Source organism: Citrobacter sp. Cpo040 (assembly GCF_030332915.1).
Classification (GTDB): Bacteria; Pseudomonadota; Gammaproteobacteria; order Enterobacterales; family Enterobacteriaceae; genus Citrobacter; species Citrobacter portucalensis.
Genome location: NZ_JAOWGX010000026.1, coordinates 1 through 44,087 on the forward strand (window position 1 = coordinate 1; position 44,087 = coordinate 44,087).

A 44,087-nucleotide genomic window follows, 5' to 3' on the forward strand; every position below is an offset into this window, starting at 1 on the left:
GCTTGTAATCCGTTGTTCCGTGTCAGTGGAGGCGCATTATAGGGAGTTATTTCAGGCTGACAAGGGGAAATTTAAAATAACTTTCCGAGTGCGTGTTTTTTCACCAAAACAACCATTAACATGCCATAAAATAAGCAAATTGCCGTTTTTGCAGCCGCAATCACACTTCCAGGTGGCATACTAATGAATAAGAAAAAGAGTAAGGAAGAACATTCATGCCGTTAAATGCCCAACAGCTAGCCGCACAGAAAAACTTGTCCTACGTTCTGGCCGAAAAGCTGGCTCAGCGAATATTAAAAGGTGAATACGCGCCGGGTGCGATATTGCCTGGCGAAATAGAGCTGGGCGATCAGTTTGGCGTGAGTCGCACCGCGGTAAGAGAGGCGGTAAAAACATTAACGGCAAAAGGTATGGTATTACCGCGCCCACGTATTGGCACACGCGTCATGCCGCAAGCAAACTGGAACTTCCTTGACCAGGAGCTACTCACCTGGTGGATGACGGAAGATAATTTCCCGCAGGTCATTAAACATTTTCTGGTGATGCGTATCAGTCTGGAACCTCAGGCGTGTTTACTGGCGGCGACCATAGGTACGGCTGAACAGAAAGCGCACCTCAACACGCTGATGGAAGAGATGGTCGAGCTGAAAAGAAACTTCAGACGCGAACGCTGGATTGAGGTTGATATCGCCTGGCATGAGCACATCTATGAAATGAGTGCGAATCCGTTCCTTATATCCTTTGCATCTCTGTTCCATTCGGTTTACCAGACCTACTTTACCTCTATTACCTATAACGATGTGGTGAAACTGGATTTGCACCAGGCCATTGTCGATGCAATAGATGATAACGATGGCGATCGCGCCTTTGCTGCCTGTCAGGCATTGCTGATAGCACCGAACGTGCTACCGGATAAATAATATGTCAGAAAAGAAATCACGCAGTATGGCCGGGCTACCGTGGATAGCAGCCATGGCCTTTTTTATGCAGGCACTAGACGCCACGATCCTCAATACCGCCCTACCCGCAATAGCACATAGTCTTAACCGCTCTCCACTCGCCATGCAGTCGGCCATTATCAGCTATACCCTGACTGTCGCGATGCTGATCCCGGTAAGTGGTTGGCTGGCAGACCGATTTGGTACCCGACGCGTCTTTATGATTGCCGTTAGCCTGTTTACGTTGGGATCGCTGGCCTGCGCGCTGTCCAGTTCCTTAAGCGAGCTGGTGATTTTCCGTGTCATTCAGGGGATCGGTGGCGCCATGATGATGCCCGTTGCCCGTCTGGCGTTATTGCGTGCTTACCCCCGCAGCGAACTGCTTCCCGTGCTTAACTTCGTCACCATGCCAGGACTTGTGGGGCCGATTTTAGGTCCGGTATTGGGCGGTGTACTGGTTACATGGGCCAGTTGGCACTGGATCTTCCTGATTAATATTCCAATTGGCATTGCCGGTATCTTCTATGCCCGCAAATATATGCCGAACTTCACCACGCCACGCCGCGGTTTTGATATGACCGGTTTCTTTCTGTTTGGTTTGAGCCTGGTGTTGTTTTCCAGCGGCGTTGAATTGTTCGGTGAGAAGCTTGTCGAGACCTGGGTCGCACTCGGTATTATTCTTGCCAGTGTGTTGTTACTACTCGCCTATATTCGCCATGCGCGTCGCCACCCAACGCCGCTGATATCGCTTCCGATATTTAAGACTCGGACCTTTTCTGTTGGGATCGCCGGAAACCTCGCCACTCGCCTGGGCACAGGCTGCGTGCCCTTCTTAATGCCGCTGATGTTGCAGGTAGGATTTGGATATCCGGCTCTGATAGCCGGCTGCATGATGGCGCCAACAGCGTTGGGTTCAATTCTGGCAAAATCCATGGTGACGCAGGTTCTGCGCAAACTCGGCTACAGGACCACATTGGTGGGTGTTACGGTATTTATCGGCCTGATGATTGCGCAGTTCGCTTTGCAATCTCCTGCCATGCCGATCTGGATGCTAATCCTGCCGTTGTTCATTTTAGGTATGGCGATGTCCACCCAGTTTACTTCAATGAATACCATCACTCTGGCGGATCTGACCGATGAAAATGCCAGCAGCGGCAACAGCGTATTGGCTGTTACTCAGCAGTTATCAATCAGTTTAGGGGTTGCCATCAGCGCCGCCGTTCTGCGTATCTATGAAGGTATGGAAGGAACCAATACGGTCGAACAGTTCCACTACACCTTTATGACGATGGGCGCTATCACGGTAATATCCGCGCTGATGTTCATGCTGCTAAAAGCCAAAGATGGACGTAACCTGATCAAAGATCGGCACAAACCTAAACCGACCCCCGCTCCATCAGAACAGGAGTAAGCTGCAAACGCTGTTGCTGTAATGCGGGCTGCGCCATCCGGTGAATTAATACATCGATGGCCAGTTCGCCCAATTCATCTTTTGGTTGGTGGATGGTCGTCAGGGGCGGCGTCATATAGCGCGCCAGCTCGATATCATCGTAACCCACCACAGCCATATCCTGCGGAATGCGCAATCCTGACTGGTACAGAGCCTGATACGCGCCAACTGCCATTGCATCATTGCCGGTAAAAACAGCCTGCGGTCGCTGTTTATGCGACAGCAACGTTTGCATAGCTTCAAAGCCGCCGCCGAACTCAAAGTCACCGGTAATCTCGTAGCCTTCCGGGACAGGCAACCCCGCCCGCTTCATTGCTGCCCGATATCCTTCCAGACGCAAACGCGCCGGGGTTTTATCCAGCGGCCCGGTGATGCAGGCAATGCGCGTAAAACCTTTTTCGATAAGATGTTGCGTGGCTAAATCCCCGCCCAGCAAGGAGTTATCCTGAATCAGATCGCTTTCACCATCAAAAGGCGACCAGTCCATCATCACGGTCGGTATAGAAGGATAACGCTGCATTATCTCTCTGGAAGGCTGATGTGTTTCGGTGCAGAGCAGCAACAAGCCGTCCACACGTTTTTGCATCAGAGTTTCCAGGTTACGGTTCATGCGCTGTTCATCGCCTTCGGTATTGCACAGCACCAGGCTGTAGCCGCGCTCAAAACAGCTACGTTCAACGCCGCGCACTAGTTCAGAATAGAAGGGATTGGTACTGGCAGTGATTAACATGCCAATCGTGCGGGTCTGGTTTAACTTGAGGCTACGCGCCAGCGCGGAGGGCGCGTAGTTAAGCGCTTTAATTGCAGCTTCTACTTTGTCAGTGACGGACTCACTGACAAAGCGATCTTTATTAATGACGTGAGAAACCGTCGACGTGGAAACACCCGCCAGGCGGGCGACGTCCTTCATTGTAGCCAAGCGTTACCTCTGTTGACTTAAAAACGCTTCTATTTCTTCGCGCCACGGAACGGAAGGCTGTGCGCCTTTACGGGTAACCGCAATCGCCGCAGCGGCATGCGCAAAACGGATCGCTTCAGGCAGCGGAGTCTCTTCCAGCAACGCCGTAATTAACGCGCCATTAAAGGTGTCTCCAGCGGCAATAGTATCAACGGCTTCCACTTTAAAACCGGGCACACGCTGTCCTTCGCCATTAACGCTGGCCCACACACCGCGACTACCTAAAGTAATCAGTACAGTATGGATACCTTTAGCGTGCAATGCCTGCGCCGCTTTGGCCGCGTCTTCATCATTTTCGACCCGGATCCCCGTCAGCTTTTCAGCCTCGGTTTCATTCGGGGTAATAATATCCACCAGCGCCAGCAGTTCATCAGAAAGTTCACGTGCCGGTGCCGGGTTCAGGGCGACCATGGTCTTATTTTGATGTGCAATCTTTGCTGCAGTCAGTACGCTTTCGATCGGCGATTCTAACTGCATAAGTAAGGCGGACGCCTGAGCAATACGCTCATGCTGTGCTTCCACCAACGCTGGCGAAAGAGCTGCGTTCGCTCCGGCATGAATGCCGATAACGTTCTCACCTTCACCATTCACAAAAATCAACGCCACACCGGTCGATTCCCCCGAAATTACGCTAATCGGCGCAATATCGATGTTATCTTTGGCTAACTGTTTACGCACACTTTCGCCAATATCATCATCGCCCGTACAGGCAATGAATGCGATATTCGCGCCACTACGACCCGCAGCAACAGCCTGATTCGCGCCTTTACCGCCAAATGCGACCTGATAATGGCTACCTGTTACGGTTTCACCAGGTGTCGGGAAAGAGTTAAGGTTAAGGATGTGATCGGCATTGATACTGCCAAGAACAACGAGGTTGCCTGCGGTTTTCATATTTGGTGTTCCAAGTCAAAGTGCGCCACCGGGTTAGGGTGGCGCGTGCCCTGCTTTTCTTTTTACGCTTTCATCCCCAAAATCAGATACGGGGATGGCGTATTTATGTCTCCATCAGGCCGCGAGCGACCTGAATCGGTATTACTGCTTGATGACCAGCTTCAGGTCAACCGGATATTTAGCCTGAACCTTCTCGCCTTTCAGGACTTTATCCGCAGTCTCAACGCCTTTCGCGCCGATCTGATCCGGCAACTGAGCAATGGTCGCAGCCAGTTTGCCATCATTTACTGCTTTTTCGCCATCTGGAGTGCCGTCAAATCCAACCACCATCACATCAGATTTACCCGCGGTTTGCAGTGCGCGCAGCGCACCCAGCGCCATTTCATCGTTCTGGGCAAATACGGCCTGCACATCAGGATGCGCGGTCAGCAGGTTCTGCATGACGTTCAGACCTTTGGTGCGGTCGAAGTCTGCCGGCTGGCTGGCCAGGACGTTAAATTTGTGTGCCGCAACGGCCTGCTGGAAACCTTCGCCACGCTCACGCGCCGCTGAAGTTCCGGCAATCCCTTGCAGTTCGATAACTTTCGCGCCTTCACCTGCTTTCTTCGCGATGTAATCACCCGCAATTTTGCCACCCAACACGTTATCAGACGCGATGTGGCTTACCACTTCGCCTTTGGAGGCAACACGGTCAAGGGTAATAACCGGAATTTTTGCCTGGTTAGCCATCTTCACAGCATTACCAACGGCATCAGAGTCAGTCGGGTTGATCAGCAGAATTTTAGTTCCACGAACCGTTAAGTCCTGAACGTTAGCCAGCTCTTTCGCCGGGTTGTTCTGCGAGTCCAGAATCACCAGGTTGTAACCCAGCTTATCCGCCTCTTTTTGCGCCCCATCCTTCAGAGAAACAAAGAACGGGTTGTTGAGGGTGGAGACCACCAGCGCAATGGTATCTTTCGCCATCGCATTCGCGCTCACGGTGGCGCTCAGCGCAACAGCAGAAACCAGGGTAGCCAGTTTTTTCATGTTCATATTTAAGATGTCCTGTAATCGTTGTTACTGCTTTTTGTTGTCTACCAGTACCGCCAGCAAAATCACCACCGCTTTGACGATCATCTGGTAATAGGAGGATACACCTAACAAATTCAAACCATTATTGAGGAAACCAAGAATCAATGCGCCGATCAGCGTCCCAACAATACGTCCTTTACCACCCGCCAGGCTGGTACCGCCTAACACCACCGCTGCGATAGCATCCAGCTCATAGCCAGTACCTGCTGTTGGTTGCGCAGAGGAGAGGCGCGCGACTTCAATGATGCCCGCCAGCGATGCCAGCAGACCGCACAGTGAGTAAACGATAATTTTGATTTTACTGACGCTGATACCGGACAAACGCGTTGCCGCTTCGTTACCGCCCAGCGCGTAGATATAACGGCCCAGACGAGTGTGGTGCAGCATGTACCACGCCGCGAGGAAGACAATCCCCATGATCCACACTGGCGTAGGGATGCCTAACGGACGACCAATACCAAACCAGCCAAACAGATCGGCATTGTCAGTAAATCCGGTATTAACCGGACTGCCGTTGGTGTACACCATGGTCACGCCGCGCAGCAACAGCATCATCACCAGCGTTGCAATAAACGCCTGCACCCGGCCTTTCGCAACAATCACCCCGGTGACTGCGCCAATGGCAGCGCCGAGCGCCAGGGCTGCAGCAACAGCCACCAGCGCATTGACCTCAATCCCTACAATTGAAGCCGCAACCGCGCCGGTAAGCGCCAGCAAGGAACCGACGGACAGATCGATACCCGACGTCAGGATGACCAGCGTCATGCCAACAGCCATGATGGCGTTCACCGACGTTTGCTGGAGAATGTTGAACAGGTTATTAACGGTAAAAAAGTTAGGGCTCATGGTGGAAACAATCGCGATCAGCACTAACAGAGCGATGAGCGACTTTTGCTCCAGAAGCCATGCTTTAGTGAAATAACGGCGACCAGAAACAGCCTGGGTAGTCATCTTTTTTACTCCTGATTCACGCGATTAAGCTTGCCCACAGCGGCAGCCATTAATACTTCCTGAGTGGCCTGCTCGCGAGTGAACTCACCGCCGAGATGCCCTTCATGCATAACGATAATTCTATCGCTCATGCCCAATACTTCTGGCATCTCAGAGGAGACCAGAATGATACTCAGTCCGTCAGCCTTAAACTGGTTGATAAGCTGATAGATTTCTTTCTTAGCCCCAACGTCAACGCCGCGCGTTGGTTCATCAAGGATCAGCACTTTTGGCCGGGTCATCAGACCGCGCGCAATCGCCACTTTCTGCTGGTTACCACCGGAAAGCAGGCCGATAGCCTGTTCCATTGATGGTGTTTTAACATTGAACAGACGAATAAAATCACCCACCGCCTGCTGCTCATCTTTATGTTTCAGGCTTCCACCGGCGCGGCTGAAATAACGCAGCGCGGTCAGTGACATGTTCTCTTTCACCGACATACCCAGCACTAAGCCATCGCGTTTACGGTCTTCAGAAATATAGACGATGCCGTTAGCCAACCCATCCTGCGGCGAACGGGTAACCACTTCATGGCCATCAAGCGTGACGTAACCGCTGGTGCGCGGCAATGCGCCGTACAACACTTTCATCAGTTCGGTACGTCCGGCCCCCATCAGCCCGGATACGCCAAGGATCTCGCCTTTACGCAGCGTGAACGAGACATCGTTTACGCCAGGACCGCACAGGTTATCGACCTTCAGGCGAATATCACCCGGCGCTTTTTCCAGGCGCGGGTACTGATCTTCCAGCTTACGTCCCACCATCATTTCAATCAGCGAGTCTTCAGTCAGCGAGGCAACTTCACGTTCGGCAATAAACTGCCCGTCACGGAAGACTGTTACGTCGTCGCAAATCTCGAAGATCTCTTTCATACGGTGAGAAATATAGACAATGCCGCGTCCCTGGGATTTCAGTTCGCGGATGACGCGGAACAGGGATTCGGTTTCGGTATCGGTGAGGGCATCCGTCGGTTCATCCATAATGATGACCTTCGATTCAAAGCTCAGCACTTTGGCTATTTCGACCATCTGCTGATCGCCAATCGACAGCTCACCAACCAGTCTGTCGCTTTTAAAGCGCAGATTCAGTTTGGCGAGCAGCAGATCGGCTTCGGCGTACATCTTCTTCCAGTCAATTTTGCCAAAGCGATTCACAAACTCGCGGCCAAGAAAAATGTTCTCGGCGATAGTGAGTTGCGGGATCAGGTTCAGCTCCTGGTGGATGATACCGATTCCGGCTTCCTGGGAGGATTTCGGGCCGTTAAAGGTGGTCTCTTTCCCCAGCCACAATAAAGAACCGGCATCACGGGTATAGATCCCGGTCAGTACTTTCATCATGGTGGATTTGCCCGCGCCGTTTTCGCCCACCAGCGCCATCACGCGGCCAGGGTAGACATTCAGCGCAGCGCCGGATAGCGCTTTTACGCCCGGGAACGCTTTATCGATCCCTTTGAGTTGCAGTAATGCGTTCATGATGGCCTCAGAACGTGACGCCAGCACTGAGAATGATATTCGCATACGGAGAACATTCTCCGCTGCGAATTACCGCCTGACTGTCTGCGGTTTGTTTTTTGAATTGTTCATGCGTGGTGTAACGAATTTCTATGGTGTTTCCCTGGTGTTGTTGCAGTTGCTCAATGTGGCTGAGCAACGTTTCGTGGAGTTGCGGATTATGTTGTTTAATTTCCGACGCGAGAATGGCCGCCTCGACCTGCATTTCACGTGTGACCACATCCAGTACCTGCATAAAAGAAGGTACGCCCTGGGTTAATGCCATATCAATACGCGTTGTGCTGTTCGGGATGGGTAAACCTGCATCACACACCACCAGCGTATCGGTATGCCCCAGACGGGAGATCACCGTTGAAATTTCAGAGTTGAGTACCGCGCCTTTCTTCATTTTCTTTCCCCACTAGCGAAACGTTTCGCTGGAGATAAGTGTAGTGCGAAGAGTGGACAGAAAACCACCGCGACGTTACGAAAATGTGATCGTCATCGAAACGTTTCGCAAGGATCATCATTTGATGAAATGAAAACTGAGAGGGGCAAAACAAAACGCCCCCTTTCGCGATGAAAGAGGGCGTCGAGGAGATTAAATCTCTACCTGAGTACCAAGCTCAATAACCCGGTTCGGTGGGATTTCAAACTGGTCCGGCGCGCGCAGCGCGTTGCGCTGTAGCAGCAGATACAGCTTGCCGCGCAGACGCAGGTACCATGGCCGCTTGCCAACAATCAACGACTCATGCGACATAAAGAAAGAGGTTTCCATCATTCGACAGCTTAAACCTTCCAGACCGCAGCGATGGAACACTTCCTCAACGTTCGGCGTTTCACGCCAACCGTAGCTAGCCACCACGCGCCAGAAGGTGGGCGATAACTGCTCGATCTGCACCCTACGCACGTTGTGAACATAGGGCGCATCTTCCGTGCGCAGCGTCAGCAGAATAACGCGCTCATGCAGCACCTTGTTATGCTTGAGGTTATGCAGAAGCGCAAACGGGATGACGTTCAGTGCGCGGGACATATACACCGCCGTTCCCGGCACGCGTACCGGTGGCGATTTCTCCAGAGAAGCAATCATCGCCTCCAGAGAGTTCCCGTGCTCATGCATGCGACGCAGCAGACGGAAGCGTTCGCTTTTCCAGGTGGTCATGATGGTGAACATCACCAGACCCAGCGTCAGAGGCAGCCAACCGCCGGAAATAAGCTTATCGAGGTTCGCGGAGAACAGCGGAACATCGACGCACAAGAACGCCACCAGGATCAGGAAGACGAAGTATTTATTCCAGTGCCAGTTTTTGCGCGCCACGGTGGTCGACAGAATTGAAGTCAGTACCATCGTCCCCGTTACCGCAATCCCATACGCCGCGGCAAGGTTACTGGAGTGTTCAAAGCTCACTATCACGATAACTACCGCAAAATAGAGCATCCAGTTAACGAAAGGAATGTAAATCTGGCCCGATTCCATTTCCGAGGTATGGATGATACGCATCGGCGATAAATACCCCAGACGTACGGCCTGACGCGTCAGCGAGAAGACGCCGGAGATAACCGCCTGAGAGGCGATGACCGTTGCCAGCGCGGCGAGGATCAACAATGGAATTAATGCCCAGTCCGGCGCCAGCAGGAAAAACGGGTTTTTGATCGCTTCAGGATGCTTTAACAGCAACGCGCCCTGCCCAAAATAGTTCAGCACCAGTGAAGGCAATACAACTGAGAACCATGCCAGACGAATCGGCAATTTACCGAAGTGGCCCATATCCGCATACAGCGCTTCAACACCGGTAATCGACAGCACCACCGCACCCAGCGCGATAAAGGACAGCGTTTTGAATTCGAGGAAGAAATGCACCGCCCAATACGGATTGAGCGCCTGCAGCACTTCCGGATTGCCAATAATACTGCGCACGCCTAATACCGCGAGCGTCAGGAACCATAGCAGCATAATCGGCGCAAACAGCTTACCGACCATACCGGTACCGTGTTTTTGAATCAAAAACAGCAGGGTCAGCACAATTATCGAGAGCGGAACAATCCAGGTATCCAGTTGCGGGGCAACTATCTCCAGACCTTCAATTGCAGACATCACCGAAATGGCTGGCGTAATCACCACTTCACCATAGAAGAAGCTGCCGCCTATCAATCCCATAATGACCAACATGGAGGTTGTTCGCGCCGAGGTATTGCGCCCGGCCAATGACATCAGCGTCAGGATCCCGCCTTCTCCGGCGTTATCTGCGCGCATGACAAACGTCAGGTATTTAATGGAGACAACAAAGATCAGCAGCCAGAAAATCAGCGAGAGAAAACCAAATACAGCATCACGTTCAACGCCAAAACCAAACTGGCCGGACAAACATTCACGAAGCGTATAAAGTGGGCTGGTACCAATATCACCGTAGACAACCCCAATGGCCGCAAGGGTAATCGCAGACAATGATTGTTTATTATCAGTGCTCATAGACTCGTCTTTCGTTTATACACATCATCTTTCAAGCCACTCCGTATGGGCTGCATTCGTTATTCCCCCCATCCCAGAAGAAAACTCCATTGCCGCCTTGGTGCAGCTTGATTGATTTGGTGTATATATAAGAAATGTGTGCGTCGTCCCTTGGCCCACAAAAAGGCGCACAGTATGCACGATTAATCACAAAATCGTACCCCTAAATGAGACCAGATTAATCTGGCTCAAAGAAAAATAAGCGCACCTTCAGTCTATTACTGCAATGGTGTGAAGCATCTATACTCGCAGTTTATGCAGTACATTTGGCGAAAGGACGCCACTTCATTATGGCTCACCCACATTTATTAGCGGAAAGAATTTCCCGTCTGAGCAATGCGCTGGAAAAGGGACTTTATGAACGTAGCCACGCCATTCGTCTGTGTCTGCTGGCAGCACTCAGCGGCGAGAGCGTTTTCTTATTAGGCCCCCCGGGGATCGCAAAAAGCTTAATTGCCCGCCGACTGAAGTTTGCCTTCCAAAACGCACGCGCTTTTGAATACCTGATGACGCGCTTCTCTACGCCCGAAGAGGTGTTTGGTCCGCTGTCCATTCAGGCGTTAAAAGACGAAGGTCGCTATGAACGCTTAACGGCGGGCTATCTTCCTGAAGCTGAAATCGTTTTTCTCGATGAAATCTGGAAAGCAGGCCCGGCAATTCTTAACACCCTGTTGACCGCCATTAACGAACGTCACTTCCGTAACGGCGCGTATGAAGAAAAAATTCCGATGCGTCTGCTGGTGGCGGCTTCCAACGAACTGCCTGAAGCCGACAGCAGCCTGGAAGCGCTGTACGACCGTATGCTGATTCGGCTGTGGCTGGATAAAGTTCAGGACAAGGCCAATTTCCGCTCCATGCTGTTAAGTCAGCAGGATGAAAGCGACAATCCGGTCCCGGCATCATTGCAGGTGACGGATGAAGAGTATCACCAGTGGCAAAAAGACATTGGTGCGATCAAGCTTCCCGATCGCGTGTTTGAGCTCATTTTCACGCTGCGCCAGCAGTTGGACGTGTTACCGAATGCACCTTATGTGTCCGATCGTCGCTGGAAAAAAGCGATCCGCTTACTCCAGGCCAGCGCTTTCTTTAGCGGACGCGATGCGGTAGTACCTATCGACCTGATCCTGCTGAAAGATTGCCTGTGGTACGACGCACAAAGCCTGAATCTGATGCAACAGCAGCTTGAAATATTGATGACCGGACACGCCTGGCAACAGCAAGCCATGCTGACGCGCCTGGGCAGCATTGTGCAGCGCCGCATTCAGCTCCAGCAGCAGCAAAGCGATAAAACGGCGTTCACGGTGATCCGCCAGGGCGGAATGTTCAGCCGTCGTCCTCATTATGATTTACCGCCAGAAGCCTCGTCTTCTGTCGTGACATTACTGCTGCAAAAGCCTTTAAAACTGCATGATATGGAGGTTATCCATATAGCTTTCGAACGTGGCGCGCTGGAACTGTGGCTAACAAAAGGTGGTGAGATCCGCGGAAAACTAAACGGGATCGGCTTTGCCCAAACGCTGAATATGGAAGTCGATAGCGCACAGCATCTGGTTGTACGCGATGTCAGTTTACAAGGTTCTCGCCTGGCGCTGCCGGGTGCTTCGCAAGAGAGTATGCCCGCAGAGATAAAACAGGAGCTTGAAGCGCTCGATAATGAGTGGCATCAGCAGCACAGCGCATTCAGCGAACAGCAAAAATGCCTGTTTATTCATAGCGACTGGTTAGGCCGCATTGAGGCCAGCCTGCAGGATGTCGGGGCGCAAATCCGCCAGGCGCAACAATGCTGACCCTTGATACGCTCAACATCATGCTGGCAGTCAGCGAAGAGGCGATGATCGAAGAGATGATCGTCGCCCTGCTGGCTTCCCCAAAGATGGTGGTATTTTTTAAAAAATTTCCTCGCCTTAAAAAAGCGATCACTGACGACATTCCCCGCTGGCGTGAATCATTGCGTAGCCGCCTCAAAGATACCCATGTACCGCCGGAGCTGATGGAGGAGGTTATGTGCTATCAACAAAGCCAGCTCCTCTCTCATGCGCAGTTTATCGTTCAGCTACCGCAAATATTATCCCTATTGCACCGCCTCCATTCGCCCTGGGCCGGACAAGCGCAGCAACTGGTCAATGACAACAGCACCTTTACGCCCGCCCTACATACGCTTTTTCTCCAGCGCTGGCGCCTGAGCCTGGTGGTGCAAACCACAACGCTGAATCAGCAACTGCTGGAAGAAGAGCGCGAGCATTTGCTCAGTGAAGTACAAGAACGGATGACCCTCAGCGGGCAACTGGAACCTGTACTGGCAGAAAATGACAACGCAGCAGGCCGGTTGTGGGATATGAGCGCGGGCCAAATCAAGCGCGGTGATTATCAGTTGATGGTGAAATACGGCGAATTTCTGACGCAACAACCCGAACTCCAGCGCCTGGCCGAGCAGTTAGGTCGTTCCAGAGAGGCGAAATCCGTGCCGCGTAAAGATGCGCCAATGGAAACCTTCCGTACCCTGGTGCGCGAACCTGCAACCGTCCCGGAGCAGGTGGATGGCATCCAGCAAAGTGACGATATCCTGCGCCTGCTACCGCCAGAGCTGGCCACGCTGGGCATTACCGAACTGGAATACGAGTTCTACCGACGGCTGGTGGAAAAGCAACTGCTCACCTACCGCCTGCACGGCGAAGCATGGCGTGAGAAAGTAACGGAACGTCCGGTGGTGCATCAGGATTTTGACGAGCAGCCGCGCGGGCCTTTTATCGTCTGCGTTGATACCTCGGGATCGATGGGTGGATTTAATGAGCAGTGTGCGAAAGCCTTTTGTCTGGCGCTAATGCGCGTTGCCCTTGCCGATAACCGGCGCTGTTTCATTATGCTGTTTTCAACAGAAGTGGTGCGCTATGAGCTTTCCGGTCCGGAGGGCATCGAACAGGCTATCCGCTTTTTAAGTCAGCGCTTTCGTGGTGGCACTGATATTGCCAGCTGTTTTCGCGCCATAATTGAGCGCATGCAGGGTCGGGAATGGTTTGATGCCGATGCGGTGGTGATCTCAGATTTTATCGCTCAGCGATTGCCCGATGAGGTCGTCAATAAAGTGGGTGAATTACAGCGGGTGCACCAGCACCGTTTTCACGCGGTGGCGATGTCAGCACATGGCAAACCCGGCATCATGCGCATTTTCGATCATATCTGGCGCTTTGATACCGGGATGCGAAGCCGCCTGCTCAGACGCTGGCGGCGTTAATTGTTACAGCAGAGAAGCAACGCTTTCACGTACCTGGGCCGGCCATACGCCACACTGAACCTGACCAATGTGCGGTAATTGCAGCAACAGCATGGTCAGACGCGACTGCCCAATGCCGCCACCAATTGTCTGCGGCATTTCACCGCGCAGCAGCGCCTGGTGCCACTCCAGACTCAGGCGATCTTCATCACCGGTCAGAGACAGCTGGTGTTTCAGGGCGTCAGCATCCACACGGATCCCCATAGAAGACAGCTCAAACGCATCTTCCAGAACCGGGTTCCAGACCAGAATATCACCGTTCAGACCGGCATGACCCAGCTCGGACGCTGAACTCCAGTCATCATAATCGGGCGCACGTACGTCATGACGGTGACCGTCACTGAGCTTACCGCCGATCCCCACCAGGAATACCGCACCCAGCTCTTTAGCGATCGCACGTTCACGACCTTTTGCATCAAGATCCGGATAACGAGATAACAGCTCCTGGCTATGAACAAAGTGGATCTGCTCTGGCAGGAACGGTGCCAGACCAAACTCTTTGCTAACCGCAGCTTCGGTGGCCTTAATTCCCGCCCAGATAGCCTCTACCGTGCTTTTCAGAGTGGAGAATTGACGCTCACCGTCGCCCATCACGCGCTCCCAGTCCCACTGGTCAACGTACACTGAGTGCAATGGGGAGAGGCGATCTTCATCGGGACGCAGGGCTTTCATGTGCGTGTACAGCCCCTCGCCTGCGCTAAAGTCGTGTTGTCCTAACGTTTGACGCTTCCACTTCGCCAGTGAATGAACCACTTCGAATTGAGCGTCTGGCAATGCTTTAACCTTCACCTGCACCGCTTTCTCACAGCCCGACAAGTTATCCTGCGTGCCATCTCCAACGCGGCTGAGGATCGGCGCCTGAACTTCGATCAGGCCTAAACGCTCTTCCAGCTGGCGAGAAAAATGAGATTTTACGAAGCTAATTTGACGTTGTTTGGCAATGTAAGCGGTTTTCATTATGTGTACTCCTGTGTCCTGTTGCCTATGATTAAGCAACAGAATGGAGGTAATATTCAATAATCAACAAACAAAAAGCCGACTTCGATTTTGATTCGTTAAAAATTACGTCTAAAATAGAGGGAATCATTAATCTACATAAGAAAAACCTATGGAAAATTATCAGATCGACAATCTGGACCGCGGCATTCTTGACGCCTTAATGGAAAATGCTCGTACCGCCTACGCAGAATTAGCCAAACAGTTCGGCGTCAGCCCAGGAACAATTCACGTTCGCGTAGAAAAGATGAAGCAGGCGGGGATTATTACCGGCGCGCGGATTGATGTCAGTCCCAAACAATTGGGTTATGACGTCGGCTGCTTTATCGGCATCATCCTGAAAAGTGCGAAAGACTATCCGTCAGCGCTGGCCAGACTGGAAAGCCTCGATGAAGTGACCGAAGCGTATTACACCACCGGGCACTACAGCATCTTTATTAAGGTGATGTGCAAGTCGATCGACGCATTGCAGCAGGTACTTATCAACAAGATCCAAACAATTGACGAAATTCAGTCCACGGAAACGCTGATCGTCCTGCAAAACCCGATCATGCGCACCATCAAGCCATGATCGGTTTTTTTAATCCCCTATTTTTCCACAGGTAGATCCCAGCTCGCTCACAGCGTACAATACGCCCTCTTTATAAAGGTGGGCGATCATGGCAGACATCACTCTTATCAGCGGTAGTACGCTTGGCAGTGCGGAATATGTAGCAGAGCATCTGGCTGAAAAGCTGGACGACGCCGGTTTTTCCAGCGAAATACTGCATGGGCCAATGCTTGAAGAGGTTCCGACTGACGGAATGTGGCTGATTATCAGCTCCACGCACGGTGCGGGAGATATTCCTGACAACCTGCAGCCTTTATATGATGCGTTACGCGAGCAAAAGCCGGACCTGTCACTAGTGCGCTTTGGTGCAATCGGGATCGGCAGTCGTGAATATGACACCTTTTGCGGCGCAATCGACAAGCTGGAAGCCGAATTGAAGGCCTGTGGGGCAAAACAGATCGGCGAAACTCTCAGGATCAACGTGCTGGAACATGAAATTCCGGAAGATCCGGCTGAAATTTGGCTGGGATCGTGGCATCCGTTGCTCAGAGATTTGTAAAGATCGTACTTTTTTATGTGGATAACTCTGGTTAAAAGCTTGGATCAACCGGTAGTTATCCCAAGAACAACCGTTGTTCAGTTTTTGAGTTGTGTATAACCCTTCATTCTGATCCCAGCTTATACGGACCAGGATCACCGATCATTCACAGCTAATGATCCTCAGCAACCTGTTGATCTTACTTAAAGGATCGTCCTTATCCACAGAAAGGTGCGATCCTAATAAGAGATCACAATAAAACAGATCTCTAAATAAAAAGATCTTCTTTTTAATACCCAGGATCCCAGGTCTTTCTCCATCGACTAAAGTTGAGTAGAATCCACGGCCCGGGCTTCAATCCATTTTCACACCGCGTTATGCGAGGCAATTACCATGTTTTATCAGGATCCTTTTGACGTCATCATCATTGGCGGGGGTCATGCAGGCACCGAGGCCGCAATGGCCGCGGCGCGAATGGGTCAACAGACTCTGCTTTTGACACACAATATCGACACTCTGGGGCAGATGAGCTGCAACCCGGCGATCGGCGGTATTGGGAAGGGACACCTGGTAAAAGAAGTGGATGCGCTTGGTGGATTGATGGCAAAAGCGATCGACCATGCCGGTATTCAGTTTAGGATACTAAACGCAAGCAAAGGGCCAGCCGTTCGCGCTACCCGAGCTCAGGCCGATCGTGTGCTCTATCGTCAGGCGGTACGCACTGCGCTGGAGAATCAACCCAACCTGATGATCTTCCAGCAGGCGGTTGAAGATCTGATTGTCGAAAACGATCGCGTTGTGGGTGCAGTAACCCAAATGGGACTGAAGTTCCGTGCCAAAGCGGTCGTATTAACTGTGGGGACTTTCCTCGACGGCAAAATTCATATTGGTCTGGATAACTACAGCGGTGGCCGCGCTGGCGATCCGCCGTCCATCCCGCTGTCACGCCGTCTGCGTGAACTGCCGCTGCGCGTCAGCCGCCTGAAAACCGGTACACCGCCGCGTATCGATGCGCGCACGATTGATTTCAGCGTGCTCGGCCAGCAAAACAGCGATAACCCGATGCCGGTCTTCTCATTCCTGGGCGATGCTTCTCAACATCCGCGCCAGATGCCGTGTTACATCACGCATACCAATGAGAAAACCCATGACGTGATCCGCAATAACCTCGATCGTAGCCCAATGTACGCTGGCGTGATCGAAGGTATTGGCCCACGCTACTGCCCGTCGATCGAAGACAAAGTAATGCGCTTTGCCGATCGTAACCAGCATCAGATCTTCCTCGAACCGGAAGGGCTGACCTCTAACGAAATTTACCCGAATGGCATCTCCACCAGCCTGCCGTTCGATGTGCAGATGCAAATTGTCCGCTCCATGCAGGGGATGGAAAATGCCAGAATCGTCCGCCCAGGCTACGCGATTGAGTATGATTTCTTCGATCCGCGTGACCTGAAACCTACTCTGGAAAGCAAATTCATCCAGGGTCTGTTCTTTGCGGGCCAGATTAACGGTACAACCGGTTATGAAGAAGCCGCCGCACAAGGCATGCTGGCAGGTCTGAACGCCGCACGCTTGTCTGCCGAAAAAGAGGGTTGGGCACCGCGTCGCGATCAGGCTTATCTTGGCGTGCTGGTGGACGACCTGTGTACGCTGGGTACCAAAGAACCGTACCGTATGTTCACATCTCGCGCTGAATACCGTTTGATGCTGCGTGAAGATAACGCCGACCTGCGTCTGACCGAAATTGGTCGTGAACTGGGTCTGGTGGACGATGAGCGCTGGGCTCGCTTCAACGAGAAACTGGAGCGTATCGAACAGGAACGCCAACGTCTTAAATCAACCTGGGTGAATCCGTTAGCGGAGTCCGCAGCAGAAGTGAATGCTCACCTGGCTACACCTCTGTCCCGTGAAGCGAGCGGTGAAGATCTGCTGCGTCGCCCGGATATGACCTATGCTCAGTTGACCTCTTTATCTGCGTTCGCACCCGCGCTTGATGATGCTCAGGCCGCAGAGCAGGTTGAGATTCAGGTGAAATACGAAGGGTATATTGCCCGTCAGCTGGAAGAAATTGAAAGACAACAGCGCAATGAAAACACCCTGTTGCCTGCAACGCTGGATTATCGCCAGGTCTCTGGCTTGTCGAATGAAGTTATCGCTAAGCTGAACGATCACAAACCCGTCTCGATCGGTCAGGCATCGCGTATTTCCGGCATAACGCCTGCCGCCATCTCCATTCTGCTGGTATGGCTGAAAAAACAAGGTATGCTGCGCCGCAGCGCTTGATAACACTATTTTGGCGGGGGCGCTTCGCTTGCCCGCCGTACAAATTTGTAGGCCCGATAAGCGAAAGCGCATCGGGCATTTGATTATTAACAGGTAACGACCGTGCTCAACAAACTCTCTCGTCTGCTGGCTGATGCCGGTATTTCTCTTACCGATCACCAGAAAAATCAGCTGATTGCGTATGTCGATATGCTGCACAAATGGAACAAAGCGTACAACCTGACGTCGGTGCGGGATCCCAACGAAATGCTGGTACGCCATATTCTGGACAGCATTGTCGTTGCACCGTATCTGAAGGGTGAGCGTTTTATCGATGTAGGTACGGGACCGGGCCTGCCGGGAATTCCGCTCTCTATCGTGCGTCCAGAAGTGCATTTCACACTGCTCGATAGCCTGGGAAAACGTGTTCGTTTCTTGCGTCAGGTGCAGCATGAGCTTGCGCTTACTAACATCACTCCAGTGCAAAGCCGTGTTGAAGAATTTCCTTCAGAACCGCCGTTTGATGGGGTGATTAGCCGTGCTTTCGCTTCACTCAATGATATGGTGAGCTGGTGTCACCATTTGCCGGGCCAGAATGGGCGTTTTTATGCGCTAAAAGGGCAGTTGCCTGCAGATGAAATTGATTCGCTGCCAGCAGAATTCAGCGTTGAGTCCGTCGAAAAATTACGCGTTCCGCAGTTGGATGGTGAACGTCATTTGGTGGTTATTAAGCCAAAAAAAATTTAATTTTTATCAAAAAAAATAGAGAAAAAACGGCTTTTCAGGTGTTAAAAGTCATAGGTAATAGTGTGGTTAAATGTCGTTACATTTCACTAGTGCCTTACGGTTTTGCATCATAACTATAACGTACCGTTTTTTGTTAAAAGCGAAACAAGTCAGCTGTGAAAATATCAGTCTGCTAAAAATAGAACGTAAGAATCACCGTTCGTGTTAATTTTTTATTATAAATGTCAATGAGCGGTTTTTTTGTTGTTAGGCGTTGTTTTTGAAATAGTGGCTATTTTTACGCTTAAATATCAAAAAGATGAAAAGGCATCAATTGCCACGTAAATAAATTATGCGAAGGTGAATATGTTCAATATGTGATCTGGTGCACGCTTTGACGCCAGTGTTTTCGCGGCATTTGCAGTTTTGCATGATCGTTCACAGTTTGCCTAAAAGTAATAAATGTGGGTCAGCGAAAAATATTTAAACATTTATTCACTTTTTAGCTACTTATTGTTTGAAATCACGAAGGCGCACCGTATAATTTGTCCGCTTTTTGATGCTTGACTCTAAGCCATAAAGAACGTTTTATACGACACGCGGCATACCTCGAAGGGAGCAGGAGTAAAAACGTGATGTCTATGTCGCTCTTGAGTCGAAACGTTGCTCGTAAGCTTTTGCTCACACAGCTTCTGGTTGTAATAGCAAGTGGATTGCTGTTTAGCCTCAAAGACCCTTTCTGGGGCATCTCCGCGTTGTGTGGAGGATTGGCAGTGTTACTGCCTAATGTGTTGTTTATGATATTTGCCTGGCGTCACCAGGTACATACACCAGCGAAGGGCCGAGTAGCCTGGTCGTTCGCTTTCGGCGAAGCCTTCAAGGTATTAGCGATGCTGGTGTTGTTGGTGGTGGCGTTGGCTGTTTTGAAAGCGGTATTCATGCCGCTGATCGTTACGTGGGTTTTGGTGCTGGTGGTTCAGATACTGGCGCCGGCTGTAATTAACAACAAAGGGTAAAGGCATCATGGCTTCAGAAAATATGACGCCGCAGGATTACATAGGACACCATCTGAATAACCTTCAGTTGGACCTACGTACATTCTCGCTGGTGGATCCGCACAACCCCCCAGCCACCTTCTGGACGCTCAATATTGACTCCATTTTCTTCTCGGTGGTTCTGGGTCTGTTGTTCCTGCTTATGTTCCGTAGCGTAGCCAAAAAGGCGACCAGCGGCGTACCAGGTAAATTTCAGACCGCGATTGAGCTGGTAATCGGCTTTGTGCATGGTAGCGTGAAAGACATGTACCATGGCAAAAGCAAGCTGATTGCTCCGCTGGCCCTGACGATTTTCGTCTGGGTATTCCTGATGAACTTGATGGATTTGCTGCCTATCGACCTGCTGCCGTACATCGGTGAGCATATCTTTGGCCTACCGGCTCTGCGTGTGGTTCCGTCTGCTGACGTGAACATCACCCTGTCGATGGCGCTGGGCGTATTTATCCTCATTCTGTTCTACAGCATCAAAATGAAAGGCATCGGTGGCTTCGCGAAAGAGTTGACGCTGCAGCCGTTCAATCACTGGGCGTTCATCCCTGTCAACTTAATCCTTGAAGGGGTAAGCCTGCTGTCCAAACCAATCTCTCTTGGTCTGCGACTGTTCGGCAACATGTATGCCGGTGAGCTGATTTTCATTCTGATTGCTGGTCTGTTGCCGTGGTGGTCACAGTGGATCCTGAATGTGCCTTGGGCCATTTTCCACATACTGATTATCACGCTGCAAGCCTTCATATTTATGGTTCTGACGATTGTCTATCTGTCGATGGCATCTGAAGAGCATTAATTTACCAACACTACTACGTTTTAACTGAAACAAACTGGAGACTGTCATGGAAAACCTGAATATGGATCTGCTGTACATTGCTGCCGCTGTGATGATGGGTCTGGCGGCAATCGGTGCTGCGATCGGTATCGGCATCCTCGGGGGTAAATTCCTGGAAGGCGCAGCGCGTCAACCGGATCTGATTCCTCTGCTGCGTACTCAGTTCTTTATCGTTATGGGTCTGGTGGATGCAATCCCAATGATCGCTGTAGGTCTGGGTCTGTACGTGATGTTTGCTGTCGCGTAGTAAGCGTTGCTTGAATTAAGAGCAATATCAGAACGTTAACTAGATAGAGGCATTGTGCTGTGAATCTTAACGCAACAATCCTCGGCCAGGCCATCGCGTTTGTCCTGTTCGTTCTGTTCTGCATGAAGTACGTATGGCCGCCATTAATGGCTGCCATCGAAAAACGTCAAAAAGAAATTGCTGACGGCCTTGCTTCTGCAGAACGAGCACATAAGGATCTTGACCTTGCAAAGGCCAGCGCGACCGACCAGCTGAAAAAAGCGAAGGCGGAAGCTCAGGTAATCATCGAGCAGGCGAACAAACGCCGTGCTCAGATCCTGGACGAAGCTAAAACTGAAGCAGAGCAGGAACGTACTAAAATCGTGGCACAGGCGCAGGCGGAAATTGACGCCGAGCGTAAACGTGCTCGCGAAGAGCTGCGTAAGCAAGTTGCTATCCTGGCTGTTGCTGGCGCCGAGAAGATCATCGAACGTTCCGTGGATGAAGCTGCTAATAGCGACATCGTGGACAAACTTGTCGCTGAACTGTAAGGAGGGAGGGGCTGATGTCTGAATTTATTACGGTAGCTCGCCCCTACGCCAAAGCAGCTTTTGACTTTGCCGTTGAGCACCAAAGCATTGACCGTTGGCAGGATATGTTGACGTTCGCCGCTGAGGTGACAAAAAACGAACAAATGGCAGAGCTTCTCTCTGGCGCGCTGGCGCCGGAAACGCTCGCTGAGTCGTTTATCGCCGTGTGCGGTGAGCAGCTGGACGAAAGCGGCCAAAACCTGATTAGGGTTATGGCTGAAAATAACCGTCTGAATGCGCTCCCGGATGTTCTTGAGCAGTTTATTCACCTGCGTGCAGCCAGTGAGGCTATCTCTGAGGTAGAAGTCACTTCTGCCAATGCACTGAGTGATGAACAGCTTACGAAGATTAGTGCTGCGATGGAAAAACGTCTGTCACGCAAAGTTAAGCTGAATTGCAAAATCGATAAGTCTGTAATGGCAGGCGTAATCATCCGAGCGGGTGATATGGTCATTGATGGCAGCGTACGCGGCCGTCTTGAGCGCCTTGCAGACGTCTTGCAGTCTTAAGGGGACTGGAGCATGCAACTGAATTCCACCGAAATCAGCGAACTGATCAAGCAGCGCATTGCTCAGTTCAGTGTTGTGAGCGAAGCTCATAACGAAGGTACTATTGTTTCTGTAAGTGACGGTGTTATCCGCATTCACGGCCTGGCCGATTGTATGCAGGGTGAGATGATTTCCCTGCCGGGTAACCGTTACGCTATCGCACTGAACCTGGAGCGCGACTCCGTAGGTGCAGTTGTGATGGGTCCATACGCTGACCTCGCCGAAGGCATGAAGGTTAAGTGTACGGGTCGTATTCTGGAAGTTCCGGTTGGCCGTGGCCTGCTGGGTCGTGTGGTGAACACTCTGGGTTCCCCGATTGACGGTAAAGGTCCGGTTGATAACGATGGCTTCTCGCCAATCGAAGTTATCGCACCAGGCGTAATCGAACGTCAGTCCGTCGACCAGCCAGTACAGACCGGTTATAAATCTGTTGATGCCATGATCCCAATCGGTCGTGGCCAGCGTGAGCTGATCATCGGTGACCGTCAGACAGGTAAAACTGCGATGGCAATCGATGCCATCATCAACCAGCGTGATTCCGGCATCAAATGTGTGTACGTGGCTATCGGCCAGAAAGCGTCCACCATTTCCAACGTGGTTCGTAAACTGGAAGAACACGGCGCACTGTCCAACACCATCGTTGTTGTGGCGACCGCGTCTGAATCTGCTGCACTGCAATACCTGGCACCATATGCCGGTTGCGCAATGGGCGAATACTTCCGTGACCGCGGTGAAGATGCACTGATCGTTTACGATGACCTGTCTAAACAGGCCGTTGCTTACCGTCAGGTTTCCCTGCTGCTGCGTCGTCCGCCAGGACGTGAAGCATTCCCGGGCGACGTATTTTACCTCCACTCCCGTCTGCTGGAACGCGCATCCCGCGTAAACGCGGAATACGTTGAGAAGTTCACCAATGGTGAAGTTAAAGGTAAAACCGGCTCCCTGACCGCTCTGCCGATTATCGAAACCCAGGCGGGTGACGTTTCTGCGTTCGTTCCGACCAACGTAATTTCCATTACCGATGGTCAGATCTTCCTGGAAACTAACCTGTTTAACTCCGGTATTCGTCCGGCAGTTAACCCGGGTATCTCCGTATCTCGTGTTGGTGGTGCAGCGCAGACCAAGATCATCAAGAAACTGTCCGGTGGTATTCGTACCGCTCTGGCACAGTATCGTGAACTGGCAGCGTTTTCTCAGTTCGCTTCCGACCTGGATGAAGCTACTCGTAAGCAGCTGAGCCATGGTCAGAAAGTAACTGAACTGCTGAAGCAGAAACAGTATGCGCCAATGTCTGTTGCACAGCAGGGTGTGGTGCTGTTTGCGGCTGAACGCGGTTACCTCGAAGATGTGGAACTGGCGAAAATCGGTAGCTTCGAAGCCGCTCTGCTGGCTTACGTTGACCGTGACCACGCTCCGCTGATGCAAGAGATCAACCAGTCCGGTGGCTATAACGATGAAATCGAAGGCAAGCTGAAAGCTATCCTCGATTCCTTCAAGGCAACCCAGTCCTGGTAACGTCTGGCGGTCTGCTTTAGGGCGGACCGCAAGGCATTGAGGAGAAGCTCATGGCCGGCGCAAAAGAGATACGTAGTAAGATCGCAAGCGTCCAGAACACGCAGAAGATCACTAAAGCGATGGAGATGGTCGCCGCTTCCAAAATGCGTAAATCGCAGGATCGCATGGCGGCCAGCCGTCCTTATGCAGAGACCATGCGCAAAGTGATTGGTCACCTTGCGAATGGTAATCTGGAATATAAGCACCCTTACCTGGAAGAACGCGACGTTAAACGCGTGGGCTACCTGGTGGTGTCGACCGACCGTGGTCTGTGCGGTGGCTTGAACATTAACCTGTTCAAAAAGCTGCTGGCGGATATGAAAACATGGTCCGATAAAGGCGTTCAGTGCGATATCGCAATGATTGGCTCTAAGGGCGTGTCTTTCTTTAACTCCGTTGGCGGAAACGTGATCGCTCAGGTAACCGGCATGGGGGATAACCCTTCCCTGTCCGAACTGATCGGTCCGGTTAAAGTGATGCTGCAGGCCTACGATGAAGGTCGTCTGGACAAACTGTACGTTGTCAGCAACAAATTTATTAACACCATGTCTCAGACGCCAACCATCACTCAACTGCTGCCTCTGCCGGCATCAGATGATGATGAATTGAAGCGTAAATCTTGGGATTACCTGTATGAGCCAGACCCGAAAGCGCTGCTGGATACCTTGCTGCGTCGTTATGTCGAGTCTCAGGTTTATCAGGGCGTGGTAGAAAACCTGGCCAGCGAGCAGGCCGCACGTATGGTGGCGATGAAAGCCGCGACCGACAATGGCGGCAGCCTGATTAAAGAGCTGCAGTTGGTATACAACAAAGCTCGTCAGGCCAGCATTACTCAGGAACTCACCGAAATCGTCGGTGGTGCATCCGCGGTATAACCAGGTTAATTCGTAGAGGATTCAAGATGGCTACTGGAAAAATTGTCCAGGTAATCGGCGCCGTGGTTGACGTCGAATTCCCTCAGGATGCCGTACCGCGCGTGTACGATGCTCTTGAGGTTATGAATGGTAAAGAGAGCCTGGTGCTGGAAGTTCAGCAGCAGCTCGGCGGCGGTATCGTACGTACCATCGCCATGGGTTCTTCCGACGGTCTGCGTCGTGGTCTGGAAGTTAAAGACCTCGAACACCCGATCGAAGTCCCGGTAGGTAAAGCAACCCTGGGTCGTATCATGAACGTCCTGGGTCACCCGATCGACATGAAAGGCGATATCGGTGAAGAAGAGCGTTGGGCTATCCACCGCGCAGCACCTTCCTACGAAGAGCTGTCCAGCTCTCAGGAACTGCTGGAAACCGGCATCAAAGTTATCGACCTGATGTGTCCGTTCGCTAAGGGCGGTAAAGTCGGTCTGTTCGGTGGTGCGGGTGTAGGTAAAACCGTAAACATGATGGAGCTGATCCGTAACATCGCGATCGAACACTCCGGTTACTCCGTGTTTGCGGGCGTAGGTGAACGTACTCGTGAGGGTAACGACTTCTACCACGAAATGACCGACTCCAACGTACTGGACAAAGTGTCCCTGGTATATGGCCAGATGAACGAGCCGCCGGGAAACCGTCTGCGCGTTGCACTGACCGGTCTGACCATGGCTGAGAAGTTCCGTGACGAAGGTCGTGACGTTCTGCTGTTCGTTGATAACATCTACCGTTACACCCTGGCCGGTACAGAAGTATCTGCACTGCTGGGTCGTATGCCATCAGCGGTAGGCTACCAGCCGACCCTGGCGGAAGAGATGGGTGTTCTTCAGGAACGTATCACCTCTACCAAAACCGGTTCTATCACCTCCGTTCAGGCGGTATACGTACCTGCGGATGACTTGACTGACCCGTCCCCAGCAACCACCTTTGCTCACTTGGATGCAACCGTGGTACTGAGCCGTCAGATCGCTTCTCTGGGTATCTACCCGGCAGTTGACCCGCTGGACTCCACCAGCCGTCAGTTGGATCCGCTGGTTGTTGGTCAGGAACACTACGACACAGCGCGTGGCGTACAGTCCCTGCTGCAGCGTTATCAGGAACTGAAAGACATCATCGCCATCCTGGGTATGGATGAACTGTCTGAAGAAGATAAACTGGTGGTAGCACGTGCGCGTAAGATCCAGCGCTTCCTGTCCCAGCCGTTCTTCGTTGCGGAAGTATTCACCGGTTCTCCGGGTAAATACGTTTCCCTGAAAGACACCATCCGTGGCTTTAAAGGCATCATGGAAGGCGAATACGACCACCTGCCAGAGCAGGCGTTCTACATGGTTGGTTCTATCGACGAAGCCGTGGAAAAAGCCAAAAAACTTTAACGCCTTAATCGGAGGGTGATATGGCAATGACTTACCACCTGGACGTCGTCAGCGCAGAGCAACAAATGTTCTCTGGTCTGGTCGAGAAAATCCAGGTAACGGGTAGTGAAGGTGAACTGGGTATTTTCCCGGGTCACGCACCGCTGCTCACCGCCATTAAGCCTGGTATGATCCGCATCGTTAAACAGTTCGGTCATGAAGAGTTTATCTATCTGTCCGGCGGCATTCTTGAAGTGCAGCCTGGCAGTGTGACCGTACTGGCTGATACCGCGATTCGCGGACAGGATCTCGATGAAGCGAGAGCCCTGGAAGCGAAGCGTAAGGCTGAAGAGCATATCAAGAGCTCTCATGGTGACGTGGATTACGCTCAGGCATCTGCGGAACTGGCCAAAGCGATCGCGAAACTGCGCGTTATCGAGTTGACCAAAAAAGCGATGTAACACCGGCTTGAAAAGCACAAAGGCCAGTCTGGTTTCCAGGCTGGCTTTTTTTATGGATTTGTTTCAGTAAAAGTGGAACTAAAAAGCTGTTTTATTATTTTGTGATTTACATCACAAAAATGTTGATCGGTTAAAAAATGAGGCGTAAACTCTTTTTTGTGTGATGTGTGTCACAAAATTAATTCAGATAAAAACAGGATACCAACATGAAATTGTTTAACAAAATCATCGCCCTTTTCAGCAGCATGGACGTTTAGTCGTTCCCTACCTGCTCTGTGGCGCGATGCTTAATACGGTTTATCAGCTAGCGCCATCGTTATTAAATCCCCCTCCTTCGCTGTATCATTTGTTCTCTGTCTTTCCCCCTCAATTTTCCCTACCCGTTTTTCTGCTTCTCACTGAATCACATAAATAAAATCGTATTATGCTGATGTAATGCTTTATTCATGCGGTAAAAAAATAGCAAAAACATTAACCTAAGGCTTTAATAAGAGCAGACTCTTGGTTTTTGGGAGACAAAAGACGCAGATATAGACGAAAATAGTGAGTTATCAGATGGGGAATCCCCCCTGTTGAACGTTTTATCTTCGGTCCATTTCACGCTGAAAAAAATGTAGTATTTTCAATGTGAAACGGTATAAATTCGTTCTCAAATTACAGTCAGGACGTGTATGTTGAATAATGCTATGAGCGTTGTGATCCTTGCCGCAGGCAAAGGCACGCGTATGTATTCCGATCTTCCTAAAGTGCTGCACACCCTCGCAGGAAAGCCGATGGTTCAGCATGTCATTGATGCAGCTAATGAATTAGGTGCGACTCATGTACACCTTGTCTACGGACACGGTGGCGATCTGCTTAAGCAAACGCTGAAAGATGGCAATCTGAATTGGGTTCTGCAGGCTGAGCAGTTGGGTACCGGCCATGCAATGCAGCAGGCGGCGCCATTCTTTAGTGATGACGAAGACATTTTAATGCTCTATGGCGATGTGCCGCTGATCTCTACCGATACCTTACGTCGCCTGCGTGAAGCCAAACCGCAGGGTGGTATCGGTTTGTTAACGGTAAAACTGGACGACCCTTCCGGCTATGGGCGTATTACCCGTGATAACGGCAAAGTTACTGGCATTGTTGAGCATAAAGATGCCACTGACGAGCAGCGTCAAATCCAGGAAATCAACACTGGCATTCTGATTGCCAACGGCGCTGACATGAAGCGTTGGCTGTCTAAACTGACCAACAACAACGTGCAGGGTGAATACTACATCACCGATATCATCGCGATGGCGTATCAGGAAGGACGTGAAATTGCGGCAGTTCATCCGGCACGAATCAGTGAAACGGAAGGGGTAAATAACCGCCTTCAGTTATCCCGTCTGGAACGTGTTTATCAGTCTGAGCAGGCAGAAAAACTGCTGTTGGCGGGCGTGATGCTGCGCGATCCTGCACGTTTTGATCTCCGCGGTACGCTGATTCACGGGCGCGATGTTGAAATTGATACTAACGTTATCATTGAAGGTAACGTAACCGTTGGGGATCGCGTCAAGATTGGCGCTGGCTGTATCATCAAAAACAGCGTGATTGGTGAGGGGTGTGAGCTTAGCCCGTACAGTGTGGTGGAAGATGCCCATCTGGAAGCCGCTTGCACCATCGGTCCATTCGCGCGTCTGCGCCCGGGTGCAGAGCTGCAGGAAGGCGCACACGTGGGTAACTTCGTCGAAATGAAAAAAGCGCGTCTGGGTAAAGGCTCTAAAGCTGGTCATTTGACCTATCTGGGCGATGCGGAAATTGGCGATAACGTGAATATCGGCGCGGGTACGATCACCTGTAACTACGATGGTGCCAATAAGTTTAAAACCATTATTGGTGATGATGTGTTTGTGGGTTCTGATACTCAGCTGGTGGCACCTGTCACCGTGGGTAAAGGTGCGACGATTGCAGCAGGAACCACCGTAACGCGTAATGTCGCCGATAACGAATTGGTATTAAGCCGTGTACCTCAGGTCCATAAACAGGGCTGGCAGCGTCCGGTGAAGAAGAAGTAATTTATTTTTGCCGGATGGCGGCTTTGCCTTATCCGGCCTACGTGCGGTGACGTTCTGTAGGCCTGATAAGCGTGAGCGCCATCAGGCAGACAAGAGATGAGGGGATAATATAATCCTCCGCTCAACAAGCAGTACCTATAAAAATAACCCCACTCTCTACAAGGCTCGGGGCGCCCGGAATACGGGTATCAGGTTGACCGACAACGACAGGCACAATGCCTAAATTCGGAATCAAAAAATATGTGTGGAATTGTTGGCGCTATCGCGCAGCGTGATGTAGCTGAAATCCTTCTCGAAGGTTTACGTCGTCTGGAATATCGTGGTTATGACTCTGCTGGTCTGGCCGTTGTCGATGCTGAAGGCAACATGACCCGTCTGCGTCGTTTGGGTAAAGTGCAGATGCTGACTGCTGCTGCGGAAGAACATCCGCTGCATGGTGGTACTGGTATTGCTCACACCCGCTGGGCGACACACGGTGAACCTTCAGAAGCGAACGCGCATCCCCATGTTTCTGAACACATTGTTGTGGTGCATAACGGCATCATTGAAAACCATGAACCACTGCGTGAGCTGTTGAAAACGCGTGGCTACACCTTTGTTTCTGAAACCGACACCGAAGTGATTGCTCACCTGGTGCACTGGGAGCTGGAACAGGGTGGTACGCTGCGTGAAGCCGTGCTGCGCACTATTCCGCAGCTGCGCGGTGCCTACGGCACGGTGATCATGGATACCCGTAACCCGGAAACCCTGCTGGCGGCCCGTTCTGGCAGCCCGCTGGTGATTGGTCTGGGTATGGGTGAGAACTTTATCGCTTCCGATCAGCTGGCACTGCTGCCGGTAACCCGTCGCTTCATCTTCCTGGAAGAGGGCGACATCGCGGAAGTAACCCGTCGTTCGGTCTCTATTTTCGACAAGTCTGGCGCGGAAGTGAAACGTCAGGATATCGAATCTAATCTGCAATACGATGCGGGCGAAAAAGGTATTTATCGCCACTACATGCAGAAAGAGATCTACGAACAGCCGAACGCAATTAAAAACACGCTGACCGGCCGTATCAGCCACGGTGAAGTGGATTTAAGCGAGCTGGGTTCGCATGCCAACGAGCTGCTGTCTCAGGTTGAGCATATCCAGATTATCGCCTGCGGTACGTCGTACAACTCCGGTATGGTGTCCCGCTACTGGTTTGAATCACTGGCTGGCATTCCTTGTGATGTCGAAATTGCTTCCGAATTCCGCTATCGCAAATCCGCCGTGCGTCGTAACAGCCTGATGATCACCCTTTCCCAGTCTGGTGAAACGGCAGATACCCTGGCGGGTCTGCGCTTATCCAAAGAGTTGGGCTATCTGGGCTCGCTGGCTATTTGTAACGTACCGGGCTCTTCTCTGGTGCGCGAATCCGACCTGGCGATGATGACCAATGCCGGTACCGAAATCGGCGTGGCCTCCACGAAAGCATTTACCACTCAGCTGACCGTTCTGCTGATGCTGGTGGCGAAACTGTCTCGTCTGAAAGGCCTGGATGTGGCTATTGAGCAGGAAATCGTTCACGGTCTGCAGGCGCTGCCGAGCCGTATTGAGCAGATGCTGTCTCAGGACAAACGCATTGCCGCTCTGGCTGAAGGATTCTCTGATAAACACCATGCGCTGTTCCTGGGCCGCGGCGATCAGTACCCGATTGCGCTGGAAGGTGCGCTGAAGCTGAAAGAGATCTCTTATATTCACGCTGAAGCTTATGCCGCAGGCGAACTGAAACACGGTCCGCTGGCGCTGATTGATGCCGATATGCCGGTTATCGTGGTTGCGCCGAACAACGAACTGCTGGAAAAACTGAAGTCCAACATTGAAGAAGTTCGCGCCCGTGGCGGTCAGCTGTACGTCTTTGCTGACCAGGATGCTGGCTTTACCAGCAGCGAAAACATGCACATCATTGAGATGCCGCATGTGGAAGAGGTGATTGCACCGATCTTCTATACCGTTCCGCTGCAGTTGCTGGCGTATCATGTGGCGCTGATTAAAGGCACCGACGTGGATCAGCCGCGTAACCTGGCGAAGTCGGTTACCGTAGAGTAATCCGTACCTAACTGAACTGAAAATGCCCTGCTATAAGCGGGGCATTTTTTTAAACTTGTTCTGTTTTTAATCAATTATCCCGCCTGTTTTATGTGACAAACCGTCATCTTCAGCTACTGTTTGCAGTGTCATAAAAAGAAAATTTTAGCGAAATGTTATTGTCATGGTAATGGTTAACGTTTTGTTTTAAATGTATTTTTAGGTAAATAACTTCTCGTATTTTTCATTGTCATAAAACTGTCATATTTCGTACATTTAACTGTCACCTGTTTGTCCTATTTTGCTCACAGTAGCAACTCAAACAACGATTTACGAAAACCGTGCAGGAGACATTATGAAAGTTATGCGTACCACTGTCGCAACTGTTGTCGCCGCGACCTTATCCATGAGCGCGTTCTCTGCGTTTGCAGCAGCGAGCCTGACAGGTGCAGGTGCAACCTTCCCTGCGCCAGTGTATGCCAAATGGGCAGATACCTATCAGAAAGAGACCGGTAGCAAAGTAAACTACCAGGGTATCGGCTCCTCCGGTGGTGTAAAACAAATTACGGCCAATACCGTTGATTTCGGCGCTTCTGATGCCCCGCTGTCTGACGAGAAACTGGCACAAGAAGGCCTGTTCCAGTTCCCGACCGTTATCGGCGGTGTGGTGCTGGCGGTGAATATCCCTGGACTGAAATCCGGCGAGCTGGTGCTTGATGGTAAAACGCTGGGCGACATCTACCTCGGTAAAATTAAGAAGTGGGATGACGAAGCCATCACCAAACTGAACCCAGGTCTGAAGCTGCCTTCGCAGAATATCGCTGTTGTGCGCCGCGCTGATGGTTCCGGTACTTCCTTCGTCTTCACTAGCTACCTGGCGAAAGTGAACGAAGAGTGGAAATCTAAAATTGGTTCTGGCTCTACCGTAAACTGGCCGACCGGTCTGGGCGGTAAAGGTAACGACGGTATCGCCGCGTTCGTACAGCGTCTGCCGGGTTCTATCGGTTACGTTGAGTACGCTTACGCTAAGCAGAACAACCTGGCGTACACCAAGCTGGTCTCTGCTGATGGTAAACCGGTAAGCCCGACCGAAGAAAACTTTGCCAACGCCGCTAAAGGCGCTGACTGGAGCAAAACTTTCGCTCAGGATCTGACTAACCAGAAAGGTGACGATGCGTGGCCAATCACTTCCACCACCTTCATCCTCGTCCATAAAGAGCAGAAGAAGCCTGAGCAGGGCGTTGAAGTGCTGAAATTCTTCGACTGGGCATACAAAAATGGTGGCAAACAGGCTAATGACCTGGATTACGCCAGCCTGCCGGACAGCGTGGTTGAGCAGATTCGTGCTGCATGGAAGACCAACGTGAAAGACAGCAGCGGTAAAGCGCTGTACTAATAGAATATCTTTAACGAGTTGGCGGATGGCGCTACGCTTATCCGCCCTACAGTTCCGACTGTAGGCCCAATTTGTAGGCCGGATAAGCGTAGCGCCATCCGGCAGGGCAATTTCGTAAACGCGTTTAACTTAAAGAGTGATTTATGGCTGCAACCAAGCCTGCTTTTAACCCACCGGGTAAAAAGGGTGACATGATATTCAGCGCGCTGGTAAAACTGGCTGCGCTGATTGTGCTATTGATGTTGGGTGGCATTATTGTCTCTCTGGTTATCTCCTCCTGGCCAAGCATTCAGAAATTTGGTTTCTCCTTTTTGTGGACCAAAGACTGGGATGCGCCGAACGATATCTACGGCGCGCTGGTACCGATTTACGGTACGCTGGTCACCTCGTTTATTGCATTGCTGATTGCCGTTCCGGTGAGTTTCGGCATTGCGTTATTCCTGACGGAACTTGCACCCGGTTGGCTGCGTCGCCCGTTGGGTATCGCTATTGAACTGCTGGCAGCAATTCCGAGTATCGTATACGGCATGTGGGGCCTGTTTATCTTTGCCCCGCTGTTTGCGACGTACTTCCAGGAGCCGGTCGGAAACATCCTTTCCAACATTCCGTTTGTTGGCGCACTGTTTGCTGGCCCGGCGTTTGGTATCGGTATTCTGGCGGCTGGTGTGATCCTCGCTATCATGATCATTCCGTACATTGCTGCGGTTATGCGTGATGTGTTCGAACAAACGCCGGTGCTTATGAAAGAGTCAGCCTACGGCATCGGCTGTACCACCTGGGAAGTTATCTGGCGTATCGTCCTGCCGTTCACCAAAAATGGTGTGATCGGTGGTGTGATGCTGGGTCTGGGCCGCGCGCTGGGTGAAACCATGGCGGTGACCTTTATCATTGGTAACACCTACCAGCTCGATAGCGCCTCGCTGTACATGCCGGGCAACAGTATTACCTCTGCGCTGGCGAATGAATTTGCCGAAGCGGAATCGGGGCTGCACGTTGCTGCGTTGATGGAACTGGGTCTGATTCTGTTTGTGATCACCTTCATCGTACTGGCGGCGTCTAAGTTCATGATCATGCGCCTTGCGAAGAACGAGGGGGCACGCTAATGGCTACGCTTGAAATGCAAAACACCACTGCGCTGGCGGAGTCCCGCCGTAAAATGCAGGCACGTCGCCGTCTGAAGAACCGCATCGCGCTGACGCTCTCTATGGCGACCATGGCGTTCGGTCTGTTCTGGCTCATTTGGATCCTGATGTCCACGATCACCCGTGGTATTGACGGTATGTCGCTGGCGCTGTTCACCGAAATGACGCCTCCGCCGAATACAGCGGGTGGTGGTCTGGCGAACGCCCTGGCCGGTAGCGGACTGTTAATTCTGTGGGCGACCGTGTTTGGTACTCCGCTTGGCATTATGGCGGGTATCTACCTGGCAGAGTACGGACGTAAGTCCTGGCTGGCCGAGGTTATCCGCTTTATCAATGACATTCTGCTGTCTGCGCCATCAATCGTAGTCGGTCTGTTCGTTTACACCATCGTGGTAGCAAAAATGGAGCACTTCTCTGGCTGGGCGGGCGTTATCGCGCTGGCGCTGCTGCAGGTGCCCATTGTTATCCGTACCACGGAGAACATGCTCAAGCTGGTGCCGGATAGCCTGCGTGAAGCTGCCTATGCACTGGGTACGCCGAAATGGAAGATGATTTCTGCGATCACCCTGAAGGCGTCTGTCTCGGGGATCATTACAGGTGTTCTGTTAGCGATTGCTCGTATCGCAGGTGAAACGGCTCCGCTGCTGTTTACGTCGCTCTCCAACCAGTTCTGGAGCACCGACATGATGCAGCCTATCGCCAACCTGCCGGTCACTATCTTTAAGTTTGCTATGAGCCCGTTTGCTGAGTGGCAGCAACTGGCCTGGGCCGGGGTACTGATTATTACCCTGTGCGTACTGCTGCTGAACATTCTGGCGCGCGTCATTTTCGCGAAGAAGAAACACGGTTAATTTTTACGGCGTGGCTGATGCGGCGCCGGATGAGGAAGAGATTGAAATGAGTATGGTTGATACTGCCCCGGGTAAGATTCAGGTTCGTGATTTGAACTTCTACTATGGCAAATTCCATGCCCTGAAGAACATCAACCTGGATATAGCTAAAAACCAGGTAACGGCGTTTATCGGGCCGTCAGGCTGTGGTAAATCGACGCTGCTGCGTACGTTCAACAAAATGTTTGAACTGTACCCGGAGCAGCGTGCGGAAGGTGAAATCCTGCTGGATGGCGACAATATTCTCACCAATACCCAGGATATCGCTCTGCTGCGTGCCAAAGTGGGTATGGTATTTCAGAAGCCGACGCCGTTCCCGATGTCCATCTACGACAACATTGCTTTTGGCGTACGTCTGTTTGAGAAACTCTCGCGTGCGGATATGGACGAGCGTGTGCAGTGGGCATTGACCAAGGCCGCATTGTGGAACGAAACCAAAGATAAATTACACCAGAGCGGGTACTCTCTCTCGGGTGGTCAGCAGCAGCGTCTGTGTATTGCGCGTGGTATCGCCATTCGCCCGGAAGTGCTTCTGCTTGATGAGCCATGTTCAGCGCTCGACCCTATTTCTACCGGGCGTATCGAAGAGCTGATCACTGAGCTGAAAGAGGATTACACCGTCGTTATCGTTACCCACAACATGCAGCAGGCTGCGCGTTGTTCCGATCACACGGCATTTATGTATCTGGGCGAGTTGATTGAGTTCAGCAACACGGACGATCTGTTCACCAAGCCCGCGAAGAAACAAACTGAAGATTACATCACCGGTCGTTACGGCTGATTCAGGAGCTTGTTGTGGATAACCTTAACCTTAATAAACATATTTCCGGCCAGTTCAATGCAGAGCTGGAAAGCATCCGTACCCAGGTGATGACCATGGGCGGCATGGTCGAGCAGCAGCTTTCTGATGCAATCACGGCGATGCACAACCAGGACAGCGAGCTGGCGAAGCGCGTCATTGAAGGCGATAAGAACGTTAACATGATGGAAGTGGCGATCGACGAAGCCTGCGTGCGTATCATCGCCAAGCGTCAACCGACAGCGAGCGACCTGCGTCTGGTGATGGCTATTATCAAAACCATCGCTGAGCTGGAACGTATTGGCGACGTGGCGGACAAAATTTGCCGTACCGCGCTGGAGAAGTTCTCGCAACAGCACCAGCCGCTGCTGGTAAGCCTGGAATCACTGGGCCGCCACACCGTACAAATGCTGCATGACGTGCTGGATGCGTTTGCGCGTATGGATCTGGACGAAGCAGTGCGTATTTATCGCGAAGATAAGAAAGTTGACCAGGAATATGAAGGCATCGTGCGTCAGCTGATGACTTATATGATGGAAGACCCACGTACCATTCCAAGCGTGCTGACCGCGCTGTTCTGCGCACGTTCCATCGAACGTATCGGTGACCGCTGCCAGAATATCTGCGAATATATCTTCTACTTCGTGAAGGGACAAGACTTCCGTCACGTGGGCGGGGATGAGCTGGATAAGCTGCTGGCGGGCAAAGATCCGAAGGAATAAGTAGCTTGTTGCGTTCGCCGGATTCCCCCGGCGTCGCTATTGTAGGCCGGATAAGGCGTTACGCCGCATCCGGCATTCTGCGCCATTCACCTGATGGCGCTTTGCTTATCGGGCCTACTGTTTATTCGACGATATTCCAACCCCGCGCCTTCCACAATTCCGGCAATTGTGCCAGATCGGTAAACGTCGTCACTTTTGGATGATCGATCGGTTTGTTATGCGGATCGGCGCAGAAGTAGAACACCTCCATCCCGGCGGCAATCCCTGCCTGCGCACCTGCGCTGGAATCATCAACCAGAATGCAGTTCTCAACATTAACATCCATCGCTTTCGCCGCATGGAACATCAGGGCCGGATCGGGCTTCCAACGCTGAATATCGTAGCCGCTGAACAGTAAATCAGGGAAATGGTGCAACATGCCCAGCTTACCCAGCGAATGCTGCATTTTGCTGACCGGACCGTTAGAGACCACACACATTGGTACGGCCATGCTGTCCAGTAGCGCATTGGCACCGGCAATCACCTCCAGTTCCGTATCGAACAGACGTGCGACCTCAGCGCGGTAAACCGGTTCTAAATCGGCTTTTGCCAGTTCGACACCGTGCTCTTCGTTGATAATGTCGATGATCTCGTACAGCTTTACCCCCTTGAAGCGTTTGAAAATTTCTTCAAGATCGAGCGTAATGCCAAACGCCTGGAACATGCTGACATACGCGCGAGAACAAATCACTTCACTGTCGACAAGGGTACCGTCACAGTCAAAAAATACGGCTTCTATCTGGGACATGTCATTTCCGTTTTAACAAGTTTAACGTTTTCGTAATGCATTATTGGGCGACGCAATCGTTGCCGTATAAGCAAAATCAATGAAAAAAGTTGCTCATAACCCAACCCTATTGTCGCATTTTGGTATAGGATAGCGACGAATTTTCCCTCCTTGTTCGGAAATTGATAATGAGTCAACAACACACAACCCAGGCTTCTGGCCAGGGGATGCTGGAACGCGTGTTCAAACTGCGCGAACATGGCACGACGGCACGGACCGAAGTGATCGCCGGTTTAACGACCTTCCTGACGATGGTGTATATCGTTTTTGTTAACCCGCAAATTCTTGGCGTGGCTGGCATGGATACCAGCGCTGTCTTTGTTACCACCTGCCTTATTGCTGCATTTGGTAGCATCCTGATGGGCCTGTTTGCCAACCTGCCGGTCGCACTTGCGCCTGCTATGGGCCTGAACGCATTCTTCGCTTTCGTGGTCGTTGGCGCGATGGGGCTGTCATGGCAGATTGGTATGGGCGCTATCTTCTGGGGCGCTGTTGGTCTGCTGCTGCTGACGATTTTCCGCGTTCGTTACTGGATGATTGCCAATATCCCGGTTAGCCTGCGTGTGGGGATCACCAGTGGTATTGGTCTGTTCATCGGCATGATGGGACTGAAAAACGCCGGTGTTATCGTCGCCAACAAAGACACGCTGGTGTCTATCGGTAACCTGACGTCCCACAGCGTACTGCTCGGTATCCTGGGCTTCTTTATCATCGCGATTCTGGCGTCACGTAACATTCACGCGGCGGTGCTGATTTCTATCATCGTAACCACGCTGCTGGGTTGGATGCTGGGCGATGTTCATTACAACGGTATCGTTTCTGCGCCACCGAGCGTGATGTCCGTTATCGGACATGTCGACCTGGCCGGTTCATTTAACATTGGCCTGGCGGGTGTGATTTTCTCGTTCATGCTGGTTAATCTGTTCGACTCCTCCGGTACGCTGATTGGCGTTACGGATAAAGCCGGTCTGGCGGATGCGAAGGGCAAGTTCCCGCGCATGAAGCAAGCGCTGTATGTGGATAGCGTGTCGTCGGTTACCGGGGCGTTTATCGGGACTTCTTCCGTTACTGCGTATATCGAATCTTCTTCCGGGGTTTCGGTCGGTGGACGTACCGGTCTGACCGCCGTGGTCGTTGGTCTGCTGTTCCTGCTGGTTATCTTCCTGTCGCCGCTGGCGGGGATGGTACCGGGCTATGCAGCAGCAGGTGCGCTGATTTACGTTGGCGTCCTGATGACATCAAGCCTGTCGCGCGTGAAGTGGGATGACCTTACAGAAGCGGTTCCGGCGTTTATTACTGCCGTGATGATGCCATTTAGCTTCTCAATTACCGAAGGTATTGCTCTGGGCTTTATTTCTTACTGCGTGATGAAGATTGGTACCGGACGTTTCCGCGATCTCAGCCCGTGCGTCATCATTGTCGCGCTGCTGTTTGTGCTGAAGATTGTGTTTATCGACGCGCACTAATCGTTGTTTATTTGCCCATATATCAACAAGCCCGGCATATCGCCGGGCTTTTTCTTTTACGCTTTCACGCGCTGAATGTAGTCGCCAAATGCGGTCAATTGACCGGTCAGATGGTCCAGCGTGCTTTGGTCGATCACTTCACCTGTCTGCGGGTCTACTTTGTTCTGAATGACGCCGCCCATAAATTCCGGCTTGTTCATTACCATGGCGTCGAGGAATACCAGGATCTGACGCAGATGATACTGGCAGCGCGCGCCGCCAATAGCGCCCATAGAACTGGTCTGGATCAGCACCGGCTTACCCGATAATGGCTGATCGGGCAGGCGGGACAGCCAGTCAATGGCGTTCTTCAGTCCGCCCGGAACAGAATAGTTATATTCAGGAGTGACGATGACGACACCGTCAGCCTTTCTGATTTGCTCAGCCAGTGCTTCTACGCTGGCCGGAAAACCCTCTTCCTGTTGGAGGTCGGCATCGTACAGAGGGATATCACCAATCGACGGCAGCGCGTTCACTTCCATTCCCGCTGGAGCAATCTTGGGCAGCGTACGGGCAACCATTCCATTAAACGAACCTTTGCGCAGACTTCCCAGTAACGTAACAACATTCAATGTTTCAGACATGGTGGCTCCTGTTTCATCATGAAGGTTAAATCAAAGCGTATGGCTCTTCGCTGCACATAATTGAGAGAACCGGATCAGACGACCCGTTGGCTCATTGGCGCGAGTCTGGATATCAGGCAAAATTTTCCAGTCCTGTTTACCATCAAACTCCCAAACTTTGAGTTTTTCAATGGTTGGCGTAACCGCAACTGACCACACCAGTACATCTTCCGCATCGCAAATGGCTTCAACCTGCGCCACATGGGCACATTTCAGGCGCCCTGCGCCGGGTAAAAGCTGGAGCTCGCGCGGATCGTCATTGCACACATCGCCAGTGAGTTTGAGTACGCTCTGGCGCAATGTAATGAGCTGCGCGCGTGCTTCGTTGGGGTCGTTTTGGTTATTGATCCACAGGTTTTCGTTACTGGAGAAGCGCCACGTTTCCGCTGAATTTGGATTGTGAAACCCGCGGGTGGCCCGCTGAAGTTCCATATCCAGGCCGCACGTTCCTTCAGTTGTTAGCACAACACCGACGATATTCCCGGCATAGGAAATCGAAAAACCCGGCAGGTTCTTATCGCGAAAAACGGGCTTACCTTTGGCCTGAGTAACAATTTCGGGCAGCGTGCTGGTGCCGTAAAGCATAAACATCAGTTCAGCGAGAAGACTTCGGGAAGCCAGGAAACGTGTCCGGCGATGAGCGGGTAGATCTCTTGCTTCGATATGACATGGAGAAGGGAGGCGAGCTGAAACCAGGTGTCCCTCCGTAAGAATCCCTCTGGCAAAATGTGTCGCCATTTGTCGCTCCGTGATTAATGGTCCGTGATTATTACCAGAGTAACATTTACACGGCTTCCGGGCAGGCTTTGCTGCCCAAAAACTAAGCGAAAATGGGCGACATTACGCGATATTTACATTTCTGTTGCCAGAATGGTCGATTTAGCAACACCAAAATGAAGGATCGTCAGGAGATATCGCGATAAAGCGCCTTGATCGTGTCTTTTAGCCAGACGATCTTAGGATTGTGGCTGTTGCGTTTATGCCAAAGAAGAGTGAACGGTACGCGCATTTTTTCCAGTTGCGCCGTATCAAATGGCATCGGCCGTGCAACGAGTGGAAGCTGGTGGAGTTGGTTATAACGCTGGCAATAGACCGGTGCGGTGGCTATCAGCGCGTGATCCGGCTGCGCGGCCATAAACAGCGATTGCTCAAAACCGGGCAGACATAACGCGATATTGCGTGCGCGTCCCATTTCTTGCAGGACTTCATCCAGCGCCCATGTATCGCTTTGTTCCCAGCTAATGCTGATGTGCGGATAGCGCAGAAAGGTGTCCAGATTCCACTCTTCCTGCAGTGCGGGATGATCTTCACGTAGCCAGACGCAGGGCAGATCGGAAAACAGCACTTCATGGTCGATCGACAATGGCAACAAACTCAGCAGTTCGCGCGAACGCGGATGGCTTTCGCGCCCGGTAAAGCCAATATCCACTTCACCGCGAATAATGGCATCCAGCGAATCATAGTCCCAGTTGCGTATTTTGATTGTCGCCTGCGGATAGCGCTGATAAATCTGCTGGGAGAGCGCATTGAACATGATCATTACTAACGGCGTTTCGGCCGCCAGATCAAACTTCAGCCCGCGTGGAGACTCATGGTGTGGCTTATCGAGCAACTGATTGCCCATCTGCATCCATTCAGCAAGGCTCTGCTCCATGCTGACCATCAGCGGCGTCGGTGATAGCCCCAGCGGGGTGTTCACAAACAAGGGATCGTCAAACCAGGTCCGCAGCTTCGACAGCGACTTACTGACCGCCGACGGTGTGACGTTCATCCGTTTGGCGGTTTTAGTGACGCTGCGTTCCTGCATCAACAGCTGCAGGCAGAGCAATAAATTAAGATCGAGACTGCTGAGGGATTTCTTCATGAGTTGGCGCGGACCGGTTAGGTGCAACAGTGATAATCAGCATGATACTCACTATGCTACAGCCAATCAGAATCCCGATCAGCATATTCAGCGCATCAAGGCCAAGAACCGCCGCCAGCCAAATCCACAGAGAGGAACCGCAAACCTGGGCAATACCTAATGCCGAGCTGGCGACGCCCGCGCGCAGCGAGAACGGCCCAAGCGCCTGGCTCATCGCAACACCGAAGCCGACCGAGAATCCGGCGCAGATTAACGTCAGCCCGAGAAGCGTTACTGCGTGTGAAGTGGCAAGGGTTAACACCACGCCGGCACACAGAAACAGCACCTGTGAGGTCAGCATCAGAACGCGAGGCTTAAATACGCTCAGAGCAAATGGCGTAGAGAAAGAGACCGCCATACTGATGCCTGCGGTCATGGCCATCGTGGTGGCATACTCACCACGGTCGAAGCCCATCACTTCCATCAGCAGCACCGGAGACGTATTCACGAAGGTCAGGATCACCGACACGCTGAGGGTGGTAATGGCCAGACGGCTTAAGAAAAAGCGGTTTACCAGTGATTCGGTCGTGTGGTTCTTTTCCGTCGTCGCCATAAGCGTTGCTGGGCGCGATTCTCGCAGGACAAACACCGACAGCAGGCAAACAGCCACACCCATTCCCATCATCGTGTAGAACAGGCTCTGCCACGGGTATTTGAGCATGATCAGATGCCCCATCACCGGAGCCAGCACCGGCACGATACAGGTAATACCGTTCAACAACGACAGTACCTTCGCCCGACGGCGATCGTCGAGTGTGTCGCGCAGGATGGCGAAAGCCACCACGTAGCAACAGCCCGCACCTACGCCCTGAATAAAACGACCTATGAGGAATGGCGTACCGCTTTCGGCGAAAGAACATAGCGCAGAGGCGAAAATAAAGATGAGTGCGCCGACTATGGCGACCGGTTTGCGACCTGACTGGTCGGCAATTTTACCGGCGAACAGCATCGCCGTCGCCATTCCTGCCAGATATACCGAAAACGCGATATGCAGTTGCGCCTCGCTGGCCTGTAAATCGGCAGCAATACGGGGCAGCCCCACCAGATACATATCAATACCGGCAGGATAAAGAAGAACCAGGGCGAAACTGCAGATTAGAAAGCGTGTCATAGCGACCTCATAAGAAATGTGGCGCTAAGCATACGGTCAGAGAGTCAACAGCACGAGTTGCCATTTGGACAACAGTGATTTCCTGTTAGGAAATTATTATTGATTCGGAATGTATTTATATTGGTTAAGAAATGTGCGAGATAAGATGAATTAAATATAACCATGCAAAGTTAAAGGGATTGGTGTGGAAATAGTTGGTGATAATACTTGTGTTACGAGTATAAACCCGAAAGGAAAAATCGTTTACTGTCGTGGAGAACAGCATAAATACTGGCTTGAACTGCAGTTCGTCGATGAGAACAACATTCCTGTATGCGGACTTAATGTCAGGCTGGAATATCGTCCGCTGACATCATCAGTGTGGCATCAGCATGAAAACAGCTACAGCCCAACGCCTCCCCCCAACCCTCCGGCGGGCGTTACCGACAATCAAGGATTGGTCCGGTTTGATGATCTTTACTGGATAACTGTAGACGTTAAGACGGATGGGCAGCAACTGGCTGACGAGATGACACTGCGGCCACTGGGCGTCAGGCGTAATCCTAACAGCCAGCCAGAGAGTAAAAATATGTTCTGGTCGGGCCTCCGTGACAATAGCTGGCGATCGAATGTACAGGAAATAACAGAAGCGGCTAATCATGTGTATCACTATGTCACTATCGGGGAGTTATGCGACCGCCTGCCGTTGATTGAAGGCTGGGATGAACCGGAGGCTCCGGAATTCCATTTCCCACCGAATCGCTCCTTGAAGGGGACGGAGATCCCCTGCGAGTTACTGGAAAAAAGACACGTTATTGAAATCTGTCCATTTCGGGCATGGGTATTGGCATTGCACGACACAAAAGACTATGACCTCACCAACGCACTGAATCTCGGCATTATGGCTGACCTGGTTTATGCGGCAGAAAAAGTTAATAAAACTATCAACTATTTCTTCCGGAATAAGTGTCAGGATCTATCATGCATTCCTCAGTTTGCTGAATTTCCTTCCTGGTACCACACGTTGGCGGTCGATGTTCCTTTTCATGACCGCTATCTCCCACCAGTGTATCTGAGCACGAAAGATAGTGATCAACCGGAGGGGGACTCCCGGCTCTTTACGGTGGAATGTGGCACGCATGTGCTGGTTGCATGGTGCGGGACTGATAGTCTGTTGAATGTGCTAACTGATTTATCATTTGCACCAAAACGTTGTTTGCCGGAACTGGCCGGGGCGGGAAATGTTCATGGAGGATTTCTGGAGGCTTATGAGCTAGCCAACAGGAAATTTGAGGATAATTTGAATGCGGTTAATCGGGCTTTAGAGCAAGGAACGAAGACGCTATTTATTTGTGGTCACAGCTTGGGGGGAGCTTTGGCATTACTTTATGCTGCCGAGATGAAAGTCAGTCATCCCATACTGTATACCTACGGAATGCCGCGTACATTTACCCGTGCGGCCATATCTTTTCTGGACAGCATTACCCATTACCGACACGTCAACGACAATGACTCAATTACACAAATCCCTCCGGATGCTGATTTGGATAACGCTTTTTATAAGAAATGGGGACTGCTGGGAGACAAGCTGGGGTTTGACTGGTCACTGACGACTGCTGCCGGTCTTGGGGGGGCAGTTCGGGATCTGACTTATCAGTCTGTGGGACTTATAGATAAAAAAGATCCTTACTGGCATCACGGTAAAACGGTGGTTTTTTTCTTGGCTGAGCAGTGTTCAATGCGGGTTGCCAGCCCGAACCACAAAACTCTACTTGATGGACAGATCTACACGCGCCATTTTGTGGGGGTGAAACTATATCTGGTTCCTTCTCTGAATGATGAATGTCTGAAATCTAGCGGTAAGCATCAGGAAACGTTCATCCAGTGCCTCGCACCGCATGCTCTGACAAAGACCTTTCCGAAAAATACCAATCCAACGCTGAACGGTTTAGGTACGGACCCGCAAAACCATTCGATGGCGCACCGCTATTTGCCCTACATCCATAATCAACTGCTTGAACTGGCAAATCCGGAGCTAAAGATGAGAAGAAAAGAAATGCGGATGCGCTTTCGCGATGAGGTTGAGAAAAGTGCATCCAGTAACGGGCAGCCGGATGAGATCCAGCGTAACCGTGAATTTCTGATGCTTCAGGATTTACTGCCGATAGCCCTGCAACTCACGGAGTCTGATGAAATTGGCCGCAATGCCCTGACCCGTTTCGCGGCGGTGACGGAGGAAAGCGTTGAATTATTTTAATAGAATTAACGTCATTGTGTTAACTATCGCACTACTTTGTGGGTGCAGAGATAAGACAGATCAGACGCTTTCCCCTCCTGATAATGCCCGACGTGTCAGCGTTTCATTCCGGATGCCAGAGGGCATCACTCTAATGCCGATGCAGGTTTTTTACCGCTCTGAAAAGTGTATGGATAAAAGCTATAACTCCAGCTTTGAATCTTACCCTGTCCGGGGATACAACGGTTTTACGCAGCCTTTCGTCCGGCAGGGTATGGGGGGGCTGTGGCAGATCAGTATTGCCATTGATGGTGGCGGGCCGTGCCAGTGGCAGCTAAATTCACTGAGAGTAAGTTTCAGGATTGCGGATAATATTCCACTGGTGAAAGGAAAAGAAGTCATTGAGACCAGTTATATCTTTGATTTTGGAAATTATGGCCTCAGTGACGGGTATGGGACAGGGAGGGCAAAAGAGGTCAGTGGAGATCTTGACTTAAAAACGGATTATTTCCCTGAAGTATTTATTAGCCATTTATTTAATCAAACAACATTGAACTTATTTGGTGGAAATACCGGCCCTGAAAAATGGCGAAGGCGTTTTCGGCTTAGGAATACTCAAACCATTCTTATTGAGCCAGTCATTCATTTCGATAAAGTTGTTACTTTGACACCTCCAGATGCTCCAGGCAAACTTACGGCAA

The 44,087-nt window shown here is 51.5% G+C and carries 40 protein-coding genes; 27 read left to right on the forward strand and 13 right to left on the reverse strand.

Annotated features, from left to right (window positions below):
- The first annotated feature begins 215 nt into the window (after positions 1-215).
- Positions 216-920: a FadR/GntR family transcriptional regulator gene (locus OGX86_RS00800; protein ID WP_003023753.1), complete on the forward strand. Its 705-nt coding sequence runs from the start codon at positions 216-218 to the stop codon at positions 918-920.
- A 1-nt stretch (position 921) separates the two neighbouring features.
- Positions 922-2,349: a multidrug transporter subunit MdtD gene (mdtD, locus tag OGX86_RS00805; RefSeq protein WP_008786557.1), complete on the forward strand. Its 1,428-nt coding sequence runs from the start codon at positions 922-924 to the stop codon at positions 2,347-2,349.
- Here mdtD and rbsR read toward each other — a convergent pair.
- From rbsR to kup, 7 genes are all read right to left on the reverse strand, one after another.
- On the reverse strand, positions 2,315-3,307 hold the full coding sequence (gene rbsR / locus OGX86_RS00810; protein ID WP_003023757.1) for a ribose operon transcriptional repressor RbsR: 993 nt from the start codon (positions 3,305-3,307) through the stop codon (positions 2,315-2,317). The genes mdtD and rbsR overlap by 35 nt on opposite strands.
- A 3-nt stretch (positions 3,308-3,310) precedes the next feature.
- Positions 3,311-4,240 (reverse strand): ribokinase, encoded by a 930-nt coding sequence (rbsK, locus tag OGX86_RS00815; RefSeq protein WP_003826997.1) that lies wholly within the window; start codon positions 4,238-4,240, stop codon positions 3,311-3,313.
- A 141-nt stretch (positions 4,241-4,381) separates the two neighbouring features.
- Positions 4,382-5,272, reverse strand: a complete 891-nt coding sequence (gene rbsB / locus OGX86_RS00820) for a ribose ABC transporter substrate-binding protein RbsB (protein ID WP_003023760.1) — start codon at positions 5,270-5,272, stop codon at positions 4,382-4,384.
- A gap of 24 nt (positions 5,273-5,296) precedes the next feature.
- Positions 5,297-6,262, reverse strand: coding sequence for a ribose ABC transporter permease (gene rbsC / locus OGX86_RS00825; protein WP_003826999.1), 966 nt, complete (start codon positions 6,260-6,262; stop codon positions 5,297-5,299).
- Positions 6,263-6,267: 5 nt separating this feature from the next.
- The gene (gene rbsA, locus OGX86_RS00830; protein WP_003023764.1) at positions 6,268-7,773 is read right to left on the reverse strand and encodes a ribose ABC transporter ATP-binding protein RbsA; all 1,506 of its coding nucleotides are present in this window, start codon (positions 7,771-7,773) and stop codon (positions 6,268-6,270) included.
- 7 nt (positions 7,774-7,780) lie between these two features.
- Positions 7,781-8,200: a D-ribose pyranase gene (gene rbsD / locus OGX86_RS00835; protein WP_286639043.1), complete on the reverse strand. Its 420-nt coding sequence runs from the start codon at positions 8,198-8,200 to the stop codon at positions 7,781-7,783.
- Positions 8,201-8,392: 192 nt separating this feature from the next.
- Entirely contained in the window at positions 8,393-10,261 is a 1,869-nt protein-coding gene (gene kup / locus OGX86_RS00840) for a low affinity potassium transporter Kup (RefSeq protein WP_003827003.1), read from the reverse strand.
- A 329-nt stretch (positions 10,262-10,590) separates the two neighbouring features.
- Here kup and ravA point away from each other — a divergent pair, with 329 nt between their 5' ends.
- Both ravA and viaA read left to right on the forward strand, forming a co-directional pair.
- Positions 10,591-12,087, forward strand: a complete 1,497-nt coding sequence (ravA, locus tag OGX86_RS00845) for an ATPase RavA (protein ID WP_020996042.1) — start codon at positions 10,591-10,593, stop codon at positions 12,085-12,087.
- The gene (gene viaA / locus OGX86_RS00850; protein ID WP_008786554.1) at positions 12,081-13,532 is read left to right on the forward strand and encodes an ATPase RavA stimulator ViaA; all 1,452 of its coding nucleotides are present in this window, start codon (positions 12,081-12,083) and stop codon (positions 13,530-13,532) included. Before ravA ends, viaA begins: the two co-directional genes overlap by 7 nt.
- Positions 13,533-13,535: 3 nt before the next feature.
- Here the strand turns inward: viaA and asnA are convergent, their stop codons facing one another.
- On the reverse strand, positions 13,536-14,528 hold the full coding sequence (gene asnA, locus OGX86_RS00855) for an aspartate--ammonia ligase (RefSeq protein WP_003827009.1): 993 nt from the start codon (positions 14,526-14,528) through the stop codon (positions 13,536-13,538).
- 151 nt (positions 14,529-14,679) lie between these two features.
- Between asnA and asnC the strand changes: the two genes are divergently transcribed.
- The 20 genes from asnC (at position 14,680) to phoU (ending at position 35,203) form a co-directional block, all read left to right on the forward strand.
- Positions 14,680-15,138 (forward strand): transcriptional regulator AsnC, encoded by a 459-nt coding sequence (gene asnC / locus OGX86_RS00860; protein WP_003023780.1) that lies wholly within the window; start codon positions 14,680-14,682, stop codon positions 15,136-15,138.
- Positions 15,139-15,226: 88 nt separating this feature from the next.
- Positions 15,227-15,676 (forward strand): FMN-binding protein MioC, encoded by a 450-nt coding sequence (gene mioC, locus OGX86_RS00865; protein ID WP_136392477.1) that lies wholly within the window; start codon positions 15,227-15,229, stop codon positions 15,674-15,676.
- A gap of 372 nt (positions 15,677-16,048) precedes the next feature.
- Positions 16,049-17,938, forward strand: coding sequence for a tRNA uridine-5-carboxymethylaminomethyl(34) synthesis enzyme MnmG (gene mnmG, locus OGX86_RS00870; protein WP_003827014.1), 1,890 nt, complete (start codon positions 16,049-16,051; stop codon positions 17,936-17,938).
- A gap of 102 nt (positions 17,939-18,040) precedes the next feature.
- On the forward strand, positions 18,041-18,664 hold the full coding sequence (rsmG, locus tag OGX86_RS00875) for a 16S rRNA (guanine(527)-N(7))-methyltransferase RsmG (RefSeq protein WP_286639047.1): 624 nt from the start codon (positions 18,041-18,043) through the stop codon (positions 18,662-18,664).
- A 614-nt stretch (positions 18,665-19,278) separates the two neighbouring features.
- Positions 19,279-19,659: a F0F1 ATP synthase subunit I gene (atpI, locus tag OGX86_RS00880; protein WP_003827019.1), complete on the forward strand. Its 381-nt coding sequence runs from the start codon at positions 19,279-19,281 to the stop codon at positions 19,657-19,659.
- A gap of 7 nt (positions 19,660-19,666) precedes the next feature.
- Complete coding sequence (gene atpB / locus OGX86_RS00885) at positions 19,667-20,482, forward strand: F0F1 ATP synthase subunit A (RefSeq protein WP_003023792.1); 816 nt, start codon at positions 19,667-19,669, stop codon at positions 20,480-20,482.
- Between the two features lie 46 nt (positions 20,483-20,528).
- Positions 20,529-20,768, forward strand: a complete 240-nt coding sequence (gene atpE, locus OGX86_RS00890; RefSeq protein WP_003023794.1) for a F0F1 ATP synthase subunit C — start codon at positions 20,529-20,531, stop codon at positions 20,766-20,768.
- A 59-nt stretch (positions 20,769-20,827) separates the two neighbouring features.
- The gene (atpF, locus tag OGX86_RS00895; protein ID WP_003827022.1) at positions 20,828-21,298 is read left to right on the forward strand and encodes a F0F1 ATP synthase subunit B; all 471 of its coding nucleotides are present in this window, start codon (positions 20,828-20,830) and stop codon (positions 21,296-21,298) included.
- Between the two features lie 14 nt (positions 21,299-21,312).
- A complete protein-coding gene (gene atpH / locus OGX86_RS00900; protein ID WP_003827024.1) occupies positions 21,313-21,846 on the forward strand; it encodes a F0F1 ATP synthase subunit delta in 534 nt (177 codons plus the stop codon).
- Positions 21,847-21,858: 12 nt separating this feature from the next.
- Positions 21,859-23,400 (forward strand): F0F1 ATP synthase subunit alpha, encoded by a 1,542-nt coding sequence (gene atpA / locus OGX86_RS00905; RefSeq protein WP_003827026.1) that lies wholly within the window; start codon positions 21,859-21,861, stop codon positions 23,398-23,400.
- Between the two features lie 50 nt (positions 23,401-23,450).
- On the forward strand, positions 23,451-24,314 hold the full coding sequence (atpG, locus tag OGX86_RS00910) for a F0F1 ATP synthase subunit gamma (protein WP_006687765.1): 864 nt from the start codon (positions 23,451-23,453) through the stop codon (positions 24,312-24,314).
- A gap of 26 nt (positions 24,315-24,340) precedes the next feature.
- Entirely contained in the window at positions 24,341-25,723 is a 1,383-nt protein-coding gene (gene atpD / locus OGX86_RS00915; protein ID WP_003023806.1) for a F0F1 ATP synthase subunit beta, read from the forward strand.
- A gap of 20 nt (positions 25,724-25,743) precedes the next feature.
- Positions 25,744-26,163 carry a F0F1 ATP synthase subunit epsilon gene (locus OGX86_RS00920; protein WP_003023809.1) on the forward strand — a complete coding sequence of 140 codons (420 nt, stop codon included), beginning with the start codon at positions 25,744-25,746 and terminating at the stop codon, positions 26,161-26,163.
- 671 nt (positions 26,164-26,834) lie between these two features.
- Positions 26,835-28,205 (forward strand): bifunctional UDP-N-acetylglucosamine diphosphorylase/glucosamine-1-phosphate N-acetyltransferase GlmU, encoded by a 1,371-nt coding sequence (glmU, locus tag OGX86_RS00925; RefSeq protein WP_008786550.1) that lies wholly within the window; start codon positions 26,835-26,837, stop codon positions 28,203-28,205.
- A gap of 240 nt (positions 28,206-28,445) precedes the next feature.
- Entirely contained in the window at positions 28,446-30,275 is a 1,830-nt protein-coding gene (gene glmS, locus OGX86_RS00930; RefSeq protein WP_003827031.1) for a glutamine--fructose-6-phosphate transaminase (isomerizing), read from the forward strand.
- A gap of 334 nt (positions 30,276-30,609) precedes the next feature.
- Positions 30,610-31,650 carry a phosphate ABC transporter substrate-binding protein PstS gene (gene pstS, locus OGX86_RS00935; protein WP_003827033.1) on the forward strand — a complete coding sequence of 347 codons (1,041 nt, stop codon included), beginning with the start codon at positions 30,610-30,612 and terminating at the stop codon, positions 31,648-31,650.
- Positions 31,651-31,793: 143 nt separating this feature from the next.
- The gene (gene pstC / locus OGX86_RS00940; RefSeq protein WP_008786549.1) at positions 31,794-32,753 is read left to right on the forward strand and encodes a phosphate ABC transporter permease PstC; all 960 of its coding nucleotides are present in this window, start codon (positions 31,794-31,796) and stop codon (positions 32,751-32,753) included.
- Positions 32,753-33,643: a phosphate ABC transporter permease PstA gene (gene pstA / locus OGX86_RS00945; RefSeq protein ID WP_003827037.1), complete on the forward strand. Its 891-nt coding sequence runs from the start codon at positions 32,753-32,755 to the stop codon at positions 33,641-33,643. The genes pstC and pstA overlap by 1 nt, the downstream gene beginning before the upstream one ends.
- 46 nt (positions 33,644-33,689) lie before the next feature.
- Positions 33,690-34,463, forward strand: a complete 774-nt coding sequence (pstB, locus tag OGX86_RS00950) for a phosphate ABC transporter ATP-binding protein PstB (protein WP_003023821.1) — start codon at positions 33,690-33,692, stop codon at positions 34,461-34,463.
- Positions 34,464-34,477: 14 nt separating this feature from the next.
- Positions 34,478-35,203: a phosphate signaling complex protein PhoU gene (gene phoU / locus OGX86_RS00955; protein WP_003023824.1), complete on the forward strand. Its 726-nt coding sequence runs from the start codon at positions 34,478-34,480 to the stop codon at positions 35,201-35,203.
- A 121-nt stretch (positions 35,204-35,324) separates the two neighbouring features.
- Here phoU and yieH read toward each other — a convergent pair whose 3' ends face one another.
- On the reverse strand, positions 35,325-35,990 hold the full coding sequence (gene yieH / locus OGX86_RS00960; protein ID WP_003827040.1) for a 6-phosphogluconate phosphatase: 666 nt from the start codon (positions 35,988-35,990) through the stop codon (positions 35,325-35,327).
- A 167-nt stretch (positions 35,991-36,157) separates the two neighbouring features.
- Here yieH and adeP point away from each other — a divergent pair, with 167 nt between their 5' ends.
- Positions 36,158-37,495, forward strand: coding sequence for an adenine permease AdeP (gene adeP / locus OGX86_RS00965; RefSeq protein WP_003827042.1), 1,338 nt, complete (start codon positions 36,158-36,160; stop codon positions 37,493-37,495).
- A gap of 56 nt (positions 37,496-37,551) precedes the next feature.
- On the opposite strand, the gene OGX86_RS00970 is transcribed toward adeP, so the two are convergent.
- The 4 genes from OGX86_RS00970 to OGX86_RS00985 all read right to left on the reverse strand — a co-directional run bounded on the left by OGX86_RS00970 (position 37,552) and on the right by OGX86_RS00985 (position 41,171).
- On the reverse strand, positions 37,552-38,118 hold the full coding sequence (locus OGX86_RS00970) for an NADPH-dependent FMN reductase (RefSeq protein ID WP_003827046.1): 567 nt from the start codon (positions 38,116-38,118) through the stop codon (positions 37,552-37,554).
- Positions 38,119-38,148: 30 nt separating this feature from the next.
- Positions 38,149-38,895 (reverse strand): 4'-phosphopantetheinyl transferase family protein, encoded by a 747-nt coding sequence (locus OGX86_RS00975; protein WP_048227371.1) that lies wholly within the window; start codon positions 38,893-38,895, stop codon positions 38,149-38,151.
- A gap of 166 nt (positions 38,896-39,061) precedes the next feature.
- Entirely contained in the window at positions 39,062-40,021 is a 960-nt protein-coding gene (gene yidZ, locus OGX86_RS00980; RefSeq protein ID WP_003827051.1) for an HTH-type transcriptional regulator YidZ, read from the reverse strand.
- Entirely contained in the window at positions 39,990-41,171 is a 1,182-nt protein-coding gene (locus OGX86_RS00985; protein WP_128316826.1) for an MFS transporter, read from the reverse strand. The genes yidZ and OGX86_RS00985 overlap by 32 nt, the downstream gene beginning before the upstream one ends.
- A gap of 184 nt (positions 41,172-41,355) precedes the next feature.
- Here OGX86_RS00985 and OGX86_RS00990 point away from each other — a divergent pair, with 184 nt between their 5' ends.
- Both OGX86_RS00990 and OGX86_RS00995 read left to right on the forward strand, forming a co-directional pair.
- Positions 41,356-43,407: a lipase family protein gene (locus OGX86_RS00990; protein WP_128316827.1), complete on the forward strand. Its 2,052-nt coding sequence runs from the start codon at positions 41,356-41,358 to the stop codon at positions 43,405-43,407.
- Between the two features lie 169 nt (positions 43,408-43,576).
- The coding region (locus tag OGX86_RS00995; RefSeq protein WP_286639055.1) for a hypothetical protein at positions 43,577-44,087 on the forward strand (511 nt) is incomplete at its 3' end.

Coding starts and splice junctions, on each gene's coding strand:
- OGX86_RS00800 (WP_003023753.1), top strand. CDS start 216: ATGCCGTTAAATGCCCAACAGCTAGCCGCACAGAAAAACTTGTCCTAC.
- mdtD (WP_008786557.1), top strand. CDS start 922: ATGTCAGAAAAGAAATCACGCAGTATGGCCGGGCTACCGTGGATAGCA.
- rbsK (WP_003826997.1), bottom strand. CDS start 4,240: ATGAAAACCGCAGGCAACCTCGTTGTTCTTGGCAGTATCAATGCCGAT.
- rbsB (WP_003023760.1), bottom strand. CDS start 5,272: ATGAACATGAAAAAACTGGCTACCCTGGTTTCTGCTGTTGCGCTGAGC.
- rbsC (WP_003826999.1), bottom strand. CDS start 6,262: ATGACTACCCAGGCTGTTTCTGGTCGCCGTTATTTCACTAAAGCATGG.
- rbsA (WP_003023764.1), bottom strand. CDS start 7,773: ATGAACGCATTACTGCAACTCAAAGGGATCGATAAAGCGTTCCCGGGC.
- rbsD (WP_286639043.1), bottom strand. CDS start 8,200: ATGAAGAAAGGCGCGGTACTCAACTCTGAAATTTCAACGGTGATCTCC.
- kup (WP_003827003.1), bottom strand. CDS start 10,261: ATGAGCACTGATAATAAACAATCATTGTCTGCGATTACCCTTGCGGCC.
- ravA (WP_020996042.1), top strand. CDS start 10,591: ATGGCTCACCCACATTTATTAGCGGAAAGAATTTCCCGTCTGAGCAAT.
- viaA (WP_008786554.1), top strand. CDS start 12,081: ATGCTGACCCTTGATACGCTCAACATCATGCTGGCAGTCAGCGAAGAG.
- asnA (WP_003827009.1), bottom strand. CDS start 14,528: ATGAAAACCGCTTACATTGCCAAACAACGTCAAATTAGCTTCGTAAAA.
- asnC (WP_003023780.1), top strand. CDS start 14,680: ATGGAAAATTATCAGATCGACAATCTGGACCGCGGCATTCTTGACGCC.
- mioC (WP_136392477.1), top strand. CDS start 15,227: ATGGCAGACATCACTCTTATCAGCGGTAGTACGCTTGGCAGTGCGGAA.
- mnmG (WP_003827014.1), top strand. CDS start 16,049: ATGTTTTATCAGGATCCTTTTGACGTCATCATCATTGGCGGGGGTCAT.
- atpI (WP_003827019.1), top strand. CDS start 19,279: ATGTCTATGTCGCTCTTGAGTCGAAACGTTGCTCGTAAGCTTTTGCTC.
- atpB (WP_003023792.1), top strand. CDS start 19,667: ATGGCTTCAGAAAATATGACGCCGCAGGATTACATAGGACACCATCTG.
- atpE (WP_003023794.1), top strand. CDS start 20,529: ATGGAAAACCTGAATATGGATCTGCTGTACATTGCTGCCGCTGTGATG.
- atpH (WP_003827024.1), top strand. CDS start 21,313: ATGTCTGAATTTATTACGGTAGCTCGCCCCTACGCCAAAGCAGCTTTT.
- atpA (WP_003827026.1), top strand. CDS start 21,859: ATGCAACTGAATTCCACCGAAATCAGCGAACTGATCAAGCAGCGCATT.
- atpG (WP_006687765.1), top strand. CDS start 23,451: ATGGCCGGCGCAAAAGAGATACGTAGTAAGATCGCAAGCGTCCAGAAC.
- atpD (WP_003023806.1), top strand. CDS start 24,341: ATGGCTACTGGAAAAATTGTCCAGGTAATCGGCGCCGTGGTTGACGTC.
- OGX86_RS00920 (WP_003023809.1), top strand. CDS start 25,744: ATGGCAATGACTTACCACCTGGACGTCGTCAGCGCAGAGCAACAAATG.
- glmU (WP_008786550.1), top strand. CDS start 26,835: ATGTTGAATAATGCTATGAGCGTTGTGATCCTTGCCGCAGGCAAAGGC.
- glmS (WP_003827031.1), top strand. CDS start 28,446: ATGTGTGGAATTGTTGGCGCTATCGCGCAGCGTGATGTAGCTGAAATC.
- pstS (WP_003827033.1), top strand. CDS start 30,610: ATGAAAGTTATGCGTACCACTGTCGCAACTGTTGTCGCCGCGACCTTA.
- pstC (WP_008786549.1), top strand. CDS start 31,794: ATGGCTGCAACCAAGCCTGCTTTTAACCCACCGGGTAAAAAGGGTGAC.
- pstA (WP_003827037.1), top strand. CDS start 32,753: ATGGCTACGCTTGAAATGCAAAACACCACTGCGCTGGCGGAGTCCCGC.
- pstB (WP_003023821.1), top strand. CDS start 33,690: ATGAGTATGGTTGATACTGCCCCGGGTAAGATTCAGGTTCGTGATTTG.
- yieH (WP_003827040.1), bottom strand. CDS start 35,990: ATGTCCCAGATAGAAGCCGTATTTTTTGACTGTGACGGTACCCTTGTC.
- adeP (WP_003827042.1), top strand. CDS start 36,158: ATGAGTCAACAACACACAACCCAGGCTTCTGGCCAGGGGATGCTGGAA.
- OGX86_RS00970 (WP_003827046.1), bottom strand. CDS start 38,118: ATGTCTGAAACATTGAATGTTGTTACGTTACTGGGAAGTCTGCGCAAA.
- OGX86_RS00975 (WP_048227371.1), bottom strand. CDS start 38,895: ATGGCGACACATTTTGCCAGAGGGATTCTTACGGAGGGACACCTGGTT.
- yidZ (WP_003827051.1), bottom strand. CDS start 40,021: ATGAAGAAATCCCTCAGCAGTCTCGATCTTAATTTATTGCTCTGCCTG.
- OGX86_RS00985 (WP_128316826.1), bottom strand. CDS start 41,171: ATGACACGCTTTCTAATCTGCAGTTTCGCCCTGGTTCTTCTTTATCCT.